This is a genomic window from Methanomicrobia archaeon (assembly GCA_011049045.1).
In the GTDB taxonomy this organism is placed as follows: Archaea; Halobacteriota; Syntropharchaeia; order Alkanophagales; family Methanospirareceae; genus JACGMN01.
Map to the genome: position 1 here is coordinate 1 of DSCO01000047.1, position 56,942 is coordinate 56,942.

Below are 56,942 nucleotides of genomic sequence, written 5' to 3' on the forward strand. Positions count from 1 at the left end.
CAGAGGATGTGCTCCTGAAGAGCCGGATGAGGGAAAACTTCACGTCCGGTTCTGTGAGGGGGCTCATAGTCACCTCGGAGCCAGTACTCCAACAAGAGGTAGGCTATGAGCTCTACTCGACATACTAAAGCATTTGCTCCTATAAAAAGGGCTACTTTGGATGGATCCATCCGCTGTAGCAAATGGGCCCGATGCGATTCGAACGCATGACCTTCGCCTCGTAAAGGCGACGTCATAACCAGCTAGACCACGGGCCCGCTCCGTTACGCTACGTGTGCTCCACACTCGGCTTCCTGCAGCCGATAGCACAAACAAAGATGTCGAAACGTGGTTTATGCTTTACTTTACCTGGCTATAATGATATACACATACTGGTACTGCACATCAGCATAAAAAGGTGAACAGGAAGAGAGGGTAAAAATGCGCGGTGGATTTCGTAAGGGTGTGGGCGGCTTGAATCCGAAGCTCTTAAACCAGCAGATGAAGCAGCTGGGGATCAGCCTCGAAGAGCTGACCGACGTCGAGCAGGTGGTCATTCGAACCGCGGACTATGAGCTCATCTTTGAGGATGCCGCGGTCACCGTGATGGACACGCAGGGCGCGAAGATGTATCAGATCACCGGCACGCCGATCAAACGTCCGCGAGCAGAGGCGGAGGCCGTGCCCGAACTGAGCATCTCCGCGGAGGACGTGGCAATCGTTATGGATAAGGCCGGGTGCAGCGAGGAGGAAGCGCGCGCAGCATTGACAGAGACGAACGGCGATCTAGCAGAGGCGATTTTCCGGCTCGCTGAGGGATGACGACCACCACTTCGGGTATTCAGCCGAAACGGATCGGAATAACGTCTAAAGCGCGATCTGAAGATCTTGTGGTGGTACGGCGCCTCGTGGCCGCGCTCGAAGAGCAGGTCGCGGTCGTTCTTGACGAGACGACAGCGGCAAAGCTACAGCGGGAGGGAACGCGCGTAGGTGATATGGCGGTTGATCTTCTCGTCTGTGTCGGTGGCGACGGGACGATTCTCCGGGCTCTGCATGCGGTGAAGAGCACTACACCGGTGCTCGGTATCAATACGGGTGCCATCGGGTTCTTGGCTGAGGTGCAGCCTGAAGCCAGTGTTGCGACGCTCACGAGCTTGCTGCAGGGGTTTGATGTCGGGCCCAGGGAGCGGCTTGCCGTTCGCGTCAATGGCAAAGCGGAAACGATGCCCTACGCAATGAATGAAGTGGTCGCCATTACCTCACGACCCGGTAAGTTGCTCCATTTCGCTATCTTCGTCGATGACGATGAGCTGGAGTGGCTGCGCGCGGACGGCGTGATCTTCGCAACGCCCACCGGAAGTACTGCGTATGCCATGAGTGCCGGTGGCCCGATCGTCGATCCCGCGGTGAATGCGACGATTATCGTGCCCATCGCGCCCTTTAAGCTCTCTGCTCGACCCACCGTCGTCGCCATCGAGAGTGAGATCGGTTTCCAACTGCTGGAGGAGAAGCCGGCTGAGATCGTCATCGATGGGCAGTATTACCGCGCGATCCGAAAAGAGGAGCGCATAACCGTTACGAGAGGCGAACCTGCCTTTTTCGTTACCCTGGGGGATAAGCACTTCCTGAAACTCCGTTATAAATTACGGGTCGAGGACGAGAGAGATAATAGAATAAGAAGATTGATATAGATTGAGGGTGAATGTGTGTAGAGAAGAGGGGAACCGAAAATGGTAAAGATATCGGTACTGAAGTTGAGCAATAAGCGGGTGGTGGACTCAGACGGCAGTGAAATGGGCATACTCCACAACATCGTGGCTGAAGCGAACACCGGGTCGCTGCGCGAGCTCGTGGTTAGACCTTCGGATGAGCTGGACGCGAGCAAGTTCAAGCAGGAGGACGGTTACGTCTTCATCCCGTTTGATGCGGTGAGCGCGGTTAAGGACGTCATCGTGGTGGACACGCAGAGGATTCGTGTACGGGCGTGACGGGATTCGAACCCGTGATCTGCAGCTTAGGAGGCTGCTGCCATATCCTTGCTAGGCCACACGCCCCGTGGCCATGAACGACCGAATGTAAAGAGGGGGTTATTTAAGAAAAGGCTTCCTCTTTTCCAATTGTTTCGTGAGTTTTCGGCACGTCTTTCACCATGGCGACACTGCAAAAGAGCGTGGAAACGGCAGCGAGGATCATCGCCCAGCACGACTTTGCACGCGTTATCTCGCACTACGACGCCGACGGCATTACGGCCGCGGGTATCCTGTGTATCGCGCTGTTGCGGCAGAACATTCAGTTTCACGTAACGATCGTAAATAAACTGGAAGAGTCGTTCGTTCAGGGTCTGGATGATGATCTGATACTGATCTGTGATATGGGCACGGCGCAGTCCGATGTGCTCGCCGAACATCTGAACGAGCGGGCAGTGGTCATTATTGATCATCACGCACCCCCGGCGTCCGTTCCTGTACTGAGCACCCCGTCTTCGGTCATCATCAATCCCTGCAGCCTCAACGCTGCCGATGCACGGGACCTGGTCAACGAACGCGGGAGCACCATATGCGCTGCAGGGCTCTCGTATCTCGTGGCACGGCGTCTCTCCGGAGAGAAGCGGGGTAATATCGACCTTGCGGGGCTTGCGATTGCCGGCACCATGGGCGACAAGCTCGATCTCAACTCGGGGGTGAACAAATTAATCGTGGATGAGGCGCTTCGGGAAGGTGTCATCTCGATCAAAAGGGGGCTGAAGTTCGGCGACGGGCAACTCCAGGAGCTGATTAACTCGTCCACCGATCCCTATACGCCCCTGACTGGCAAGCCGGCATGGGTTTCTGCAGTATTGAATCAGGTAAAGATCGAGGGCACTCGTGAGGTGACCGATCTGACGGAAGACGAGGAAGCGATGCTGACTGCCGCGCTCCTGGCGCTCGTGCGGGAATCGCAGCACGCAGGGATCAGCGAAGACGATCTGGTTGGACCGACATATCGTCTGCATTGCGAGGTGATCCCGAATAGCTATGATTTGATGCGGGTGATTGACGCCTGCGGGCGCCTGGGTAAATCCGGGCTCGGGCTCGGGCTCTGCCTGCGGGTGGCGCGGCTGAGAGAAGAAGCGACCATGCTCTACGCAACTATCCAGGCAAAACTCGTCTCTGAGTTGAATCGTTTGGAAGCCGGCGAGGGCGCGGTAAAAGGTCTCACCAATCTCTACTACTTCTATGTGCAGGAAGGTGGCGTTACCGGTACACTGGCGGGCATTGTGGCCGATTATCTCTACACCGATAAGCCGGTGATCGGGTTCAATAAAAAGGAACGGGTGGAGAACGGCAAGCAGGTCGAGACAAAGATCTCCGGACGCTGTAACAAAAAGCTCATCGCAGGCGCAACGAGTATCAACCTCGCTACCGCGATGGAACGCGCAGCAAAAGAAGTCGGCGGCTTCGGTGGCGGGCACCCGGTGGCTGCGGGCGCGTCCATTCCCGATGGCGCAGAAGAGAAATTCAGTGCAATTCTCGATGCCCTCATCGGCGAGCAGAAGAAGTGAGCAGCAACTAACTGCGCGTACCCAGCCGAATCACGAAAGGAACGCACGGCGAAAAAGAAAAGGTTATCTTTAATGATGGCCGAGAAAGAAGTGCCTATGGGAGTTGCGGTCATTGGTGGCGGCATTTCCGGTATTGCAGCGGCGCTCGATCTCGCTCATGCCGGGTTCAGGGTATATCTCATCGAGCAGCGTCAAACGCTCGGCGGGAAGGTTGCTGAACTCGCCGAATGCAAAATAGGGTTAGCGCCGTGGCTCGCTGAGGTTGAGAACCAGCCAAACATAGAACTCTTACTGGGAGATACCGTAGAAGCCCTCTCGGGCACGGCGGGCGATTTCCGCTTGACCGTCTCAGGCCGTGTACTTGCGGTCGGGAGTATCATCCTGGCGGCGGGCTATGAGATCTTCGAGAACGTTTCCCCAAGTTATCATCTTGACCATCCAGATGTCGTTACCACGCTCGATTTTGAACGAATGCTGCGGGTCGCAACGAAGAACGGTGAGCTGACTCGGCCCTCAAATGGCAGGCCTGTTCGTAAAATCGGCTTCATCCAGTGCGTGGGCTCGCGCTGCACGGAGAATGAGCTCTGCTCCACCGTGTGCTGTGCTTGTACCGCGCGTGATGCGAAGATTGTCAGGCAGCGATTCCCCCGGGTTGAGGTCGCGCTTTTTTACATTGATCTGCGGGTCTTTGGCCGGGATGAGCAGCTGGTGGATGAACTCAAGAGCGACCCCGGCGTGCGCTACATTAAGTCGCGCGTGCCTGAAGTCATTCCGTGCGGTAGCCCTGTTCACGAGGATATATCGAGCGGCGAGCCATTGCTCCTCAAGTATGAGAACTTTGCAGCGGGGACGATCGAGCAGCAGGTATTCGATCTGGTGGTGATTGCTGTTGGCCTGCTGCCTTCGAAGACGCTGAACGAGCTTACCGAGATCCTCGGGGTCTCACAAGATCCATTCGGCTACCCGGCAACGAGTGCCACAAATCCCGTGGAGACGAGTGTGCCCGGGATTTTTGTCTGTGGCTGTGCTAATGGCCCAATGAAAGTACATGACAGCATCGCGCAGGGCAGTGCAGCGGCGGTGAAGGCCGCGCGGTTCGTGAAGCGCAGTGAGCATCAGTACGCTGAAACGCCAGAAGAGCGAGCAACGGTGGGCGAAGCGCCGCGAATCGGTGTCTTTATCTGCGGCTGTGCGGGCGAGATCAGCAACAACGTCGATATCGCCGCGCTCGCAGACCGCGTGCGGAGTCACAAGAGCGTGGTGCACGTTGACACTGAGTTGACAACATGTGAAACGGCAAAGGAGAAGATAACGCGCGGCATACGTGAACATCAGCTGAACAGGGTCGTCTTTGCGGGATGCAGTCCCCGAAGTAGTGAATCGTTCCTGAGTGCCGCGTGTGCGAACGCGGGATTACCACCGTACTCGCTGGGAATTGCGAACATACGGGAGCAGTGTGCCTGGGTACATACCCGCGAGGAAGCGACCGAGGTAGCGGGCGAGCTCGTCACGATGGCTATCGAGCGGGTGCGGCATCAGCCCGAAGAGGCGAGAGAACGGTACCCGGTGATCCCGCATGCGCTCGTTATCGGTGGCGGCGTGTCCGGCATGACCGCAGCGCTGGATATTGCGACTGCGGGATACGAGGTAACGCTGATCGAAAAGGCATCTGAACTGGGCGGCGCCCTGAACACGGTTGATGCGTTTCCAACAGGTGAACGGGCATCTGATATTTTTGCCCGGCTCAAAGAGGATGTGACCAGGAACGAGCGGGTAACTGTTTATACGAACGCTGAATTGACCGATTGGTCGGGGCGGCCGGGCGCATTCACGGTGAGGATACGTACCGCAGACCGTGAAGAGGAAATCGAGTGTGGTGCAGTCGTTGTTGCCATAGGGGCACAATTAGTGAGTCCTCGCGGGTGGTTTGGCTACGGAGCAGCTAAAAACGTGGTCACGCAACCCGAGTTTGCTGCATTGCTTGCCGCTGATACAGCGGACGCTGGCACGATCGTTATGATGCTGGATGCGGTGCAGAACGAAGGCGTCTACCCGAAATACAGCAGTATCGAGCTGGTAACCAATGCAGTACGGGCGAAGGACCGTAATCCCGACGCGCAGATCTTCGTGCTCTATCAGGAGATGAAGACGTACGGAATAGGGGAATTGAAGTACAAGGAGGCGCGCGAAAAAGGGGTGATCTTCGTCCGGTACACACGGAACCGCCCGCCAGAGTTGAACGCCGGAATTATCTCGGTCTTTGACATGGTTCTGGGAGATGAACTCCTGATAAAGCCTGACTTGATCGTGCTCAGCACGCCGATGGTGCCCTCAACAGGGCATGAGCGCCTGCATGAACTGCTCGGCATTCCCGTGAACGGGCACGGCTTCTTCATCGAAGCACGAGAACGGCCACGGATGAATTTCACGCCGGTTGACACGCCAACCCGGGGCGTCTTCGTCTGCGGCTCTGCGCTGTTTCCCACCTCGCTGGAGGAGTGCGTGGTGCAGGCGGATGCAGCGGCCTCACGAGCATGTAGCATGATCCTCGCACACGAGTACCTCACCCTTGATCCCGTGATTGTGCGTGTGGATGAGACGCTGTGCCGCGGCTGCGGACTCTGTGCGCAGGTCTGTGAGTACCATGCGATCAGACTGCAGGAATCAGACGGGTTCCCCATCGCGAGCGTTAGAGAAGCTATCTGCCAGGGTTGCGGTGCCTGTGCCGTTGCCTGCCCTACCCGAGCTATCAGATATCGCACGTCCACGTTAGAACAGCTCACTGCCATGATCGAGGCAATCGCCTAGGAGGAGCTTATACCATCATGAGTGAAGAGGACTTTGAGCCGCGTATTGTTGTATTTTGCTGTACCGGATGCGCGTATGCGAGCGCGGACCTGTCGGGAGCCACGAGACTCCAGTACCCACCGGGAGTACGAATCGTGCGCGTGCTCTGTGCTGGTCGCGTAGACCCGTACTTCGTGCTCCGTGCATTCGAACGCGGGTTTGATGGGGTTCTGATCGCGGCCTGTCATCCGGGTGACTGCCGTTACCACTCGGGGAACGAAAAGGCAGCGCAGCGCGTCCAGATGCTCAAAGAACTGCTGGGAGCCATCGGGATCGACGCGAAACGTTTGCGCCTTGACTATTTCGCATCAGTCGAGGGCGGGAAGTTCGCGCACCGTATTACAAAGTTCGTAAACGAGGTGCGGAACCTGGGCAGGAACGAGGTACGGGTAGAACGGCCCAAAGACGCGCCCGAGGAATTAGAGAGCATCATCGCTGATACCGCGGTATATTACTGTGCAGAATGTGGCAAATGTACCTCCATCTGTCCCGTTTCAGAAGCAAAGCCCTTCTCGCCCCGGGTTACGGTCGGCCAGGCCCTCTTCGGGTTCACAAACGACGTGGAGCAGGTAGCCTTCGATTGCCTCACCTGCGGGCGCTGTGGGGATATCTGTCCCGCGGTGGTTGATTTTCCTGAATTCATACGGCGCGTGCGCCGGCGGCTGCTCTTTGAGAGCTACGAGCCGAACCCGAGTCATGGCAACCTCTTCGTCTCATCGGCACGTATCATGTCGCAGACCGAGGTGGATGGCGGGATGAGACGCGCTCTGTTTAAAGAGCTCAAAACAAAGGCGCGGGGTGAGCTGGTATACTTCACCGGCTGCGCACCGCTCTATCAATTCCTCTTTAAGGATATTGGATGCGCGGTGGATCTACCCTTTGAGCGCATTGGCGCGGAGATCGCGAGTATCCCGCGTGATGCGGTCTTCTTGATGAACCGTGCTGGCGTAACGCCCGCAATTGCAGAGCGCGAGAAGTGCTGCGGGCACGACCTCTACTGGATCGGTGATGACGAAACCTTCCGGGCACTTGCCCGATACAACGCCACACTGCTCAGAGAGACGGGCGCGAAGCGCGTGGTCTGCTCATGCCCCGAGGGCTACTGGATACTGAAGCAGAAATATCCAGAATTTGTGGAGTTCGACTTCGAAGTCCTGCACATCTCCGAGCTCTTACAAGAGCTGGTGGAGCGTAGTGACCTGCAACTCGGCTCAGCGCCGGCGGACCGTGAGCGAATAAGTGTCACGTACCAGGATCCCTGCAGGTTGGGTAAATTGCTCGGGGTCTACGATGCGCCTAGATTCTTGCTGCAGGAGGCGGGATTTACCCTATCCGAGATGGCGCATGCACGGGAGATCGCGAACTGCTGTGGTGGTCCGAACGCGTGGGTGGGTTGCGGTAGTGCGCATCGGCGGATGCAGCTGACCCGGTTGGAGGAGGCAACTGCAACCGGTAGCGAGCTACTCGTGACTGCATGCCCGAAATGTCAGGCGCACTTGCGATGTGCGCAGCTGGGTGACCTCCCGCCAGGCCGATCTGTGAAGATCGAGATAAAAGATTTAGTAACCGTGCTCGCCGATGCGGTCAGAGAGGTGCACTGAGATGGGACGCGTGCTGGTAATCGGAGGTGGTATCGCGGGAATACAGGCAGCGCTGGACCTCGGCGATCGCGGACACGAAGTCTATCTGGTGGAGAAGAAGCCATCCATCGGAGGCCGGATGGCGCAACTGGATAAGACCTTCCCCACGAACGACTGCTCCATCTGCATCCTCGCTCCCAAGATGCTCGAATGCTTCGGACATCCGAACGTAACGGTCATAACGAACGCGGAAGTAATGGGCCTGGAGGGCGCGGCGGGGAACTTTACCGCACGTATCGTGAAGAAGCCGCGGTTCGTGGACGAGCACAAATGCACCGGCTGTGGGCGCTGTGTACTGGCCTGTCGGCTCAAAGCGCGGTATCCGGACGAATTCAATATGAATCTGGGCAAACGACCAGCTATATCGCTCTATTTCATCCAGGCAGTGCCCCGCGTCGCGATCATTGACGACGAGCACTGTCTCATGCTCACGAAGGGTAAATGCGGTAAATCCCCGCCCTGCGTCGAGGCCTGCGGGCCGGATGCGATCGATTTCGAGCAGCAGCCGGAAGAGCTTGAGCTCGACGTGGATGCGATCATCGTGGCCACGGGCTATGATTTCGCCGAGCCCACACAGTTCAAAGAGTACGGTTACAGCGTCTATCCGAATGTGCTCACGGCACTGGAATTTGAGCGGCTGATCTGCGCGGGCGGCCCGACGGAAGGGCACCTGCTACGGCCGTCTGACGGTAACGTGCCGCGGACGGTCGTCTTCATCCAATGTGTCGGGCTGCGCGATCGGAGCAATTACCCGTATTGCTGCAGTGTCTGCTGTTTAAATGCTACCAAGGGCGCGATACTCACCCGAGAGCATTACCCGGACACGAAGACCTACATTCTGTACTCTGAATTGCGGGCCGTAGGTAAGCGATCGCAGGAGTACTTAGACCGTGGAGAATCGGAATACGAGATCACGTACGTACGGGGCCGTCCGGGCGAGATTATCGAGGATAAAGAGACGAAGAACCTGATCATCAAATATGAAGACATGGCTACCGGGAAACTGGAGCGCATAGAGGCCGAGCTGGTCGTGCTGAACACGGCGCCAATACCGAGTAAGAGCGCAAAAGAGCTCGCGGCTGTGCTCGGTATACCGGTTGACGAGTACGGGTTCTTCACGCCCATAGATCGGCTCGGCGCGCCGATTGAGACGAACAAGGCGGGGATATTTCTCATTGGCTACGCACAGGGCCCGAAGGACATCCCGGAGAGCGTGGCCCAGGCGAGTGCTGCTGCAGCTGCGGCCTCTGAGATTATAGCACGAACGGGGAGGGATCACATTGACGGAGCGTGACGAGGAGATTCGGATCGGGGTATTCATATGCCATTGCGGCACGAACATCGGTGGTGTGGTGGATGTGCCGGCGGTAACAGAATACGCGAAGACGTTACCACACGTCATGCATGCCGAGCGGAATCTTTACACCTGCTCATCGGACGGCGTGGACTCGATTAAGCAGGCGATCGTGGAGAAAGGACTGAACCGCGTCGTCGTTGCTGCCTGCACGCCGCGAACGCACGAGTCGCTCTTCCGGACAGCGTGTGAAGCTGCGGGGCTCAACAAGTACCTCTTTGAGTTCGCGAACATCCGCGACCAGTGCTCCTGGATCCACATGCACGAGCCTGGGAAGGCAACGGAGAAAGCGAAGGACCTCGTGCGCATGGCGGTGGCAAAAGTAGCCTTGCAGGAGCCGCAGGAGGAGGAGCAGGTGAGAGTTGAGCCGAAATCGCTCGTGATCGGCGGTGGGATCAGTGGCATGACCGCGGCATTGAATCTCGCGCGGCAGGGCTTCGAAGTGCACCTCGTGGAGCGTGAGCCGGAGCTGGGTGGATTGCTCAGAAGACTGTATAAGCTCTATCCCACCTTCGCCGATGCGAGCGAGTTCCTGCGTGCCGTCGTCAGTGACGTGCACGCGGAGAAGAAGATAACGGTCTGGACCTCGGCCTCAGTGGACGAGGTGGAGGGCTATGTCGGTAATTTCACCGCCGCGATTTCCACGAACGGCGCAATACAGAAGCTCAACATAGGCACGATCATTGTGGCGATTGGTGCGGAAGAGCTCAAACCTGAAGGGCTCTTCAGGTACGACGGAAAGCGAGTGATCACGCAGTTGGAATTGGAGGAACGGCTGCGATCGTGCGCCGAGATAGGCGATTTCAGCACGCTCGGCAACCGGATCGTGATGATCCAGTGCGTCGGCGCGCGCGGCCGGAAGGTCTCTTACTGCTCGAAGATCTGCTGCACCACCGCTTTGAAGAACGCGTTAGTGATAAAAGCGCATGTGCCCGCTGCTGAGATCTATATCCTGAACGAAGGGATCAACGTCTACGGCGACTATGAGCACCTGCTCACCGAGACGCGTGAGCAGGGTGTACGATTCGTGCGGTTTGTGCCCGGGAGCGAGCCGATCGTTGAGGGGACGAGCGTCAAGGTCTATCATGCGAATATCCGCAAAGAGCTCGACCTGAAGGCCGATCTGGTAGTGCTCTCTACACCGCTGGTCAGCGCGTCCGAGACCGAGCGAATCTCGAAGATGTTGAAGGTGGCGCGGGGGCCAGACGGGTTTTTCTTCGAGGCGCATGTGAAGCTCAGACCGCTGGATTTCGCCACCGATGGCATTTATGTCTGCGGCACTGCTCACGGCCCCCGCGATGTCCCGGAGAGCATAGCGCAGGCGCTGGGCGCGTCATCGCGAGCCTCGATCCCCATGGCGCGTGGATACGTGGTGCCTGAGGCGATCACGCCCGTTATTGACCAGAATGCCTGCGTGAAGTGCGGGATCTGCGTCGATAAATGTCCCTACGGCGCGTTACGGCTGAATGAGCATCTGGAAGTGATCGAGGCGCTCTGCAAGGGGTGCGGCACCTGCGTTGCCGCGTGCCCGACCGGTGCATTGGACCAGCGTCACTTCAGGAATATCGAAGTCGCGGCACAGATAAAGAATTTCTTCACACTCCTGCAGCGCGAGCAGGGATAAATAAACCTAGAGGTCCGCTTTCACCACCGGCAGCGTGAAACAGACCGTGCACCCCTTACCCGATTCAGATTCGATCCAGATGCGACCGCGGTGCATCTCAACGATCCGGCGTACGATCGCCAACCCGGCGCCCGTGCCTTCGCTCCGCCGGTCCACCTGGTAAAAGATCTCAAAGACCTTCTCCTGATCGCTCTGAGCGATCCCGATCCCGTTGTCTTTCACAAAGAAAACCGTCTCATCACGGTCCATACGATGTCCAAACTCAATTTTGGGATCCGGGCGATCGCCCCGATATTTGATACTATTGCTAATAAGATTTACCAGGAGTTCTACGATCCCTAAACGATCCACATTGACGGTCGGGAATTGATCAGCGACAACGAGTTCAACGCCGCTCGCCTGTAGCTCACCGGCGGTTTGCGACAGGGCGTCCTGGAGGAGTGTGCCAAACGGCATGTCCTCAGGCGGGTTCGCCATTCGTCCAATACGCGAGAGCTTCAGCGTCGCGCTCAAGAGCTCGTCCATCCTGGTCGCTGCGGTCGATATGTACCGTAAATCGCTCATCACCCGCTTGTGGTTGCCCAGCTCTAAATCCTTCCGGAGCATGTCCGTGAAGCCTGCAATGGTTACGAGCGGTGAGCGTAAATCGTGGGAGACGGTATAGGTGAACCGCTCCAGCTCCCGGTTCTTGGCCGAGAGCTCCTTGAGGATCTTGGCACGTTCAGCATCCACTCGCTTCTGGGCGGTGCTGTCCTCATACAAAACGAGCTGCTCGCCCGTCGAGAGCGTAACTGAGCGGAAACAGATCACCTTCCTGGTGCCGTCCTTGCAGGTAACCGTGAACGACCGAGGCCTGAATTCCCCGGGCTTTGACGCTTTCAGATCTGCGAGCCATGCTGAGCGAGCTGCTTCGCGAACTGACTCATCCGGGAAGGCTTTAGTGAACCATTCACGCCCGGTGAGGACGTCTTCCAGCGTATATCCAAAGAGCTTGGTGAACATGGCATTCACGCAGCGATACCGACCATCAGGGGATATAATAGCAATACCAAAGGGCGATTCCTCTGTCAGCAGACGGTAGAGCTCTTCGCTCTTGCGGAGTGTATCCTCTGCCTGCTTACGCGCCGTCTGATCTATTAAAACACCGCGCAGGCCTACCGGCTTATTCTCGCGGAGAATAGGGCTCGAATGGATGGAGATGGGAAACGTGGACCCGTCTTTCCGCAAGGCTGTGTACTCAATACCGCCGAGCGACTCGCCCTGAAGTACCCGCTGTATATTCCGCGCGGCTCGGTCCCGATCCGCAGGGGCGATCATGTGTAGCGCGTTCAACCCGCGGGCAAACTCCTCTTCAGTATACCCAAAAACGTCAAAGGCGTTTCGATTCACAAAGGTGAGGTTACTGCGCTCATCGAGTTCAAAGACCACCTGGGGCAAGGAATCAGCAAGCTCCTTATATCTCGACTCGCTCTCGCGCAGCGCATCCAGCGCCCAATTTCTCGACACTACTTCCTCGATCACGTAGATCAGGGTGCCATACATGCTCGCGATATCACTGCCTTTCTGGAGGTAGTGGGTGGCGCCTCTGTTCAATGCCTCAATCGCGACTTCTCCTCGACCCTTGCCCGTGAACACGATGAACGGTATGGTGCTGCTGCGCTCGCGCACTTGTTGCAGGAGCGTCAAGCCGTCCAGTCCGGGCATCTGGTAATCGGAGACGATGACGTCATAAGAACGCTCATCAAACCGCTTGAGCGCTTCCTCCACCGAGGCCGCGGTATCCACAACGAACTGCTTCTGCTCGCGTTTTAGAAAAGCTTTGGTCAGCGCAAGGAATTCGGGCTCATCATCGACATGCAGGATCGTTATCTCCCGTTGCGCCTCTGGCTGTGGCATTCTATAACCGCTCCCGTTTGCCGCTGTGCCGGGTTAATCCGGTATGTCTATACTATGTATATGCTGGAGCACTTATAGTGTACGGGAGGGTGTTGCGAAATGATCATCGCAGAACTCACGGTTGTTCCCCTCGGTACACAAACACCGAGTGTGAGCAGGTACGTGACGAAAGCGGTTTCGGCGCTAAGGAAACTGGGCCTGGAGCCGCAGGTGACGGCGATGGGCACGATTATCGAGGCTGCCGAGCTGCCCGTGATTCTGGAGGCGGTCAGGACGGTGCATGAGTCGGTCTTCGAGCAGGGCGCGTTACGGGTCGTGACCACGCTGAAAATAGACGAGCGGCGGGACAAAGCGGGAAGCATCGAGCAGAAACTAAAAGCGGTACGGAGCGGTTATAACGGATCATAGATCCTAACTAGCGCTTTGCTCTCCTGCTGCTGCTGTTGTTTGTAGAGTATATCCTCTCAGTATCTCCATAATGCAGTCCTTTTCTCGCCCTGATTCTAAATAGCCAGCCCGGTTTAATCACGGGTATCTCGCTGGTGAAATACCCACACTGTTGCTCCAAAAACCAGGATTGCACCATCATTACCTCACCAGCCAATCCAGCCGGGCAAATTATGTATCCTCTTCAGGACCTTCACCTTTGGGATGGGAAACATGAATTAAATTTACGCTTTTGAATGAATCGCTTTTATCCTCGTCTTCCCGGGCGGCAAATACCGCTGCACTTTCTCTAACGTTACCTGGTGCTCGATTCCCTCTTCTCCTTCCGCTTTCTCTTTTTGCCGCTCGAGAAATATCGTGACTATTTGTTTAGCCAGCTCGCTCTTCTCCAGCTCGCCTTCCGGTGCGAGCTCCACGTACAGCTCCATCTGCCGTTGCTGCTGCTCTGTTGCTGGCACGATCACCAGTTTACCCTCCTTTATACCGATGCAGAGCCCTAAGGGCGCCTTGAAGTAACGTCGCTTGCCGCGCACCACGAAGCTCCCTTTTTTGATGTATTCGCCCGATGGCGGTGTCTTGCTCACCTGCTCGCCGGGCACGCAGTAGCACTCGCCCTCGTAGAACCCGTACTTCCACAGGCTTGAATACGAGGTGGCGAACTGCGCGATCTCCCTCAGCCCCGCCTCTGTAATCGTTTTACCGCCCGTCTTCGCGATCACGACCGGCGCGCCCTCGGCCTGTGTATGGCAGAACAAGTCGTTGTGCTCCATATGCCGCTTCACCACAAGCTCGTTCGTGGTCGCATCTCTGCCGCCGATGACGAGGAAGCCGTCTGAGGTCTCGAACCACCTGAACTTCTCGTACCACTCCTCATGCATCGGTCTGGCCGCTTTCTTCTCCGGGATGAACACTTCTGCTCGTGCAACCTCTCTCGCCTTCTCAGTCTCTATCCGCTCCTTCGTCTCCTCGATCGCGCGTTCTACACCCCCGCGCTTCTTTCTGAACGTCTTTGCGTGTTCGTAATACGCACCGGCATTCTGATGCAATGAGAGTGAAGTGTCAAGCTCAAGCGGGAGATCGCTGTCCGGCAGGGTTACGGTAACCGTCTTTCGTCCCTTGGGCAGTTCGCGAAGCAGCGCTTCAAGCTCGGTATACCGCGTGTATATCAGCTCACCCTTCTGTATGCAGGCCGCTTCCTTGCGCTCGAAATTCTGAAGCGCGGCGAGCTGCTCGGCCAGCACGTGCTCGTGCTTGCTGATCCCTTTCTCCTGCTCGACCTTCACCTGCTCCTCGACCGCTTCGGCGAGTTGCTGGGTGAAGAACTCGTCTGCCGCCCCATTGAATGAGTCAAAGAATTGCTTCTCCCGCTCGCTGTACGCGCTCAACTCGAACGGGAGCACATCCAGCTTATCCTGAGCAGCTTCGAGCACGATATGTGGTCTCAAGAGGGTTTTGTCGCGGGTGAGCAGCGGCTTGAAGAGCGTCTGCAGTGCCGCGGCAATCGCTGAAATATCAAGCTCAGTGAGCTCGTTCGCCGCCCTGGTCTTCTCGATGCTTGCGAGCGTGCAGAGCTCTTCAGCGTATAAGCCGCCCAGGCTCAGCTCTGCAGCCAGCACTCGTACCACGTCCCTATCCTGGTGCTCGCAGAGCGCTTTCAGCTCCTGCTCGGTCACGGTCAACGGATTCACGCGCGACGGTGGGCGCTCGTATTTCGTGCGTACCTTGATCTCCCGCGTGGCGAAGCTCTTTCGCCGCAACGGCAGCATAATCGTCTCTTCCTCGTCAACGAGCACGAGATTACCCCGGGGCAGCAATTCCGCCAGTAGTGTCGTCTTTTTATCCCAGCGCTCGATCGTTAACGCCACGATCCGGTCGAACTCGAGCTGCTGGATTGCTGCAAGCCGCCCGCCGCCGAGATGCTTGCGAATGTACATGGCGAAGCTCGAGGGCAATCGCGGCGCGGGTCGCTTGTATCTGGTGAGATGGATTCGTTTTCCCGCTTCGATGATCAAATCGAGCGAGCCCTGGTCTTTCTGGTGCAGTTTCAGCCGTATCTCGTCCTTACCGTGCTGATAGGCCTTCACGAGGCGCGCGCCCACCAGCTCCTGGAGCTCGATCACCACGGCTGCAACGTCCACACTGCTCATGGACTCCTTCATGCCACTTGTAAGTGGATCGCGACGAAGAAAAAGGAACGACACGGTAGCTAATCTGTTCGCACGGCTTTTGCAAGGGAGCATACCCGCTCGTCCCGATCCCGAATCCAACGCAACGCCGAGGACGATATGCTATAACGATGTTCGAGGCGGTATATAGATACGGTATATCCCCCTGCGGCGATGTGGCAGCTAATAACTTGCTACCGCTCAGGCTGGCGGGCTCTCAGTATGATGAGGAGCCAAACAGCCGCGACAGAAGGTAAATCACAACCAGAATAAGGATCAAGATGCCGAGCGCGATGATAATGTACGGCAGTAATTTGATAAGCAGCCAGATGATGGCCAGGATAATGAGTATGACCACCAGGACGGTCACCAATGCTGGTAGCCCGCTTAGAGACCTGTTGTGCGGCCGCATTCAGCGATCACCTCTACCATTTCATATGCCACCTTTACCAACCGGAGCCAGGTATTTGCCACTGCTCGCAACCTCGTCGGGTCGTCCTCTGACAGGGACATGTGTAACGTCCGACCCTGGAGCGCGAGCGTCACTGCTGACCGTCTCGCTGCATCCCCGGTATCCTGCTCTGCCTTGATCGACTGGTAGATCGTCTGCACGGTTTCCGCATCGGCCTCGAACTCGAATGCCGCACTGATCTGCATGTAGCGGGACCTCAGGAGTCGTCGTGGACAGCACTACTTGCGGGCGCTAGCTCTGTAACCTCAATTCAGATCGCTTTTAACTTCTTCACGACGACGGTGGGGCGTTCTTTCTCCAACGCGCGATAGCCGCAGTAAGGGCAGCGGACGCCCTGGTAGTTCTCCTCATGAATCTCTACCTCGCGCTTGCAGCGCAAGCAGTAGTAGCCCATGGTCTAGTCGCCCCCCGATTTCGCCTCGCGCTCTACCGTAAGTTCAGGCGAACGTTCCAGAATTCGGCTCACCGTCCGCTTTGCTGATATTCCCGGTGCGGTATGCGGGATGTAGGTCCCACCGGTGAAGGTATAGCCGCATTTTCTGCACTGCCAGATGCCCGTTCCGATCCGACGTACTGACGGCTGCTCACAGCTCGGGCACGTATGCGCAGCTCGGGTTCGCTCCTCGATCGAGACAATCGCTCGCCGGATCTTACGACCGTACCGAACACCGAACCTGCCCGCGGATTTCGTCTTCTTACCCTTCTTTCCCTTCTGCTTCCTTGCCATCTCTCGTTGCCCGCGTAAACCTTATCTCCAAGAAAAAGAAAAGAACGAACTAATATATAGTTTAGCGATACGAATGCCGGCTCATCAGGAACCTGAAGCTGGCAGCGCGCCATGAAACTATCTGACCTGTCGTTAGATGCGGGCCTGGAAGCTCTTCTTGCTCATAGCACAATAAATGAGCTGTATCCGCCGCAGGAAGCGGCGATACGAGCCGGATTGCTCGATTCAGATCATAATTTCGTCATTGCCACGCCGACCGCGAGCGGCAAGACCTTCCTGGCTGAGCTCTCAATGCTCCAATCGATCCTGACGGCCGCAGGGAAGTGTCTCTACGTTGTACCACTGAACGCATTGGCGTACGAGAAGTATCAGAACTTCAAGGAGCGATACGGGGCCGCAGTAACGGTGGGGATCTCGACCGGCGATTATGAGAGCTCATCACGATACTTAGAACGTTACGACATCACCATTCTAACGTTAGAGAAGCTCGATTCGCTCACGCGGCTGAAACCCGCTTGGCTGCGGAACATCTCCGTGGTGGTGGTGGACGAGGTGCATGTGCTGGGCGATGACAAACGCGGGCCGCGGTTAGAAGGCGCAATGGCACGGTTTATGAGCTTCAATACCGCTGCACGCGTCATCGGATTGTCCGCGACCATCTCGAACGTTGCGGAGTTCGGCCGCTGGCTCGATGCGCGTGTTATCCAATCGGACTGGCGACCGGTGCCCCTGAAGGAGGAGATCTTGCTGGCGAAGAGTGACCGTGAGATCATCGAGCGCGTCGATCTGGAGGTAGACCGTGGCGCGCAGGTGCTCGTCTTCGTGAATACGAAACGCGGTGCCGCATCGTTTGCACGAAAGATCGCTGCGGAGTTGCGATTGCGGAACGACGCGCTGGATAAGCTTGCCGAGAAGGTGGATATCGGCGTGGATGATCTGCCGGAGATCGTGCGCTATGGCGTTGCGTATCATAACTCATGGCTGCATCCCGAGCAGCGGCGGGCAATCGAGGACAGCTTTCGCGCACGTGACTTAAAGGTGATCTGCTGCACGCCCACGCTCGCTATGGGCGTCTCACTCCCGGCGAAGCTGGTGCTGATCCGGAACTACAAATTCTACACGCTCGGTCGCGGTCTCGAGCCGATGCCGGTCTTCTGGGTGAAGCAGGTCTTTGGACGTGCAGGGCGGCCTGAGCACGATGCGTACGGCACGGGCGTGATCGTGGCGCGGGACGAAGAATCCCGTGAGGAGATCCAGAGCGTCTACATCGATGGCGAGCTTGAGCGGATCGAGTCCCGGTTCTCGACGGAGGCGATGACCGAGCAGATACTCGCCACGATCGTCGGCGGCGCACAGCGGATCGAGCAGGTCCTCGAGTTTCTCAACAGCACCTTCTACGCGTACCAGCATAGCACGGAGCTTGATGCACTCCTATCAGATCTGGATGGTATCCTGCTGGATCTAGCACGAAAGGGCTTCATCGAGCTTGACGGTGACCGGTTGCGGCCCACGCTTTTCGGCACGCTCGCATCACGACTCTACCTATCTGTGCACTCCGCGCTGGAGCTGCGTGAGGGTATCCAAACCTTGAGCGAGGCAGACCGGACCGGTACGATGTCCATTGCCGATTTTGACCTCCTGATTCTGCTCTGCAAATGCGACGAGATCATTCCGCTGACCGTGAAGCAGGCGTTCGAGATCGCGACGAATTTGAGCGAGAACCTCGAGTGGGTGTATTATGGCGGGCACGCGCTGGGCAGTGCGATCGTGGCGCAGGCGTGGATCGAGGAGCTCACGTACGCCGAGTTGAAGGTGAAGTTCAATGCGTACCCGGGCGAGATTCACAACACCATCTTCAATCTCGGGTGGATGGCGTATGCCGCCTCAAGAATCGCTGAATACCTCAATGAGGACCGCATGAGTGCGCGGTTGCAACACCTGCACGACCGTATAAAGCACGGTGTGAAATCGGAATTGCTCGGCCTGGTCACGATAAAAGGCGTGGGTCGCGTGATTGCTCGTGGCCTGTACGCGCGAGGGCTGCGAACGCCACGCGAGGTGGCGACGGCCGATCTGCGGCAGCTCGAGCAGGCTCCGGGCGTGGGTACAAAACGAGCAGTCAAGTTGAAGGAGGAGGCACTGGAGCAATGCATGAGCTGAAGTGTTGGGTGCACGACTGGAGCGTTAACGTGACGGAACTCTCGAACTTCGGCTCGCTGCTGAATCCACTCTATACGATTGGTGTGGAACTGGAGCTTCATGTCTCAGAGAGTCCTGACGCGCTACACCGGCTGCTGACCGACACGGGACTCGTATCTCGTGAGTCCATACCGTTCGACGTGGTCACGAACTTCAGAGGCTCGGCCACGAACGAGCCGTATTATGCGGCACATATCCGGTATGACGGCATGCCGAAACGGTATGAGGTAGCGGCGCACGACACGGGCGGGGTACTCAGAACGAAGATCGCGTACAAGCCCGTGGTGACGCCGGCAGAGTTGCAGTTGCATCATCCCGCGAATTTCGTGCGGTTGGGCATCACGGTAGATGAGTGGGAGTTGCATAATTACAAGCATTATTTCATGCTCCTCATCGCCTCGAAACGGTACGAGTGCTTTGATCTCTGGGTGACAGCCGCAGTGGAGCAGGAGGCGGAGGCGGCCGCTGAGAAACCGTCCGGGTTCACGACGGTCAGAGTCAAGCTGGCGGAATCAGAGTTGAAGCGGAAGGACGTACCCTGTGCGTGGTATGTGCAGCGACTGGCGATTTTTGAGAATCTTGATGTAGAAGCGGAGGTGCGGAAGAAGCTGGCGGAGGCCTGAGTGAGGTTACTCGCTCATTCACGATCACCACGATGAATGAGTCGCGTATTCATTCATAGGGGGAGAGAGAAGGAGGAAGACCGAACATGGGTGAAGAGGATAGAGAAACGGTATTAGGGAACTATAGAGCAGCGGGAACGATTCTCGCAGAGGTCAAAGCAGCGGCGGTAGCACGGGTGAAGGAAGGCGTGTCACTCCTGGAGGTCGCGGAGTTCGTGGAGGAGATGACACGAGAGAAGGGCGGTGAGCCTGCATTCCCCTGTAATATTTCGCGGAACGAGGAGGCTGCGCATGCTACGCCCGCGATCGGTGATGGGAGGGTCTTCGGTCCGGATCTCGTGAAGCTCGATATCGGCGTGCATGTGGACGGGTACATTGCTGATAGTGCAGTGACCGTGGATCTGAGCGGTGAGCACGGCGATCTGGTAGAAGCAGCGGAGGCGGCGTTAGCGGCTGCTATCAGGATCATCCATGACGGCGTGAGCGCAGGCGAGATCGGCGAGGTCATTGAGAATGCGATACGGGAGCACGGATACCGACCGGTGGTCAATCTCTCCGGGCACGGGCTCGCACGCTATGACGCCCACGTTCGTCCCACTATCCCGAACACGCGGTCTGAGCATGGCCCCGTGCTGAAGGAGAACGATGTCGTGGCGATCGAGCCCTTCGCGACCGACGGTGTGGGCAAGGTGACGGAAGGCGGTCTTCTGGAGATCTATGGCCTGATTAGGGCACGACCTGTTCGCGTACGCGAGGCGAAGCAACTGCTGAAAACGTTAGAGCAGTATCACGGATTGCCGTTTGCGAAGCGGTGGCTGCCGCGCGAACGGCTCGATCTCGCATTGCGGACACTGAGTACCGCGGGCGCGCTACGTGAGTATCCCGTCCTGCGTGAGGAGGGCAGCGGGATGGTCTCACAGGCCGAGCATACCGTCATCGTGACGAAGAACGGGTGTGAGGTAACGACGAAGTAACGACCGCTTCACGCGTGATACAGAACTGCAAGCAAGTAAGCAAGAAAAAGCATGCTCCATATCGACGGCTCTGTGGGCGAAGGTGGCGGGCAGATCATCCGAACCGCTATCGCATTAGCGGCTATCACCGGTACAGAGGTTGAGATCGCGAATATCCGTGCGAACCGCCCGAAGCCCGGGTTGTCGGCGCAGCATCTACACGCGGTGAAGGCCGTTGCGCGCCTTGCAGACGGCCAGACCGAGGGGCTAGCGCTGCGGTCCACGCGCTTGACCTTCGCACCCGGCCCGCTTAAAGGGTTTGAGGGTACCATTGATATCGGCACGGCCGGCAGCATTACGCTACTATTACAATGCCTCATTCCCGTCACGCTCTTTGCAGACCGCGCCACTCACGTCAGGATAACGGGCGGAACCGACGTGGCATGGTCTCCCCCGATCGATTTTTACACGCAGGTCTTCCTGCCCGCGCTGAAGGAGATGGGCTGTGACGTGCACCTCGATGTGCTGCAGCGCGGGTACTATCCCCAGGGCGGCGGCGTGGTGGACGTTACGGTACAACCGGTGAAGCAGTTGAAAGGGTTTCTAGCTCAGGAATCTAAACGTGTTGAGGTAATAGGGGGCATCTCACATTCCTGCGGACTGCCCGCGCACGTGGCCGAGCGGCAGGCGAACGCGGCAAACCGGCTATTGCGAGCGGCAGGCTACCATGCAGACCTAAAAACGGAGATCGTCGAAAAAAGCACCTGGACGACGGGCTGCGGGATCACGCTCTGGTGCGGGTACAAGGGCGGGAGCGCACTGGGCGAACGCGGTAAGCGTGCGGAGGTGGTGGGTGAAGAGGCAGCACGAAATCTTACGACCGAATTACAATCCTCTGCAACAGTTGACGTCCACCTGGCAGATCAACTCGTCCCATATACCGCACTTGCCGACGGGCCTTCCGAACTACGAGTGAGAGCGATGACCATGCATCTCGAGACGAATCTGTACATCACGCAGCAGTTTCTGGACGTTGCCGGTGAAATCGGGCAGGAACGTACAGATGGAGAAGCGGTTTTTGTGATCCGGAAGGTGTAGCTAAGTTAGTTTTTTATAAGCTGAGTGGCGGTTTTTCCACGGTTCTTTATCGTCGATCCCGGGCAAGTAGGGCAGATCTTCTGACCCTGGTGGCTCACACCGCAGCAGCCTGCAACTCGGTCAACCACTCCAGTGCGATCTCATGCACGCCGTTAATAATGAATTGAATGGCCACCGTGGCCAGGATCAAGCCCATGATACGGGAGATCGCCAGTGCGCCCACCTTGCCCAGACGAGCGAAGATCCTGTCCGCGTTCGCGAGGCAAACGTAGGTGAGCACCATGATGATCAGCACTGACCCCAGCACCACCAGCGTAACCCCGATATCACCGCGTGAAATGAAGAGCATCACGGTCGAGATGGTGCCCGGCCCTGCGATCATGGGAACGCCCATGGGTGTTATCCCCACGTCCTCGCGTTCTATCGATTCCCGTTTCTCGGCCTCGGTCGTCTTCGTGCCCGGCATCGCGCCGAAGAGCATCGTAAACGCCACACTGAACAGGAGTATACCACCAGCGATCCGAAACGCGGGAATCGTTATGCTGTAGAAGAGGAAAATGTACCGTCCAACGAGCGCGAAAGTGATCAGCGTGCTGGCGGCCATCATGACGGCCTTCGCCGCTACCTGTCGCTGCTCATCCCGTGAGTAGTCACGTGTTATGGCCGTAAAGAAGGGGACGATCCCGATGGGATTCGCAATGGCGAAGATCGCTATAAAGACCGAGACGGCGTACGCAAGCTCCATAGTCTGAAGATAAGTGACTGAAGGGTTATATGTACATGAGACGTGCTGCTTTGTGCAAACCACACCGTTACGGTTTCTCCGGCACGGGCCTACCGTAGCGGAAGATGATATTGCAGCTCCCCTCATGCGAGACCATGCAGGGCCCAATCGGATGCCTGGGGGTGCATACCGTGCCGAACAAGGGGCATTCGGCGGGCTCCACGATGCCGCGCAGAATCTCACCGCAGCGGCAGCCTTCTGGCTCCTGATACTCGCTGCTCAACGACCGTAATTCGTCTTCATATTGCTTCCGTGCATCGTACTGCTCGAATTCGGGACGCAGAGCAAGCCCGCTACCAGCTATAAGGGGAAAGCCGCGCCAGCCGACGTCGCAGGGCTCAAAGACAGTCGCCAGTATCTGCTTTGCCTTTTCATTACCGTCGCGCTTCACCACCCGGGCATATTCGTTCTCGACCTTTGCCTCGCCCCGCTGTTTCTGCTTGGCCAGCATGGACGTGGCCACGAGCAGATCGAGCGGCTCAAAGCCAGCAATCACCTGCGGGATGTTGTACCTGCTCGATAGGAACTCATAGGGTGTAGTGCCAATGATGGCGGAGACGTGCCCGGGGTCGATAAAGCCGTCTATGCGCAGCTCACCCATCTGTAGCAGCGCATCCAGCGCCGGTGGTATGAGCCGGTGCGCGGAGAGAATAGAGAAATTCTCCGGCGGGTTGCTCAGAATTACCGATGCGGGCGCGGGTGCGGTCGTCTCAAATCCGATAGAGAAGAAGATAACGTCCTTATCGGTTCGCTGCGCGAGTGCGATACAGTCGGTTATGCTGTAGACCATTCGAATGTCCTGGCCTTCAGCCTTGACGTCCGCTAAGGACTGCTCCTCGCCCGGTACCCGGAACATATCGCCAAAGGTCGCGATCACGTTGCCCGCGCGGGCGAGCGCGATAGCCTCCTCGATCTCGCGCGCCGTCGTCACACATACCGGGCAGCCGGGACCCGCGCGTATCTCTATTCCCGCATCACGCAGCAGTGAGTCCAGGCCGAATCGCACTAGGGTGTCCTGATGCGTGCCGCAGACGTGCATTAGCCGCAAATTGAGCTTGAGGGCCTTCAACTTGGCCAGTATCTCGCGTGCTAACCGCTCATCTCGATAGGTGAACATGGGTGCTCTCAGTACTCGTTCTTACCTTGCCGCTATCATTATTTCTTTCCGCTTTAGATCGCCGCGTGGAGCATGAACGGCAGCATAACGGGGTGGACGCGGGAATACAACCGGAAAAATGCGTGCCACTAGCACGATCAAAATCAAGGAGCAAAAATTGAGGTGGTGTTACCGGTGGTAAGTTTTCGTCCCGGTGAGGAAGCCCCAATTCACGCTTTTGCTTTTAAGATTATCTCGATCGACGAGACGTTCGCTTTTTCTCCCTGTTCTCCCGTGAGCTGCTCGGTGCCGATCTTGATGTCCTTCAACTCGACACCCGGCATGAACTTCGTTCGCACAACTTCTGCGGTATCCACCGCCCGTGAAATCGCCCGTCCTCTCGCCTTGATCACTATCTCGTCTGACCCGCTATTGAGTTGCGTCACCACTGCCAGGACATAACTCATTACCGACTTATTCCCGATATAGATCACGTTGTCTTCTGCCATGTTAACTCACCAGTTGTATAATTATGTATAGCAGCGGCTATTTAAAGGTAGTATGCACCGCTCACGCCAGCGGGATTTCCAATTCGACGCGGCCTTCGATCTCGAATCGTTCAGCTGAAACGGGTTCCTCACCGCCCTCTGAATACGGTGACTGGGGGCGTGTCGCTCTCGTGCTCCCGCTCAAGCTTCATGAGCTGAGCGGTCTATTTATTGATCTGACTGAACGTGATGTCCATGCAGCTCCTGGAACGGATTTACCAGCAGGCGTTACCGGCACTGGAAGAGAAGCAAGTCAGTGCGGTCAGGATCGGGTTGGGGTTGTTGGCCGTCGAGGTTGACGATGGTGCCCTTGCGGTATCTTACGTGCTGCGAGATGAACTACCGCCCGGCTGTGCCCTCATACCGGCTGACACACCACTCCGCGGCATTGCCGCGAGAGAGATGGCTGCATGGGCTTTTACGGGCCACAATCCGTTGTTCACGTCACTCGGTGTGGCCGTTCTTAACAGTGTTGTTGACCCTGCAGCAATTGAGCGGCGGTCCCGTGATGAACTCGCTGAGCTGATCCATCCGGACGATCAAATCGGCATGGTCGGCTACATTGAGCCGATGGCGCAGTTCCTCAGGTCGCGAACCGCGAAGGAGCTGATCATCTTCGATCGCAGCAGGGAACCGTTTGGCGAGGTCTATCCCGAATCGCGCCAGCGAGAACTACTGCCGCGGTGCACTATTCTGCTGATCACCGGCACAACAACACTGAATCGTTCCCTTGATGCGATCCTGCAGCAGACAAACGCGCGAGAGGTTATCCTCGTGGGCACAAGCACCCCCCTGTATCCCGAGGCGTTTCGGGACACGAAGGTGACCCGACTTGCAGGCTCACTCTGGCGGCAAGAGCACCGGGATGCGATTTTTGCCGCGATTAGCGAGGCCCGTGGCATGCGGGCACTGAGCGCATACGGTACGAAGGTTTTCCTTGCAGTCCCAAAGCCGTAACCGGGTGGCGGAAGGGAAAGCTTTATATATGCAGTGCTTCCGATGTATATCCGAGCGGTCCGAAAGCCAGCTCAGAACCCGGGCAAAGGGGGACTGACGGTCCATGGATGAGATACAACTGATCGAACGGTCTGACGGCCATTTCTATCGTACGCCGATCGGTATCCTTCCCAGTGTGACTACCATTATGCGGGAACTGCCGAAACCGCAGCTGGAATCATGGAAGAGCCGAACACCCAACTGGCAGGAGATATCACACCATGCCCGAGACGTCGGCTCAAGGACACACCGTATCATCGAGCGGTACCTGAAAAACGGGACGATTGATCAGTTCTACTCAGACGAGATCGCACGATCCTTCTCCGCATTCCGCGGCTGGCTCGATGCGAGTGGTTTTGAGCCGGTGGAGAGTGAGCGAATGATATGGAGCGAGCGGGGCTACGGCGGAACGGTCGACCTCGTGGGGTATTTGAACGAGGAGCTCTACGTCATTGACATCAAAACCGCTCGGGCAGTCTATCCGGATTACTCGTTACAGATCGCCGCTTACCGGACCGGTTATGAGGAACGGACCAGGGAGAGGATAACGGGTATGGGTATCGTCCGCCTGGATAAACCCACCGGTGGGTTTGAATGGCGAGCATACGATGATGAAGCGTATCACCGTGCCTGGGCCACATTTTCACAGCTCTGTGAGTCCTGGCATGAAGCATATGGGGGAGAAATATGAGCACACGAAGTTTACAGACGGAACTGGAGGTATATGAGAGCGCCTCGACGCGAGCATTAGTTGTCCTCGAGCATCCGCGCGAATCCGGAACAGCCGTCCTGGAGGAAGCAGTCGCGAACTTCCCGTTTTCGCTCACGATCGCCGATCGGGTGATCAGCACGATAATCGAGTTAACACCGGAGGCGCGAGCGCGCGCGCGGACGAAGCAGAGGAGATGCAGTCTCTGCGGCAACAAGGAGGTCGCGTACGAGAAGCAATCCGGCGGGTTCTCACACCTGATCTGCAAGAACTGCGCGATCCATTATATCCGCGATGCTGATGCGTTGCAGCAGAAAGCGTGGATACACTGACTATATAAAACGGGATCACCCTTCTGCTAGTAAGGGAATAGTGGTGCGGTGCGGCGGTATTCTGTAATCGGCATCGTAGCGTGGGATTGGGTGAGGATATGAAAGAGGCGATGTTCTACGAACGGCTAGAGGAGGATGCCGTTCGCTGTCATCTCTGCCCCCATGAGTGCAAGATAAAGGAATCACGACGGGGTATTTGCGGCGTGCGCGAGAACCAGGCGGGGGTGCTGTATAGCCTCGTGTACGGTAAGGTAGTAGCAGAAGCGATCGATCCGATCGAGAAGAAACCGCTCTTCCATTTCTATCCCGGGTCTTCTGTGTACTCACTCGCGACCGTGGGCTGCAACTTCCGCTGCAGGAACTGCCAGAACTACGATATCTCGCAGATGCCGAAGGACAAGAAACGGATCATGGGCGAGGAGAAATCGCCTGAAGAGATCGTTGAGATCGCAACGCACTACAACTGCAGGAGCATCGCGTATACCTACGTTGAGCCCACGATCTTCTTCGAGTTCGCTTATGATACCGCGAAACTGGCGCACCAGGCGGGGATTTGCAACATCTTCGTCTCCAATGGCTACACCACGGAGGAGGCGATACGAACGCTCGCGCCCTATCTGGATGCGGTCAACGTAGATCTGAAGAGCCTCTCCGAGGAGCTGTATCACACGAATTGCGGCGGGCATGTTCAGCCCGTGCTCGATGCGATCAAGCTCTACAAGCGCCTCAGTATCTGGGTCGAGGTGACGACACTCGTGATCCCGACCCTGAACGATACCGAAGAGGAATTCAGGGGTATCGCCGAGTTCATCAAGGACGTGGGTGTCGACATTCCCTGGCACATCTCGCAGTTCTACCCAACCTACAAACTCATGGATCTGCCCCGAACACCGGTCTCTACGCTCCGTACCGCTCGAAACATCGGACTGGAAGTGGGCTTACGGTATGTCTATGAGGGCAACGTGCCCGGCGAGGGCAATGAAAATACCTACTGCTACCACTGCGGTACCTTACTGATCAGGCGGTATGGGTTCCAGGTGCTGGAGAACATCCTCTCCGAGGACGCTAAGTGCCCGAACTGCGGCACGCCGCTTGATGGGGTGTTTTGTGGTTCTGCTCAACCCTAGAATAGGTAGTGGTTCAGGCCTGTTCCCGCTGCCTGAGTGCCCGCTTCAATTCTTCCAGCTCGATGATCGGCGCCTTACAGGTGTACTGCTCGCAGATATACACGGTGGGCTTGCCCGCCTTTGGCGCTTTGTCTTTGATGAATGGGATCTCGCTAGACAACGCCCCTTCATGTTCGTCCGGAGCTGTAAAGACCGAAACGCTCTGAGGGAGGAAATAACGTCCCAGCACAGCGAGAACGGGCTGTGCCGCGTCTTGCGACTCCGCGGTAACGACGATCTGGAGCGGGTTGCTCAGGTAGAACGCAAGGGCACAGAGCATCTGCGCATGCTCCAGCGGATTTTGTTCCAGAGACTCGCGGAACGTAAGCAAGATCCCTTCTGCTTTTCTGCTGAGCGTTTCGTCGTCCATGAACGCAGCAAGCCGAAGCAGGTTCTGCGCCGCGATCGAGTTGCCCGAGGGCACAGGCCCGTCGTACGCGTCCTTTATCGATATGCCGACCTCAGCTTCAGCAAGTCGGTTCGAAACGAATCCACCGTCTTTATCGTCACCAAAAAGCGCCACCATGCCGTTATTCAGGTTAATCGCCGCGCGTAACCATTGCGCATCGAAGCTGGCTTCATAAAGGTCGAGTAATGCCGCACTCAGATATGCATAGTCCTCCAGAGTACCGGTGATCGCAGCATCACCGTCTCTATATCGTCGCAGTAACTGCCCGTCTTTCCTGAGCGTCTCAAGGATGAAGTGCGCTGCGGCCGTTGCCGCTTCACGATATCGCTCGTCTCTGAAGACCCGATAACCGATCGCAAACGCAGAGATCATGAGCCCGTTCCACGCTGTAAGTATTTTATCGTCCGTTGCCGGTCGTATCCGTTTGTTCCTTGCCTCCAGCAGTTTCTGTGTGCCGATACGGATCGCCACTTCATCGGCATCAAAGTGATCGGGTAGCTCCGGTCGGTAAAGCACACTCGTGCCCCGTTCGAAATTACCCCGCGAGGTTACCCCGAAGTAGGTGCAGAGCAATTCTCCACGCTCTTCGCCAAGCACTGCTCGCATCTCCGCGGGATCCCAGACGTAAAAGGCGCCTTCCATACCCGCACTGTCCGCATCCATGGCGGAATAAAACCCACCATCAGGATTGCTCATCTCGCGCAATACCCATTCGAGCGTCCGCTGTGCGATCTGCGCGAAGAAATGATCGCCGGTTACCTGAAATGCTTCGGTGTACACCCGCGCGAGGAGTGCGTTATCATAGAGCATCTTCTCAAAATGCGGGACCAGCCACTGAGGATCGGTTGAATACCGATGGAAGCCGCCACCCAACTGGTCGAAGATGCCGCCACGCGCCATCGCGTACAGTGTCTCGCTCACCATTCGCAACGCGTATTGCTCCTGCGTTCGGTGATGATACCGGAGGAGGAAGGCGAGATAGCTGGGCAGCGGGAACTTCGGGGCTTTCGCTGACCACGCCGGTACTCTGGCACCGAAACCGCCATGCTCAGTATCAAACTGAAGCACGAGTTGCTCGTAGGCATTCTCAAGCAGATCGACCGAGAGCTCGCCTGCTTCTTCTGGGCGCTTATGCTCGTACTGGCGTCGTATGAGCCGCAAAACCGCCTCAGAATTATGCTCTAGCTGCTCGCGGTTCTCGTGCCAGAAGCTCACCACCGAGCGCAGGAGATCGTTGAACGCGGGCAGGCCATGCATCGGCCGCGGTGGGAAGTAGGTGCCGCCATAGAAGGGCTTCAAATCCGGCGTGAGGAAGACGGACAACGGCCAGCCACCAGTACCTGCCATGAACTGCACCGCCTTCATGTAGATCTCGTCGAGATCAGGCCGCTCTTCTCGATCCACTTTGATGCAGACGAAGTGCTCGTTCAGAATCGCCGCAGTCTCAGGATTCTCGAAGGATTCGCGCGCCATAACATGACACCAGTGACAGGTCGCATAGCCGATGCTGAGGAAGAGTGGTTTGTCTTCAGCTTTCGCGCGATTAAGCGCCGCCTTGCCCCAGGGGTACCAGTTGACGGGATTATAAGCATGCTGAAGGAGATACGGGCTCTTTTCGCTCAGTAACGCATTCGGGAACTTTCGCTCCGCTTCATTCTTCATACGTATCATACCACCCCCCAGATAAGTGAAGGTGCGAGCCGTTAAAGCTACGCGCTTGTGCACCGAGCCGAAAAACGGAGCTTAGAACGGGGCCCAGGTAGATAGAGGATCGCGCATTCAGATGGACTTCTTTCGCCGCTTCACACGCTCCATCAAGTTGCGCTGCTCCATTACCTCACGCGTCTTTCCGGTCACCACGACTTCCGCTTCCTTCAAATCGCCAGGACTCCGACAGCCGGTCAGGAACATGGCAACTTTCAATTCCTCGCCCATCTCCTCGATCTTCGCCACAACGCCGTCTGCGCTGTCCTGCGCCAATGCGGGTTTCAGGAACGGCAAGGCCGCGCTACAGAGATCCGCGCCGAGCGCAATGCTCTTGGCCACGTCAAGACCGGTTCGTATACCACCCGTGGCAATGATCGGGATAGGGAAGGGGATCGCACTGCACTCCACAATGCTCTCGACCGTTGGTATGCCCCAGTCCCAGCCGAAGAGGTGCCCTAAATGCACTCCGAGCACATCCTGCTCAGTGTGCGCACGGTAAATTTCAGCAGCCGCTAAGCTCGTGCCGCCAAAGCCCCCAACGTCGATCGCCGCTACTCCGAGTTCATGCAGCTTCTTTGCCACCGCATAACTGATCCCTGCACCGGTCTCCTTGACGATCACCGGCTTCTTTATCGTCTCACAGACCTCCTTGATCGCCGCGAGGCAGCCGCGTGCAATCACGTCGCCCTCCGGCTGAATAGCCTCCTGCAAAAAGTTCAGGTGGATCGCGATCGCATTCGCATCGATCATCTCAATGACGCGTTCAACACCCGCAACCCCGAATACTTTCACTTGCGGCGCACCCAGGTTCGCATAAATGAACGAATCGGGCGCAAGGTCACGCACCACGCGAAACGAGTCTTCCTGCTCGGTGCCCTCGAGGGCCGCACGCTGTGAGCCCACACCGATACCCACACCAAGTCTCTGCGCAGCCTCCGCGAGAATCTCGTTGATCCGTTTCGTCTCCGGATGGCCACCGGTCATCGAGGCGATCATAATGGGATAGTTGAAGGTAAATCCAAGGAATTCCGTCTGCAACTCGATTTCTTCCTTATCGAGTTCCGGGAGCGCGACATGGAGGAGCCGGACATCAGCAAAACAACTCTCCTTCACTTCAACATCCTCCTCTGCACAAATCCTGAGTTGCTCGATCTTCCGCTTTGAGGTCTGATTCATGTCTACATTCAAACCCTTTTCTTCTAAAAAAAGATTACCTTTGTTTGGCGCGCCCAAAAGCCGCAAACCTGAGCAATGCCGCTTGAGATCTGCTTTCCTGAGCCGCAAAAGATTCATCTCGAGACCTTCGGGTGCACGGCGAACCTCGGTGATACGTTAAAGCTACAGGCCTTCTTCAGAAACGCCGGGCACACTATTGTGGCGGGGCCGCAGGACGCGGAGGTGGTTATCCTCAATACGTGCACGGTAACAAAACGAACTGAACTGAATGTGCTCAAGCGGCTGCGGACGTTACAAGCAACGGGTAAAGTAGTGGTTGTTGCTGGCTGCATGGCCGCGGCACAGCCGGAATTACTCAAAGGTGTGCTGGGCGAGGAGGTATTGCTGATAACGCCCGCTGAGATTCAGAGGAGCTGGCATGCGACACGCGATTTTGACCTGGAGGGAGTTGTCAGCGTTGTCCCGATAGCCATGGGTTGCCTCGGATCGTGCGCCTACTGCATTGTGAAGCAGGCACGGGGCGAGCTGAGAAGTTACCGGCCGGCGTGGATTCTTGAAGCAGTGAGGCGCGTGGTAGCACGGGGTGCGAAGGAGATTCGGATCACCGCTCAGGACTGCAGTGCCTATGGCTTTGATGCTACGCACGGCGTCACGTTGCCCCAATTAGTAGAGCAGTTAACCGCGCTCGAAGGCGATTTCCGCATCCGTATCGGCATGATGAACCCTGCTACCGTCCTGCCAATTTTAGACCCGCTGTTGGATGCCTTCGAGTCCGAGAAGGTCTTCAAATTTTTCCACGTGCCGGTGCAGTCAGGCGCTGACGAAGTGCTGCGAGCTATGCGGCGTAATTACCGGGTCACGGATTTCATTGCAATCGTCACGAGCTTGCGGGATCGATTCAGTGATTGCACGATCTCCACGGATTTCATTGTGGGCTACCCTACCGAGACCGAGGCGCATTTCCAGTCATCCGTGCGCCTTCTGGAAGCATTGCAACCGGAGAAAGTGAATATCACGAAATTTTCGCCGCGGCCCGGTACTGAGGCCGCAGCGCTGAACGATCTGCTGGAACGCGATAAGAAACGGCGATCACGCAAAATCACCGCGCGCTATCATGAACTCGGCGGCGAACGGACTACTGCAGCGGTCGAAGGGGTTACGGTTCCGGTGCTCATCACGGAGAAGGGCAAGAAGGGTGGTGTTATCGGGCGTGATCCCGCCTATCGAATGGTCGTACTCCGCGAAGAGCTGCCGCTTGGCTCCTCATGTGCGGTAACGATCATGTCGGCAACGAGTTCCTATTTGATCGGCAGATCTAGCTAACGAGATCGCTCATCGGAGGGATTCCGTGTGTGCATAAGTGACCACCTTTTAAATGCATCGCCACTCAATTCACAGCTATGACGCGGTTACGCCCTACGTGTACCGTTTGTGGCAAATCGGCGGTTTCACGCTGCAAATACTGTGGCGATACACTCTGCGCCGAGCATATCTCGCCTGAGCAACACTGGTGCGTGGGACTTGAGGCGTACCGGAAAGAGCTCGCGGCTCGAGAGTCCGCAGCAGGTCGCGCCGCGTTTGGACCGGAACAAAAAGGCTGGAAACCCGGTCGCGATAGGGGTGCACACAGTCTCTTCGGCATCTTGACCGGAAATTACTCCTTCCTGTTGATGTTCCTCATAGCCAGCTCATTTGTGCTCCAGTTGCTCATCCCGAGCTATACAGCGCACCTCATCCTCAATCCCGTGCTCGTCCTCGACCGACCTTGGACCCTGGTCACGCATGTCTTTCTCCACGGGAGCTTCGAGCATTTCTTCTTCAATATGCTCTTCTTCATCTTCTTCGGGCCCGTGCTGGAGCGCAGGATCGGGAGTACCAAATTCTTGATCATCTTCTTCCTTGCAGGCATTATCGCGGGCATCGGCTGGAGTTTGACCGCCGTTAATCCCGCGGTGGGCGCGAGTGGCGCACTCAGTGGCATCTTCGCCACGCTCGCCGTCCTGATGCCGCGAATGAAGGTCTATCTCTTCTTCTTCATTCCGCTGGATATGTGGATGGCCGTGATCTTCTTCGCGCTCATCGATTTCATGCTGATCGGCTCGGGCGATATGATCGCCCATACCGCGCACCTCTCCGGGCTCTTCTTTGGACTACTTGCCGGGTACCATTTGAAAGGAAAAACGGCTCAGTACTGAGGGTCTGATCGCTGTCGTGCGTGCGGCGCATCCTCGGGATATCAGGGCGAGCGATATTATCGGAACGCTTATATGCGGAGCGTGCCTGATATGTTTCACGTACGAGAAAAGAGCGGTATGAAGTTGAAGTCAGTGGAGGAGCGGTCTGACCGCAAAGATGAACGAAAGATGCCGAAATACCGGTGTGGCTATTGCGATGGCACGGGAAAACGATCGGGTAGTTCTGAACTGCCCTGCATCATCTGCGGAGGGACCGGTCGCCGATCATTCAGACTGAGACACAAGTGCACATTCTGTAATGGCACGGGTCGAAAGCCGGGAAGCCTGGCACTCCCCTGTCCGATCTGCGCGGGCTGGGGCTACACGAAGAAGAACGTACGATTTACACCGGACTAGCTAACTCGCCCTGCGCCCGGGTCGCACGCATGCCTCTTCGTGGTAGATGCGGGCTGCCCTTTAGATCGCGGGTAGGAGCAGCATTTATATAGGGCACCGCCTATATGTGAGATATATCCCCAAAGTGGCATGAGCGTGAAGAAGATCAACGGCGATATTGTCATCTCGTTGCGCAAGCTCGCCTTGCAGGGCGCGATGAAGCAGCCGATCAAGCTCTCATCGGGTTACTTCGCCGATGCTATTCGGGCAAGTGTGCAAACCGCAGCGCGACGACTCCAGGAGTTGGAGCGTGAAGGGCTCGTACACCGGCGAATCACTGCAGACGGGCAATGGATCATGCTCACCAAAGCGGGCGTTGAGGTCCTCAGAAAGGAATGCTGTGAATATCAAGAGCTCTTCTTCTCGCGCCCGACGATCGAGATTGAGATCGCCGGGCGGTTGGTCACCGGGCTCGGCGAGGGTGGGTATTACACAACACTTGAGGGGTATAAACGCCAATTCGAGTCGAAATTGGGGTTCATCCCCTTTCCGGGCACGTTGAACCTCAGCCTCGATCTGCTCTGCATCGTCGCGCGTAAGAAGCTTGATGAGCGAACCGGAATAAAGATTGAGAGCTTCGAATCGGAAAATCGGACCTTCGGCGGTGCCAAGTGCTTCCCCTGCAAGATCCTTGATGACCGTGCAGAGGGTATCAAAAGCGCAGTTATTATACCCGAACGGACCCATTATCCCGAGGATATTATGGAGATCATCGCACCGGTTTATCTGCGCGGCGAATTGGGGCTGAAGAACGGAGATGAGCTACGAACCCGGGTGGTGATAAAGGAAACATGAGCAGCGAAACCGTTCCCGAATCGGTGCTCAGAGGAATCGCGGCGGTGCGAGCGGGGCATCTCGTCTTGATCTACGATGCGGCGGATCGAGAGGGTGAGACCGACTTTGTGCTCCCGGCGTCCGCAATAACACCGCGGGAGGTGGCGTATTTCAGAAACGAAGCCGGCGGTCTTATCTGTGTTGCTATTCATCCGCTTGCTGCCGAGCGGCTGGGACTGCCGCTCATGAGTGATATTCTACGAACGGTGAACAGCACCTATCCGTTCCTCAGCACGATCGTGGAAGGTGCAGGCGACCTGCACTATGATAAGCGGTCTTCGTTCTCGCTCTGGGTGAACCATCGCGATACCTTCACCGGCATCACCGATTACGACCGTGCGTTGACGATCAGGAAGATAGGGGAGGCAGTGGCAAGCGTGCTCAACGGGACTGGTGACACCGCTAGCTTCTCTAATGAATTCCGGAGTCCTGGTCACGTCTCATTACTGCGCGCTGCAGAGAGGTTACTCGAAGAACGGCGGGGTCAGACCGAGCTCTCGGTGGCCCTGGCGCTGCTCGCGGGCATTCCGCCCGCAATGGTAATCTGCGAGATGCTGGATGACGCGTCGGGTCGTGCGCTCTCCAAGGACAACGCCCAGGCGTTCGCATCAGAGCGCAGGATAATCTTCATGGAGGGCGCGGAGATTGTGTCTGCCTATCGCGAGCTCTGCCGTGGCCCGTGAGCTGCTCAAATACGACTTTATCTGTAAAACGTAATACAAACAACGCAAATAACAATATTTAGTGTTATTGCACCCCGCTTACCGGACCTCATAAATCAGAAGAAAGCGCGATCTCATTGAACCGCGAAATAGGCGCGCGTCTATTTTATTTGTAGACCGCATAGTTGTGCTTCGCAGCCATGGACGCGAGTTCTGTGCCGAGCACAAAAATGGCCTGCTTGTGCTCATCCTTGCTGCGGTGTACCTGGAAGGGCGAGATCTCAAGCTCCTGATACTTCGAAAAATCGCAATCCAAGCCGTGCTGCTCACAAAACTTCTTCAACTGGGCCAATAACATATGGAGATGTACCAGCTCCTCCTTCTTCATATAATTACATTGCTACACTGTAGCATATAAATATTATTGCTCTCATAGAATTACGTGCACGGATGCCGCTGTGGCTTAGAGGTAGAGCAGCTGATTCGTAATCAGCGGGTCGGGGGTTCGAATCCCTCCAGCGGCTTGCCAACAACGATGCCGCAAAAAGAGGACACGCAGACTGTTATTCCCAAGGATCAGCACTTCAGTGAGTGGTACAGTGAGATTTTGAAGCGTGCGGAGATCCTGGATGTCAGGTACCCCATAAAAGGTGTCTACGTCTGGTTCCCCTACGGCTACAAGTTACGGAACCTCGTCTACCGGATACTGCGGTCGCTTCTTGATGAGGAGCACGAGGAGGTGCAGTTCCCGATGCTGATCCCTGAGGACGAGTTGCTCAAGGAGAAGGAACACATCAAGGGCTTCGAGGAGGAGGTCTTCTGGGTGACCCGGGGTGGCAGCACGGAACTGGAAATCCCCTTCGCGCTTCGGCCGACCTCGGAAACCGCGATGTACCCCATCTTCAAAGTCTGGATACGCTCGCATGCTGATCTTCCGCTCCGCGTCTATCAGATCGTGAACACCTTCAGGTACGAGACGAAGCACACACGTCCGCTCATCAGGCTTCGCGAGATCACCTCATTCAAGGAGGCACACACGGCACATGCCTCCCGGTTAGACGCGGAAGAGCAGGTGAAAAAGGCAGTAGCGTTATATAAATGCTTCTTTGACCAGCTCGCCGTCCCTTATCTCATCACGCGGCGCCCCCAGTGGGATAAATTCCCCGGCGCGGCCTATTCCATCGCCTTCGATACCATCATGCCTGATGGACGAACCTTGCAGATCGGCACGATCCACCTGCTTGGTGAGAGCTTCGCGCGAACGTTTGATATTAAATTCGAGGACAAAGACGGGTCACTGCAGTACGTGAATCAGACCTGCTACGGCATCTCGGAACGCTGCGTGGCTTCGGTGATCGGAATTCATGGCGATGACCATGGGTTGGTGCTCCCGCCCACCGTTGCGCCCATTCAGGTCGTCATGGTGCCCATCGTCTTCTCACGAAAAGAGGACTGGGGCAACGACGGGAGCCGTTCAGTTGAAGCGACCTGTGCTGCGGTACGTGCCGAGTTAGAGAAGGCGGGCATACGGGTAATCCTCGATAACTCGGACGAGCGACCGGGGGCGAAATACTACCACTGGGAGATGAGAGGTGTGCCGCTCAGGATCGAGCTGGGGCCCCGCGACCTTAAGAACGAGAGCTGCTTACTGGTGCGGCGGGATACTTCAGCCAAGCGTCAGGTGCCTCTGAACGCGGTAGTTCAGGAAGTACAACGGACCCTGGAGGAGATTCAAACGAGCATCCGCGAGTCTGCAGAGGAGCAGCTCCATGCCCGGATGTATAACACAAACGAAGACCCCGCAGAGCTGTTTGAGTGTGCACAGCAGGGCGTGGTCTCGGTCTTTTTGTGTGAGAACGAGCAGTGCGGAGAGAAGTTAGAGGAGCAACTCGGGGTCAGTGTGCTCGGTGAGCCCGTTTCCAACGTGGAAACTGCTGAGAACGAAGCGAGCACAGGACGCTGCGTCATATGTGCTCAACCCGGAAAACGGGTATATGTGGCCCGTGCATACTGAGCGAGCACGCGAAAGAGCAAGGTAAAAACGATACTAAAAACTCTCGTCAGTTACTAGCTATACATACACACGGATAAAAGTCATGAGAACCTATCACATCAGCCGCGAAGTCGGCTACATTAATGGCGTTATACAAAACGTTCACAACGTTAAGCGGGACGAGTTTAAACTGTTCTTTGAGGTCCTTGCCGACGCGGACTGCATCATTCTCCTCGGCGAGGGACGATCGCAGAGCGCGTTGTACATCGGGATGGGGCAGCTTGACCGTGAGGTGCGGACATTTGTGGACATCGATTTCCCTGGTCGGAACATCCTTGAAGCAGCCCCACTATTGGAGCAGAAGTATGACCGTATCGTGCTCCTCGTCAACTCCGGCAGTGGTGAGACGACAACGCCAAAGATCGTCGTCAACCAGCTCACTGAATATATTGAGCGTACGAAGAGCGAGAACTTCAGTATCGCCGCGGTCGTCGCGAACCCGCGCTCCGCGATCGGCCGAGTCGCCGAGAAGGAGTATGGACACGTGGTCGAGCTGCACGGGCGGGTGCACGCAGCGAATGACGCGAATGAGTTCCTGAAGCACGGCATTATGAATGACGTCTATGAGCTGGGTTCAATGCTACTCTTCCAGAAGACCAAAGAGGCGATCAACGAGGGAAAAGACGACTCCGCGGTATTTGAGAAGATCGACGCGGAATCTAAAGTAATCGGTGAGTTCGTGGATCGGTTCGTATGCTCAGAGATGTATAATAAGGTCATTGACCGGCTGGAGACGAGGAGTCGCATCACGCTGGGCGGAGTCGGACCAGCGCGGAACGTTGCCAAGATGACCGCGATCCGGCTGCAGCATGTCAAACGAGCGCTCGGCGACGAAGCGTACTTGGCCGGACCGTTTGCTCCACGGCCCCGTGCATGTGATCTCTTATTCTTCATCTCATGGTCTGGTGAGACGGAATCTATCTTGAAGTGGTCTCGTGAGCAAACGGAGTTCGGCGTCTACGCCTATTCCATCGTGGGCAAGGAATCAACACTAGCGCGCGAGTCCGAGAGTTTCATCATCGAGTCCTCACCCACCACCTTCTACGAGCGCGCGACCTTCGCACTCAGCCCCTTGCCCCTGCATCTCGTGGAGCGACTGAATCAGCGCGGGTTCCGGCTGCCCGAGTACATTATGCAGTGGTGGCAGCACTCGGTGACGCAGTAGCTGGTGATCGGGCCGTAAGGCGGCCGGTATCGGTCGGTACGAGGGCTCGTCATTTTGCCTTACGTGCGAGCGGCGTCTTGCCGCACCGCACGCGCGCACCTTCCGTGACCAGCAGTGCGAAGCCGTCCGGTACGCTGATATCCACCCGCGAGCCAAAGCAGATCTTCCCGAGCCGCTCGCCCTGCTGTACCTGCTGCCCCACCTGTACATCGCAGAGGATTTTACGGGTGAGGAAGCCCGCGATATGCACGACGCAAATGTTCCCAAAGGCCGTGCTCAGCTCAATGGTGTTTCTCGTGTTGAAGTCCGCGCTGCGGATGAACGCGGGCTTGAACGCTCCTTGTTCCGGGGTTATCCGCGTCACCACGCCATCCAGGGGCGCGACCGTCAGGTGCACATTGTGGAGATGCATGAAGATCGTGAGCATCTGCCGGTCTGCATCAAACCGTAATATTTTACCGCTCGCCGGTGAAATCAGCTCTTTGGTCCTCATACGCTTTCCGCTGCCCTCCGTGTTAGCGTTCCGCGAAGCCGTACTTCCCTACCAGAGGGACGAAAGCCACATCGGTCTTTCGCTCGCGCGTCACGCCGTTCTTCTTCTCCACCAGATACAATGCCTGCCAGTGCTTGCCGATCGGAATGACCATCTTTCCGCCGACCTTCAACTGCTCCAGTAACGGTGGTGGCACGTCGGGTGCCGCGCAGGTCACGTTGATCTTATCAAAGGGCGCATGCTCGGGCAGGCCCAGCGTGCCATCTCCCTGGATCACCGTGACAGTCGTGTATCCCGCACGCGCAAGATTCGTGGTCGCGAGCGAGACCAGCCACGGTATCCGCTCCACCGAGTAGACGTGCCCTGCCGCGCCGATGAGTTCAGCAACCACCGCGGCATGGTAGCCCGAGCCCGCACCGATCTCCAGCACCTGCTCACTCTCCTCGAACTCGAGGTAGTCGCACATCATCGCCACCATGTGCGGCGCGCTGATCGTCTGTCCTTCGCCGATGGGAAGCGGATAGTCGGCATAAGCCTCCGCACTGAGTTTCTCAGGGACAAAGAGGTGCCGGTTGACCCGCGACATGGCGCTCACTACGCGGTCGTGTACGCCCATCCTCCTGAGATGCTCTGTCATCCTCAGTCGTGCTTCCTCAAAAGTACGCTCCTCTTCCATCTTCGCCTCCGAAATACCTCACCGTTGGTTTATACTTCGCTTTCTATTGGTATAAGGGTGATTATCAGGTGCTCGCGGCGTTTGCCGGATGCTCACCATCCTAACTGCTCCTCTTCCGCCTTCCGTTTGCGCTCTAAGAACCGGTAGACCGAGCTATGTGGCGCACCGCGAATGAGCATATCGATTGCCTCGCTCGCCACCCGTACCTTGTCTGCATACCCGAGTAAACTGATCGTCTTCCCGTAAACAGAGATCTTCACCTCCGCCAAAGCCTCGAGCGCGCGTCTCGTCTTCCCATTCTGCCCGATTACCCGCCCTTTTGTCCGGCTTAAGGTCTTCGGCGAGAGATCCGCGAGTGAAATCACCTCGAAGAGGAGGAGTTCATCATCAAGGAGTGCACGCGCATTTTCGGGTGAAAACCCCCGGCCGATCGCCTTTACCACCTCAGCCACACGGAGCGCAAGAAGTGGATCGCCGTCACCCGGGCTCTCGATACAGACCTCGCCGTCAATGCTGTCCACGGTAATGGCGCTCCTTGATTTGCGCTCTAAATCGTCCTTCACAAATCCGTTCTGACCAATGAGCACGCCAATTCGCTCACGGGGTATCTTTACGTGCTGTGTTACCATTTGTCACTGCTCCGGAATGACCGATCGTTCAAGTAGCGTAATCTCCTATCCGTACCAATTAAAACCGGGCGGTCGCTTAATAAACTTTGGGGCACGCCGCGCCGCGCGTCCCTTCGATCTGGGATTACCTACCCCCGTACCAGCCGGAGTACTTCCTCGTCTGTGCGCTCGAGACCGAGCTTGGAGAAGTAGACGGTAAGGTTGTGTACATCCCTCTTGAGGAACTCATCGGCTTGAGGATGATCCAGAAGGAGCGCCTGCCCCATATCGATGAGCACCGGCTCGATCGCACCTGGCGTGCCCGCTGAGGGCTCAGGGGCGAGTTCACGCTCCACGTAACCGTCCATCACGATATTGAACTCGCTGAGATCCGCATGCACCATCGAGCCCTCATGATACAGGGTGGTGATGGCAGAGACGATACTCGTGAACAGCTCCTCGATCTCGATGAGCTCCACGAGCGATTCGGGGGGGATATCTCTCAGTCGCGGTGCCGCGATCCCGTCCTGGCCAATGAATTCCATAATTAAGACGTTACGCTCGTAGGCTATCGGTTTGGGCACGCGTACGCCGAGTTCGAAGGCGCGCCTGAGATTGCTGTACTCTTTCCGGGCCCAAGCGAAGATGACACTCCGATGGTCTCGTTTGAGATGTTTGAATCTCGGATCACCCATGATATACTCGAGCATAGCATGGAAATTGGCCGTGTTGATCTTGTACATCTTGATCGCCAGCTCCTCATCATCAGGTCCGAGCGCGTGAAAAATAACCGACTCTTTGCCTCGACTTATCGGCCCACCGAGTGCCAGGAGAAGCCCTTTCTTTACGAATTTGTAGAGCGTCTCAAGCGTGGAAACGTCAAAGACATACTCTTCGGTCTTCCGATCGCGATAGTCCTTCTTTCTCTTTTTACCCTTCGGTAACTGGCGGTCGCTCAACCACTTCTCTATTTCAAATAGCCCTTCTTTCTCAGCCATTCTGCCTGTGGTCGCGTGTACCGATGGATAATATCGCCCTTTTCATCCTGAAAATCCCAGGGGACGACGATGACGACATTGCCGACGGCGATCCACTGCCGTCGCTTTAAACGGCCAGGTATACGACCCAATCGCTCAACGCCGTCGACACATTGCACGACCGCGCGCCGGCCGCCGAGCATCTTCTCCACGATCCCGAGCACCTCCCGCTTACGCTTCTGCGGGATTCGCACCCGTATTACTTCTTCCTCTTCCTCTGGCGTCTGCACGATCTTCCCCCTTATTCCGCCGCGGCGCTATGAAACGGCTCTCCTGCCCCGCATTACCCGGCGCAACCCCCCGCGTCGTGACGAAATCTTTAAATGAAAGGCGATATTATGAAAACAAAGGGGTATGGTCATATTAACTTTAAGCATCGAATCGGGTAAGTCTGTGCTAGTGTGGTCAGGAAGGATAGACGAATAATGACCGGGCGAACGAGGCGAAAAGGGATTTTGGCACGGCTGTTTCGCGCACTATTTTTCAGACGGGCAACGGTAAAGATCGGCATTTACGGACCACCGAACGCGGGGAAGACGACTCTGGCGAATCGGATCATTCATACGTTCGTGGACGAGAACGAGGATATTGGTACCTCGACGGAGATACCACACGAGACGCGACGGGCGGTGCGGCGAGGCGGGATCATCATCGATCTGAAATCGCGGACCTTGCAGAATCTCTACCACAACTCCGCCGGGAACCCCACGACCTCCTCGGGGACTGCAGCATTCACGCCTGCTGAAGCCAAATCGAAGTTGCGGTTGGATATCGTGGATACGCCTGGACTGGCGACGAAGATCGATTTTCACGATTTTATGGCCTTTGGCCTGGAGGAGACAGAGGCGAAGAAGCGGGCGAAAGAAGCCACAGAAGGTGTTATCGAGGCGATCAAGTGGCTCGAGGATATTGACGGTGTCCTGCTCCTGATGGATGCAACAGAGAATCCGTATACCCAGACGAACATTGTGATCATCGGTAATCTGGAGGCACGTGCTATCCCGGTGATCATCGCGGCGAACAAAATCGATCTTGCAGATTCGGCACCGCAGCGGATTGCGGATGCGTTCCCGCAGCACACGGTCGTTCCCATCTCGGCATTGAAGGGCGATAACATGGACGCACTGTACCGGGAAATGATGCGGAGGTTCAGGTGAGCGAAGAACGGGGCTCGAAGAAAAAGGGAGAATGGATGAGTAGTAATGTCGGAAATAAAGATGGATCTGATCTCCGAAGATAAGATCAATGCAATGAGCTCGATGGAGAAGTTACGGTTCGTCCTGGACGGCGTGAGGGCGGGCAACATCGTGATCCTGGAGGGTGGCCTGACACCCGAGGAGCAGATGCAGCTCATTGAGCTCACCATGACAGAGATCGGCGAGGAGTTCCCGGGCATCGAGATCAGTGGCTATCCCGCGAAGCGCGGGTTATTCAATTTGCGGAAGAAGACGCGGCTGACCGTGATCGGGCCGGCGAACGTCATGCGGACCATCAAGAAGGATAAGGATCTGATTAGCACGATTGTCTCTGCAGTCTGATTGAGTGATTGAGTGAGTGAATGAGTGCGTAGTGTGTGAGTGCGTGAGGGAGCGAAGCGGAAAGATGCACAAATGCCTGAGGTGCGGGAAGATCTTTGAACGACTCACCGATGCGATGCTGAAGGGCTGTCCGGAATGTGGCGGCAAGCTGTTCCTCTATCTGCGGCCCGGTGAGGAATTGAGTGCGGCCGAGCTGGTGGAACGGATAGAGGTAGATGAGCAGGGACCTGCTGAGATCGAGCAGATCGAGAGTTTACGGATATTGAGTCCTGGCGTGTATGAATTGAATCTGGACGCACTGCTGGAGCGAAAAGAGATCGTCATGCGGATAAAGAAGGATGGCACCTACGTGGTTCCGCTCTCCTCACTGTTCAAGAAGAAGGGGAAGCAGTGATAACGCGTTACGCTCATTCATCCTGCTCACGTTCGGCCTGAGGCGGCTCTGCCTTCCAGAAATCTCTGTCCCGTTTCGGGTCGACGGTCGCCATGAGCTCTTTAGGATACGGCTCTATTAACCGCTGATTCACGGTAAACGCGTCATCGAACCGTAACGCGTAGGATGTAAGCAGCTCGAGCAGACAGGGGAAGCAGATCTTGTTCTGGCGGTATTCCGCAATAACGTTGGCGAAGAAGGTCCGCTCCTCGCTCCTGAGCAGGCCGGCATACCGAGCAAAGAGCTGTTGAACTGCCTGGATTCTTGATTCAGGTGTCTGATGCAGGCGGAAGAGCTTTGTGAGAACCGCAAAATAGGCCGCTAGAGCAGCATCAATCGTCATCCCAGCGCTTCTACTGAGCACCTCGTACAGCTCGGCGAGAACCACCGGGCTGTAGGTAGCGAACAAAAAGTGGTTCTTCTCATGGAACGTTTCCAATGCGGCAAGCGACCGCTCGGCTGCCGTGCGCCTGAAATCGGCGAAGCAGAAGAGCTGAACGAGAAAGCTGTGCCTGATCGTTTCGTTGCGTAAGCGATCGTCCTCCTCCATGGGAAAGCCTGGGTAGGCGTGTATGATCTGCTCGGCAAAGAACCCGCTGGCACGTTCTATCGCTGGCGACCGCTCGACACCAGCGTAGATCTTGATGCCGCGCAGCCCAATGGTGGGCGATTTCGACTTGAAAATGAAGCCGTCGACCGCAGGGAGCGAGCTGATGAACCCGGTCGTGAAGCGGTTCATCTTGTCTGTGATGTCCTCATGCGTCTTCGGCTGGATCAGCCGCTTCTCATCACCCATTTTAACGATCCTGATTGGATCACGGGGTATACCAAGTCCGATGGCAACCTCGGGACAGACCGTGATGTAATCAACATACGGCTCGAGCTCTCGCACGATTGCGCACGGAATAACCTGACCGTCGTACCGGACCTTCTCGAATTCGAGACATGCGCTGACCACAACCACCGGCCTCGGAAAGGGCTCCATACTACCCCGTTCTTCCTTCTTGCAATTAAAAGCTACCGTGCATGCGACGCCCTGAGATAGCGCACGCAATCGCACGTATCGGGCATCGAGGAAGCGGCGCACTGACCGGGGCGCGATAGCACACGGCGAACTCTTATAACAACGCACGCTACCTTAAATGTGTACCCTACCAGATGAAACTATTTGTGCATCAGCTCGAGGAGCGGAATTTCCACAACGCATGGGCGAAGGCGATCCATGCGGTACTTCGTGAAGGGCCCGAGCTGGTGATCGGTGGCGGCGATGAGCGGAAGACGATTCGTGATTCCTGCATGCTGATCAGCATGACCGGGAACGCGATTAAGCAGATCGAGGCACATGAATTACACCCGCAATACCCCTTCAGACGGGTCAAGGACTATTGCAGGGAGTTCACACGCCCATTCCTGGAAGAGTACCGCGCGAAGCCCGAAAAGGAGCGGTTCAGCTATCTCTATTTCGCACGGTTGGCACGATATGCACCTCTGCCAGACGTGAATGATGTGGATCAACTGGCGCTGGTAAAGGATGCGTTAGCTGAGCAGATTAAGGATAACATCACGTCGAACAGAGCCCAGGCGATCACCTGGTATGTACCCGCGGATCTCCAGAGAAGCTCTCCACCCTGCCTGCAACGAATACAGATCCGGTACGTGCCAGAAGGCACGGTGGACGTCCATCTTACCTGGCGGTCACGGGACCTCTTCACGGCCTGGCAATCGAACATCGTCTGCCTCATCGAGATGCTCAATCGCGAGGTGATAAAGCCGAACAACTGTACGATCATTCGGATCATCGATTACAGTGATTCGTTGCACCTCTACAGCCGCGATCTGGAAGATGCAAAGCAGGTCAAATTAGTGCCTGTTAGTCCGCAGGAATTGCAGTAGCTCTTTGGGTTAAAGCTAGAATCCTGCAGAGCGAAACGGAAGGGAACAGTCAACTGAGATACTGCTTCAACCAGTCCACACTCAGCTCAATCACCCGTGCCAGGTGCTCGGGACGTGAGAAGACGTGATCAGCGTACTCGATGATCTCCAGTCGTTTGGGTTCCGTTGCAGCTTCGTATAGCCCCAGCGCCTGCTCGACGGGCACCAGCTCGTCCAGAGCACCGTGAAGTATGAGCACCGGCGGCGCGCTTTTTACCGATTCTAACAGCTGATAGCGCTGAAGATCATCGTAGAAGCATTTGTGGAGTCGTCGCCCGGATGGCAGCTCCTCGTACTCGCCTGTTGCTTGCGTTATTCGTGACAACGTATGCGGCGTTGCGAGACAGACCATGGCTTTGACGCGCGAATCGCGGGCCGCGATCGCGACCATGCCACCGAAACTGGACCCGATAACGCCCAAACGCTCCATATCTACCGCTCCTGAGTCTGCCAGGAACTGAAGCGCACTCCGGTAATCCGCGATCCTGCCGGTCAGACTCGTGTCTTCAAACGCGCCCTCGCTCCGCTCTGCGCCACTGCCACTGCCCCGGAAATTGAAGCGCAGGCAGGCGAATCCTTCGGAATAGAGACGCGCTGCAAATTGAGGCCACTTGCCACTGTCTTTGCTGCTCTCCAGGCCATGCAACGTCAGGACGCAGGGAGCGTTACGGCACGGCAGGCGCAGGTTCCCCACGATTCGCTGCCGATCGGTATAGAATGTGATCACCTGCTCCAGCTCTGGCTGGTTCATTCAGCTAGCTCATTCCTTTACGGGCTCGAAATCTTCCTTGCCCGCGCCACAATCGGGGCAGATCCAGTCGTCGGGCAGGTCTTCAAAGGCCGTTCCCGGCTCTATGTCGCTAGTCGAATCGCCCTTCGCAGGATCATAGATATAGCCGCAGATCAGGCATTCATATTTTGTCATAGTCGGTTCACCACCAGTTCCATTCTCCCTGTTTGGTTATAAAGGTGATGCGGTTAGAGCACCGTAAATCAGCATACCGTAGTATTACTCTGTGCTGTCCTCCCGTTACGCTCGCTTCACGATTACCTTCCTTACGGCTCCGCTCTTCTGTACCGCTCGCCACGGCACGCTTTCATGTACCACTAGCGGATCTTCAGACACGATCAGCTTTTCCGGTACCTCGGTGACCTTGAATCCCGTTTTCTCTTCCGATTCGTTTGCGGTGATGAGCATATCCCCGACGAACAAGCCCAGGGCCTGCATCGCGGCCGGGCTGATCTCCACAAAGCCTTTATCACGTATACCTGTCCAGAAGAACGGATTCGTCTTGTACCACAGCACGTAGTGCTCATTATCCACTGCTGCCCGTTTTTCAGGTGCCTCCTGTGGTAAGGTTGCGACGTCTATCGAAGTTCCCAAGCGGGGTGCCGCGATCTCAAACTCGGTTGGCTCCACCGTTTCGAATCCCAATGCATGTTTCACCTCTGCATGCACCTCTGCGAGCGCTCGGTTGTTGCCGAGCTGCTCCAGGATACAAAGACCGTTCGTCGATTCGCCACCTAATTCGAGCAGACGCCCCTCTATATTGAGTATCGTACCCCGCTTCCGGTAAAACGGTTCTGATTGGAGCGTCACGTGCGCGAGTTCAGATTGCGGGGTTCGAAACGCGTTCTGCTCGATCAGCACCTCCAGTTGCGAAAGCGTTTGCTTCACCGCAGCTGCAGTAGATAAAACGGCTGAGAGATCAGTCTCGACCAGGTACAGACCCTTGATAGTCCCGTCCTCGATGCAGTCGAGGATCTCGAACAGATCTCTCCTCGGGTCTGCTTCGCTGCTGCCGAGCAGGAGCGCACCGGTCGAGTTCGCAAATGGCTTCAGCAGAAAGAGCTGCGAGGCCGTCTCCGCCGCGAGCCTGAGCAATAGTGAAATTAATGTCAGGCTGGTATACGGCGTCACCTCGCCGATGATCAACGAGTTGGCCATGGTATCTCGAAGCTCTGCTATGCTCCCGGGGTCTAAAGGATTGATGAGCACGGTCTCATCCGCAATCCCGCGCCAGTTCTGCGCGAACGCGATGTCGATCACCTGTGCACCATTTTGCCGCGCTTTTAAAATCCGGCGTGCCAGCAGCGGATAGTGCACGTACGGATCCAGTAAAAAGAGCACGATCTTTGTGGCTACTTCGATCTCATAAAACGGGAAACCGTTTATGAGCGCCGACCGTGCGTCTGCTGGTATCACGCTCAGGAACTGCTCAAAGCCGAAACAGAGGTTCGGACTGCCACATGCCTTTGCTCCTGAGACCAAGGACACGATCTCCTCGTTCGTGATCGTACTCGGAAGGGCAACAAACGCGATTTCGTCAGGCGTGAGACGCGCCAATCGCGTTTTCGCTTCGCGTATCGCTTCGTTCTGCGCGGTCTCCTGGCCATCCACGAGGGTCGGGAGCGGCTCACGCTCATAAAGGGCGGGCAGGTGCAGCCCGAACTTACAGAGCTTACCTTCATTCATCGGCGCGAGTTTGCGATGCGCTAAGCTCAATTTGTGCATACCTTCCGGGAGCTCTGGTGTGCTGAACTCCTGCAGGTACAGCCCGCAGGCGATACAGCAGCCCGGACAGTTCGTGGTGATCGTTCTCATTTTTATGCTTCCTTGGACTCTGACGCCTTCGCATCCGCAGACCAGCGCAGCTTGGTCTCCTGGTACGGCGGCGTCTCCGTGACGTCCACACCCGGCTCATAGTCCAGATGCGCCTGCATTCGTTCAGAGAAACGCCGCTGGATAAGCGTGAGCGGAAGATCCACGGGACAGACCTCCTCGCACTGCCCGCAGTGGATGCAGGAGTCCATCAGATGCAGGATCCGCAGCAGATTGTAGAGCGAGATCGCGTACGCGTCCTGTTCGTCATGCAAGTCCAGACATTTCGCATCCGCATCACAGGCGCAGACGGGGCAGACCGCTTTGCACGCACCGCAATGGATACACCGCTGCAACTGATCAGTATAAAATGCGAGCCGCTCAGTGGGCGATTTATCTGTGAGCAGATCCAGCTCATCCTTCCAGCGCTCGGCAAGCTTCTGCATCGCACGCTCGATCTTTGTCCGCAGCGCGATGCTCTGCTCCGTAGCGTCTTCGACCTCGATCGCGCCCTTATTGAGCGCGTTCTCCAGAATTGCACCGCCCTTCTCGGTCAACACTTCCACAAACGTCTTCCGCTCGCCCTTCGGCACGCCCCAGTTTCCACACGCCAGATCTGCCATTACCGGAATCTTCGTCGTGCACGCCCTGCACGCGTCCCGTCTACCGCGCCCTTCCTGCTCCAGCTCATCAATCTTGAGCCCTTTCTCCTGTGTCGCACCGCCTTCACCCTCGTAGCGGAAAATGAGCTTTCCGCCGGTTATCTCCTCCTTCTGCACGGTATCGGGATCGAGACTGTAAAGTTCCGCCGCTACCTCCCTCATGCGCAGCGGATGTAACGTTCCCCCGCAGTTGAGTCCGATCAGATAAATGTCATCGAGTGCGATTTGCCGCCGTTTCGCCAGCTCGATAATGCCGCGTGCGTCACAGGGCTTGGTCGGCACCCCGACGCGCTTATCGGGCGCGCATTCGAGCAGCATTTTCGCGAGGTTCCAGGGCACACCATGCAACGACCCGGCACTCTCTTTCACCAGCTCTGGATCGTCCGTCAAGACCGGTACGCCCTCGTACACACTCTTCTTCTTCACCACAAGCGCAAGATCAATAAAATCGGTTTCTAAAGCGCTGACGAGGAGTGCAGTGACAAAGCCGCCGTTCGCTCCTCGTGCTCGTATCGCTTCATCCGTCGCCCAGGCGAGGTAGTATCTTGGTTCCATCACACACTACACCGTATGTATCTATGACTTCCACACTCTCCGGAAAGGACTCGGGCCGAGCTTCATTACCTTCTCCGTCACCTCCCTGACCATATCGGCGAATATCGGCCCCTCAGATGCGGAGATCCAGCGCAGCTGCAGCCGCTCAGGATCCAATCCGAGCTCCTTCACCAGCTCCTTCAGGAACTCGTAGCGATTCCGTGTCTTGTAGTTCGCATCCACATAATGGCAATCGCCGATGTGGCAACCGGTGACCAGAACGGCGTCCGCGCCCTCCAGAAAACCCATCAGGACAAACGCAGGATCGATCCGGCCAGAGCACATCACGCGAATGACACGTACCGTCGCAGGTATCTGCCGCCGCTCTAAGCCCGCAGCATCTGCGCCGGCGTACGAGCACCAGTTACAGCAAAATGCCAGGATCTTCGGCTCCCAATCCGCGTCTACCACGCCTGCTTTTCCTCCTCGCTCTTCCGCTGTGCCCACACCATGTAAACCTCTGAGTTGCGCACTATTAAAAAAAACGGCGATTCCGGGCAATCACGCTCCGACCAGGGCCTCATGTAACAACTCCTTCTGCTTCTTCGTGAGATTCCGGGGCGTTTGCACGATCGTCTCGATGAACAGATCGCCATGGCTCCCGTCAGGCCGCGGCATGCCCTGATCCCGCACACGTAACTTCGTGTTCGTCTGCGTTTCCGGTGGGATCGTCACGGTCACCTGTTTGCCCTCAATGGTGCTGACTCTCACGTCGCCGCCCAGAGCGGCCTGCGCGAAGCTGATCGGTACGGTCATAGAGAGATCATCGCCGCGCCGCGTGAAGACCGGATGGGGCATCACAATGATCTGCACGTAGAGATCGCCGGGCGCGCCGCCAATGCGGGAGTCCGGTGGTCTTCCGGCCTTTGGGATCTTGATCTCATGCCCGGTCTTCACGCCTCGTTTGATCTTCAACGCGATCTTTGTCCGCTTCGTCGTCATGCCCTGGCCACTGCAGGCGCTGCAGAGATCCACCGTCGCCCGGCCGGTACCCTGGCACTGTGGGCAGACCGATGCCTGCATTACCCGGGCACCACCGCGTGTCTGCACGGTTCGCACCTGACCCGTGCCTTTGCACGTGGGGCAGGCGCTCGGTCTCCCGGACTTCGAGCCCGTACCGCCGCAAGCCTCACAGACGCGGGCCATGGGGACCTCGATCTTCTTCTCCACGCCGCGCGCCGCTTCTTCGAGCGTTATGTCAAGCTGCAATCGGACGTCAGCGCCACGAACCGGCCGCTCAATCCCTTCTCGACCGCCAAAGAGGGTGTCAAAGATGCCACCGCGACTGGAGAAGCCTGGACTCCCGGGCGTGCTGAAGAAGGTCTCGAAGATCGCATTCCCGAATATATCTTCTACGTCACGATAACGCGTGAAGTGAGACCAATCGAAGCCCTGTGGTCCAAACGTTTCATCCACCACACGTTCACCGATCTGATCGTACTTCGCGCGCTTCTCCTTATCCACGAGCACCTCGTACGCCTCTGAGATCTCCTTGAACTTCTCCTCCGCCTCGCGCTTGTCTCCCTTGTACACATCTGGATGGTACTGCTTCGCCAATCGCCGGTATGCCTTCTTGATCTCCGCTTCACTGGCATCCTTACTGACGCCCAGTATCTCGTAGTAGTTCTTCTTCGGCATGCTCCTCTCTGCTCTTTACTCGGGTTCTTACAGTTTGGGTGTCCCTGCGAAGCGCGGTTCCGCGACACGCTCTATTGGAAAAAAAGCCAATCACAGAGGTATTGCGACGCATTCATGTCACGATGGCTCATCGCACGTACCGTAGGTGCAGAAAAAAGGGGCCGTGATGGAGTCTTATTCCTCCTCGTCCACCACCCGGTATTCAGCGTCCACAGGTCCGCGCTTCGGCTCCTCCTGCGGTTCTGCTCCTCGCCCCGGTCCGGGCCCCGCTTGCGGGCCGCCTGCCTGCTGATACGCGCGCATCGAGACTTCGTGGAGCGCGCGCGTCAGCTCCTCCATCTCCGACCGCATCCGGTTCACATTATCCGTCTTTATCGTGTCCCGCAGCCGTTCTACGATCATCATGATCTTACTCCGCTCGTCAGCCGTAACCTTATCGCCCAGATCCTGTAACGAGCGTTCAGAGGTGTATATGAGGCTCTCTGCCTGATTCTTCGTCTCCACGATCTCACGGCGTCGCTTATCTTCATCTTCGTACCGCTTCGCGTCTTCCATCATCCGATCGATCTCGCTCTGCGAGAGCTTTGTTGATGCGGTGATGGTAATAGCCTGTTGCTTGCCCGTGCCGAGGTCCTTTGCGGTGACGTTCAAGATGCCGTTGGAGTCGATATCGAAAGTCACCTCGATCTGCGGCACACCCCGTGGTGCAGGCGGAATCCCCATGAGATTGAAGCGTCCGAGGCTGGTGTTATCACGAGCAAACTCCCGTTCACCCTGGAGTACATTGATCTCAACGCTAGTCTGGCTGTCTGCGGCCGTGGAGAAGATCTCGCTCTTCCTCGTCGGGATCGTGGTGTTTCGCTCGATCAGTTTGGTAAAGATACCGCCTAACGTCTCCACACCGAGTGAGAGCGGTGTCACATCCAGCAGCACGACGTCCTTAACCTCTCCGGTCAAGACGCCCGCCTGTATTGCCGCTCCGATTGCCACACACTCCATCGGGTCGACCCCTCGCTCACCCTTCGTCCCAACGTAATCCTCCACGAACTTCTGGACGAGGGGCATCCTCGTCGGGCCACCGACGAAGATCACCCTGGTGATCTCCTTTGACGTGAGCTTCGCATCCTGCAGGGCCTGCTTGATCGAATCCTTTGTTCGCTCCACGATCGGCCGCACGAGCTCCTCCAGCTTTGCGCGCGTCAATTTCATGACTAAATGTTTCGGCCCGCTGGCATCTGCAGTGATGAACGGCAGATTGATATCGGTCTCGAGCACGTTGGAAAGCTCGATCTTCGCCTTCTCGCTCGCTTCCCGTAACCGCTGTGTCGCCATCCTATCGTTCCGGACATCGATTCCCGATTCCTTCTTGAACTCCTCGGCGACGTAATCCACAATGACTTTGTCCATATCGGTCCCGCCCAGTTGCGTATCACCGCTCGTGGAGATGACTTCGAAGACGCCTTCGCTGAACTCCATGATCGTTACATCCAGTGTGCCACCGCCGAAATCGAAGACCAGGATCTTCTGCTCCTTCTCGGTCTTGTCAATACCGTACGCCAGCGCAGCCGCGGTGGGCTCGTTTATGATCCGCACCACCTCAAGACCGGCAATTGTTCCAGCATCCTTCGTCGCGGTACGTTGATTATCGTTAAAGTAGGCCGGTACGGTTAAGACGGCTTTATCAACCTTATCGCCCAGGAATGCTTCTGCATCTGTTTTGATCTTCTGGAGAATGAACGCCGTGATCTGCTGTGGTGTGTACTCCTTGCCATACACTTTCACCTTATAATCTGTCCCCATCTGCCGTTTGATCGCAGAGATCGTGCCTTCAGGATTAGAAACCGCCTGCCGTTTCGCAGGTTCGCCAACGAGTCGCTGACCGTCCTTCGTGAACGCAACGTAAGAGGGAAACGCCTTGCCGCCGAGGCTCGTGCCCTCCGCACTGGGAATGATCGTGGCCTTACCACCAATCAATGCCGCAGCAGCCGAATTACTTGTTCCTACATCAATACCTATCGTTTTAGCCATCTTTCTACCCCCAAATAAATCATCCCTGTCCACTACCTCCTATCTTGCTTATTCGCTATTAAAGTTTCGTTCTGCGCCCGGTACCACCGCTGCCACAACGGCAGCGGCAGATTTTATTACCCTGCACTCCCTTTACCTAACTGGAGCAATGAACGAGGACGAGCGAGCGGTAGACGAAGCAGGGCTCGACGAACGACCACACGTTATCGAGGTCAGTGTCGAGAATGAGATGAAGCGCTCGTATATCGACTATGCGATGAGCGTGATCGTCGGCCGTGCTCTTCCAGACGCCCGCGATGGGCTTAAGCCGGTGCATCGCCGCATTCTCTACGGCATGCAGGAGCTCGGCGTCACGTATAATCGGTCGCACAAGAAATCCGCACGCATCGTGGGCGACGTCCTGGGCAAGTATCACCCGCACGGGGACGTTGCAGTGTATGACACTATGGTGCGCATGGCGCAGGATTTCTCGTACCGTTACCCGCTGGTAGACGGCCAGGGCAATTTCGGGAGCGTGGACGGCGATTCCGCGGCCGCGATGCGATATACAGAGGCACGGCTCTCGAAGATCGCGGGCGAACTCCTCGAGGATCTCGATAAGGATACCGTCGAGTGGTTACCCAATTTTGATAATACGCTCAAAGAGCCGCAGATATTACCTGCAAAGCTCCCCAACCTCCTGATCAACGGCTCATCCGGCATTGCCGTCGGTATGGCCACCAATATGCCACCCCATAACCTGGCCGAGGTCGTTGATGGCATCATTCGCGTCATCGACGAGCCCGATGTCGAGATCGAAGAGTTGATGCAGCACATAAAAGCGCCTGACTTCCCCACGGGCGGCATCATCTCGGGCTACGAAGGCATCCGCCAGGCTTATCTGACCGGTCGGGGCAGCATCAAACTCCGGGCAAAGGTGGAGATCGAGCAGAAGGCCAAACGAGAGCGGATCATCATCACGGAGATCCCCTATCAGGTGAACAAGAGCAAGCTGGTCGAGGAGATCGCGGAATTCGTCCGGAAATACAAGGTAGACAGTATCGTCGGACTGCGCGACGAATCGGACCGCAAAGGTATGCGGATCGTCGTCAGCTTGAAAACGGGTGCGAACGCTCCTATCATCGTGAATCGGCTCTTTCGACGTACGCAGCTCGAGACCACTTTTGGGGTTATCAATCTGGCGCTCGTTGACGGCGAGCCCCGGGTCTTAACGCTTAAAGAGCTGATTGAGTGCTACATCAAGCATCGCCGAGAGGTCACTGTTCGAAGGTTGCAATTCGAACTGGATCGCGCAGAGAAGCGGAAACACCTATTAGAGGGCTTGATCATTGCGATCGCGCACATCGACGAGGTAATTCAGCTGATCAAAGCATCGAGCGATGTCAAATCGGCTCAAGCCGCGCTGATCGAGAAATTCGCGCTCACCGAGGTGCAGGCGAAAGAGATACTGGACATGCGACTCTCGCGGCTGAGCGCCCTCGAGCGTGACAAGATCGAGACCGAGCGCGGCGAATTGACACAGAAGATAGCATGGCTCAGGGAGGTACTGGCGAGCGAAGCGCGTATCAGGGGCGTGATTAAGGATGAGTTGCGCGAGCTGAAGGAGAAGTACGGGGATAAGCGGCGCACTGAGCTCGAGGAGATGGTAACGCTCAGCGAGCGCGATTTCATTGAGGATGAGGAAGTGATCCTCTTCTTCACCGAACGCGGGTACGTGAAACGGTTGCCGGAGAAGCTCTTCAAACAGCAGCAGCGAGGCGGCAAGGGGATTGCCGTCATCGATCGCAGGGAAGATGACGTCGTCGTCAATTTCATTCGTGCATCCACACGAGAGCGACTGCTGCTCTTTACCGAAGACGGTCGCGTCTTTCAGGTGAAGACCTACGAGATCCCGCCCAGTTCGCGGCATGCGAAAGGCAAACCGCTGGTTAACGTTCCCGGGTTGAGCATCACCGCTGAAGAATCGAAGACTTTTGTCACCGCGCTCTCGGTGCCAGAAGCGGTTGATGAGGCAGTCGAGAACGTCTATATCGTCTTCGCGACCAGACGGGGCGTAGTAAAACGGAGCGCGCTCGCAAGCTTGAAGAACATTCGCGTAACGGGCATCGTGGCATTGCGGGTGGACGAGCGCAAGAATGATGCTCTGGTTGATGTGGCCCTGATGAAAGGTGAGGCGAACCAGGGCATCATCGTCAGCTCGAAGATGGGCAAAGCGATCTTCTTCCACGAGGAGGAACTCCGTGAGATGGGTAGGTACGCCGCGGGTGTGCGCGGGATACGGTTGGATAAAGGCGATGAGGTTGCCAGTATCGAAACGGTCGATCTAAGTGTACAGAAGTCGAACTTCGTCACCATCACCGAGAAGGGGTATGGCAAACGAACGCGGCTTGACGCTTACCGCGAGACACACCGTGGCGGAAAGGGCGTGATCAGCATTCGGGGCGCGCAGCGCAACGGGAACGTGGTGTGCATCAAGCAGGTGAAGCCCGACGATGACTTGATGATCACGACCTCCGATAACATGGTGACCAAAATCGGTGTGCGAAACATCCCTGTCCAGGGGCGGAACACGCAGGGCGTGCGCTTGATGAACGTCAAGAAAGGTGCGCGGGTCGTGACAGTAGACGTCGTTTAGGCACTCTGAACGTTTTGGGGCTGCATATGCTTATTCACCCGCGGTGGCGTGGTGCTTGCTCAACCCGCTCTGAGTTGTCGCAGCGTTGCCAGAATCACCTCGGACAGCGCTGGATGGATGTGAATGCCGCGCCCAAGTGCTCTATAGTCACGGTCATCAGCCATGATTTGGATCACTTCCTGGATGAGTATGGGTGCGTGGGGCCCGATGATGTGGAATCCGAGTATCCTCTTGCTCTCGCGGTCCACAATCGCCTTGGCAAAGCTCTCCTCGTCCCGCATAGCCTGTCCCTTCGCTACCTCCGAGAAATGCGCCGTCCCCACCAGGATCTCATAGTCCCGCTTCGCCTGTGCCTCCGTCATGCCGGCCGATGCGATCTGTGGCCACGAGTAGACCGCATGTGGTATCGCGCGATAGTTCATCTCGACGTGCTCGGTGTGCGTGCTGTTGTGCCATGCAACCAGCGCCGCCTCATTAGCAACGTGCCGGAACATGTACTTCCCAATCGCATCACCCAGAGCCCAGATCCGCTCCTTGCTCGTCTCGAGATAGTCATTCACCCTGATGAAGCCACGATCGTCTGTTTCGACACCGCTATGCTCAACCTTTAAGCGATCGGCGTTCGATTGGCGACCAACAGCGATCATCACTCGCTCAGCCGTGATTTCACGTTCATCACCAGTAGCTCTGTCCCGGGCTATAACAACGCAGTGCGCGCCCTTCTGCCGCACCGCGGAGACCTCAGTGCCCGTAACGATCGTCATACGCCTGGCCAGCTCACGCTGTAACAGAGCGGATATCTCCGGCTCTTCATGAGGCAGCAATCCGTTCCCCCGCTGGACAATGGTGACGTCAGTGCCCATAGCGGCGAAGAAATGCCCGTATTCAGTCGCGATATAACCACCGCCGACGATGACCATGCTCTCTGGTCGTTCTTTCAGATCGAACAGGTTCTCGTTCGTCAGGTACTGCACCTCATTAATCCCGGTAATCTGAGGGATCACCGGTCGTGCGCCGGAAGCGATGAAGATCCGCTCGCCCCTGATCTGCGTTCCATTGACTGCCAGGGTATAGTCAGCGGTGAATACTCCTTCGCCCCTGTACAGATCGAGATTCTGGGTGTGCTCAATACCGCGTTGCATCTGGGCGCGATCGTGCGCGATCATGGTGCGCATGCGCTCCATAATACCGTTAAAATCGATGCTCGTGATCTGCGCCTCGATCCCCAGTTTCCCGGCTTCCTGGATCTCCACTATGCGATCCGCAGGATGGATCAGCATCTTCGAGGGTATGCAGCCCACATTCAGGCAGGTGCCGCCGATTAGTCCCTTCTCTACCAGCGCGACTGTGAGACCCGCGGCTACCGCACGCTCAACGATCAGCATTCCAGCACCTGATCCGATGACGATCACCTCGTACTCTTTCATGCTTTGCCGCTTCCTCCTCGTTCCTGCGCTCCATGCTGCTTCGCGGTCTTGAACTGTCCCAGAAGCGCTGCGATGGCACGCTGTGGTGGGAAGTTCAACGAGGTTAGTGCACCGTCATAGATACTCGCGCGGAAATACTCGCCGAAGAGTTCCGGCGGCTCTTCCGTCTCGTAAAAAATACCAATCGGAATTCGGTCGGCCCATTCAGTCGCCTTCTTCATAGCGGCCTGCTGGTCATGCGGATCGTAATCCGGGGGCAGGTGGTAGATCCGGTCACGGTACCAGCTGATCGGATGTGTTCCCCAGGTGATACAGGGCTGTATGACGTCCACGTACGAGAGCCCTCTGAACTGGATAGCCGCGACGAAGAGTTCGGTAAGATGTTTGATATCTCCGGCAAAACCGCGCGCGACAAAGGGGCAGTCGTGGACGATCGCGAGTGCCAGCGGCTGCAGGGGGCTGATCTTAACGCCTTCGAACTGAAGCCGTGTCTTATCGCCCGTGTCGGTCGTCGGTGACGCCTGACCTTTGGTGAGTCCATAGATCTGGTTGTTGTGTACGATGAGGGTGAGATCAGGATTTCGGCGGACGGTATGCACGAAGTGGTTTCCCCCTTCGCCGTAGCAATCACCGTCCCCCGTCACCACGATCGTCCTCAACTGCGGGCTCACCACGCTGATCGCCGTTGCGACGGGGAGTGCTCTTCCGTGCAGTCCGTTGAAGAAATTACAGCGCAGGTAGTGCGGTAACTTTGCCGCCTGCCCGATACCTGAGACCAGGCAGATCTCCTCAGGGCGCTTGTCCAGC

General features: G+C 56.7%; 55 protein-coding genes and 3 tRNA genes (1 of these 58 running past the window's edge). 30 read left to right on the forward strand and 28 right to left on the reverse strand.

What is annotated here, in order from left to right:
* Positions 1-183: 183 nt before the first annotated feature.
* A tRNA-Val gene (locus ENN68_05880) sits at positions 184-257 on the reverse strand.
* Positions 258-420: 163 nt separating this feature from the next.
* Between ENN68_05880 and ENN68_05885 the strand changes: the two genes are divergently transcribed.
* Genes ENN68_05885 through ENN68_05895 form a run of 3 tightly spaced genes read left to right on the forward strand, consistent with a single transcriptional unit; the run spans position 421 to position 1,967 of the window.
* The gene (locus tag ENN68_05885; protein HDS45606.1) at positions 421-801 is read left to right on the forward strand and encodes a nascent polypeptide-associated complex protein; all 381 of its coding nucleotides are present in this window, start codon (positions 421-423) and stop codon (positions 799-801) included.
* A 17-nt stretch (positions 802-818) separates the two neighbouring features.
* Entirely contained in the window at positions 819-1,670 is an 852-nt protein-coding gene (locus tag ENN68_05890; GenBank protein HDS45607.1) for an NAD(+) kinase, read from the forward strand.
* A gap of 39 nt (positions 1,671-1,709) precedes the next feature.
* Positions 1,710-1,967: a PRC-barrel domain containing protein gene (locus ENN68_05895; protein ID HDS45608.1), complete on the forward strand. Its 258-nt coding sequence runs from the start codon at positions 1,710-1,712 to the stop codon at positions 1,965-1,967.
* On the opposite strand, the gene ENN68_05900 is transcribed toward ENN68_05895, so the two are convergent.
* Positions 1,959-2,033, reverse strand: a tRNA-Arg gene (locus ENN68_05900). The two genes, ENN68_05895 and ENN68_05900, sit on opposite strands and share 9 nt — an antisense overlap.
* A gap of 95 nt (positions 2,034-2,128) precedes the next feature.
* Between ENN68_05900 and ENN68_05905 the strand changes: the two genes are divergently transcribed.
* From ENN68_05905 to ENN68_05925, 5 genes are all read left to right on the forward strand, one after another.
* Positions 2,129-3,520 (forward strand): DHH family phosphoesterase, encoded by a 1,392-nt coding sequence (locus ENN68_05905; GenBank protein ID HDS45609.1) that lies wholly within the window; start codon positions 2,129-2,131, stop codon positions 3,518-3,520.
* Positions 3,521-3,592: 72 nt separating this feature from the next.
* Positions 3,593-6,328 (forward strand): CoB--CoM heterodisulfide reductase iron-sulfur subunit A family protein, encoded by a 2,736-nt coding sequence (locus ENN68_05910; protein ID HDS45610.1) that lies wholly within the window; start codon positions 3,593-3,595, stop codon positions 6,326-6,328.
* Positions 6,329-6,345: 17 nt separating this feature from the next.
* Positions 6,346-7,968 (forward strand): hydrogenase iron-sulfur subunit, encoded by a 1,623-nt coding sequence (locus ENN68_05915; GenBank protein ID HDS45611.1) that lies wholly within the window; start codon positions 6,346-6,348, stop codon positions 7,966-7,968.
* Positions 7,946-9,301, forward strand: coding sequence for a CoB--CoM heterodisulfide reductase iron-sulfur subunit A family protein (locus ENN68_05920; protein ID HDS45612.1), 1,356 nt, complete (start codon positions 7,946-7,948; stop codon positions 9,299-9,301). The genes ENN68_05915 and ENN68_05920 overlap by 23 nt, the downstream gene beginning before the upstream one ends.
* Complete coding sequence (locus ENN68_05925; protein ID HDS45613.1) at positions 9,288-10,985, forward strand: CoB--CoM heterodisulfide reductase iron-sulfur subunit A family protein; 1,698 nt, start codon at positions 9,288-9,290, stop codon at positions 10,983-10,985. Before ENN68_05920 ends, ENN68_05925 begins: the two co-directional genes overlap by 14 nt.
* A gap of 6 nt (positions 10,986-10,991) precedes the next feature.
* Here ENN68_05925 and ENN68_05930 read toward each other — a convergent pair whose 3' ends face one another.
* Positions 10,992-12,881, reverse strand: a complete 1,890-nt coding sequence (locus ENN68_05930; protein ID HDS45614.1) for a PAS domain S-box protein — start codon at positions 12,879-12,881, stop codon at positions 10,992-10,994.
* 99 nt (positions 12,882-12,980) lie between these two features.
* Between ENN68_05930 and ENN68_05935 the strand changes: the two genes are divergently transcribed.
* The gene (locus tag ENN68_05935; GenBank protein ID HDS45615.1) at positions 12,981-13,289 is read left to right on the forward strand and encodes an MTH1187 family thiamine-binding protein; all 309 of its coding nucleotides are present in this window, start codon (positions 12,981-12,983) and stop codon (positions 13,287-13,289) included.
* A 263-nt stretch (positions 13,290-13,552) separates the two neighbouring features.
* On the opposite strand, the gene ENN68_05940 is transcribed toward ENN68_05935, so the two are convergent.
* The 4 genes from ENN68_05940 to ENN68_05955 form a co-directional block, all read right to left on the reverse strand.
* Complete coding sequence (locus tag ENN68_05940) at positions 13,553-15,568, reverse strand: fibronectin-binding domain-containing protein (protein HDS45616.1); 2,016 nt, start codon at positions 15,566-15,568, stop codon at positions 13,553-13,555.
* A 312-nt stretch (positions 15,569-15,880) separates the two neighbouring features.
* On the reverse strand, positions 15,881-16,150 hold the full coding sequence (locus ENN68_05945) for a hypothetical protein (protein HDS45617.1): 270 nt from the start codon (positions 16,148-16,150) through the stop codon (positions 15,881-15,883).
* A 65-nt stretch (positions 16,151-16,215) separates the two neighbouring features.
* On the reverse strand, positions 16,216-16,359 hold the full coding sequence (gene rpoP / locus ENN68_05950; protein ID HDS45618.1) for a DNA-directed RNA polymerase subunit P: 144 nt from the start codon (positions 16,357-16,359) through the stop codon (positions 16,216-16,218).
* Between the two features lie 3 nt (positions 16,360-16,362).
* Positions 16,363-16,692, reverse strand: coding sequence for a 50S ribosomal protein L37ae (locus ENN68_05955; GenBank protein ID HDS45619.1), 330 nt, complete (start codon positions 16,690-16,692; stop codon positions 16,363-16,365).
* Positions 16,693-16,803: 111 nt separating this feature from the next.
* Between ENN68_05955 and ENN68_05960 the strand changes: the two genes are divergently transcribed.
* The 4 genes from ENN68_05960 (at position 16,804) to ENN68_05975 (ending at position 21,565) form a co-directional block, all read left to right on the forward strand.
* Complete coding sequence (locus tag ENN68_05960) at positions 16,804-18,852, forward strand: DEAD/DEAH box helicase (protein ID HDS45620.1); 2,049 nt, start codon at positions 16,804-16,806, stop codon at positions 18,850-18,852.
* A complete protein-coding gene (locus ENN68_05965; GenBank protein ID HDS45621.1) occupies positions 18,840-19,514 on the forward strand; it encodes a hypothetical protein in 675 nt (224 codons plus the stop codon). Before ENN68_05960 ends, ENN68_05965 begins: the two co-directional genes overlap by 13 nt.
* An 86-nt stretch (positions 19,515-19,600) precedes the next feature.
* Complete coding sequence (locus ENN68_05970) at positions 19,601-20,488, forward strand: type II methionyl aminopeptidase (protein ID HDS45622.1); 888 nt, start codon at positions 19,601-19,603, stop codon at positions 20,486-20,488.
* A 51-nt stretch (positions 20,489-20,539) separates the two neighbouring features.
* The gene (locus tag ENN68_05975; GenBank protein HDS45623.1) at positions 20,540-21,565 is read left to right on the forward strand and encodes an RNA 3'-terminal phosphate cyclase; all 1,026 of its coding nucleotides are present in this window, start codon (positions 20,540-20,542) and stop codon (positions 21,563-21,565) included.
* Between the two features lie 94 nt (positions 21,566-21,659).
* Here the strand turns inward: ENN68_05975 and ENN68_05980 are convergent, their stop codons facing one another.
* From ENN68_05980 to albA, 3 genes are all read right to left on the reverse strand, one after another.
* Positions 21,660-22,436 carry a MarC family protein gene (locus ENN68_05980; protein ID HDS45624.1) on the reverse strand — a complete coding sequence of 259 codons (777 nt, stop codon included), beginning with the start codon at positions 22,434-22,436 and terminating at the stop codon, positions 21,660-21,662.
* Positions 22,378-23,466, reverse strand: a complete 1,089-nt coding sequence (gene hypD / locus ENN68_05985) for a hydrogenase formation protein HypD (GenBank protein HDS45625.1) — start codon at positions 23,464-23,466, stop codon at positions 22,378-22,380. Before hypD ends, ENN68_05980 begins: the two co-directional genes overlap by 59 nt.
* Positions 23,467-23,675: 209 nt before the next feature.
* Complete coding sequence (gene albA / locus ENN68_05990; protein HDS45626.1) at positions 23,676-23,954, reverse strand: DNA-binding protein Alba; 279 nt, start codon at positions 23,952-23,954, stop codon at positions 23,676-23,678.
* 228 nt (positions 23,955-24,182) lie between these two features.
* On the opposite strand from albA, the gene ENN68_05995 reads away from it, so the two are divergent.
* The 4 genes from ENN68_05995 (at position 24,183) to amrS (ending at position 27,157) form a co-directional block, all read left to right on the forward strand.
* Positions 24,183-24,950 carry a hypothetical protein gene (locus ENN68_05995; protein HDS45627.1) on the forward strand — a complete coding sequence of 256 codons (768 nt, stop codon included), beginning with the start codon at positions 24,183-24,185 and terminating at the stop codon, positions 24,948-24,950.
* Between the two features lie 103 nt (positions 24,951-25,053).
* Positions 25,054-25,680, forward strand: coding sequence for a hypothetical protein (locus tag ENN68_06000; protein HDS45628.1), 627 nt, complete (start codon positions 25,054-25,056; stop codon positions 25,678-25,680).
* Entirely contained in the window at positions 25,677-26,030 is a 354-nt protein-coding gene (locus ENN68_06005; GenBank protein HDS45629.1) for a hypothetical protein, read from the forward strand. The genes ENN68_06000 and ENN68_06005 overlap by 4 nt, the downstream gene beginning before the upstream one ends.
* Before the next feature lie 98 nt (positions 26,031-26,128).
* On the forward strand, positions 26,129-27,157 hold the full coding sequence (amrS, locus tag ENN68_06010) for an AmmeMemoRadiSam system radical SAM enzyme (protein HDS45630.1): 1,029 nt from the start codon (positions 26,129-26,131) through the stop codon (positions 27,155-27,157).
* 13 nt (positions 27,158-27,170) lie between these two features.
* Here amrS and ENN68_06015 read toward each other — a convergent pair whose 3' ends face one another.
* A complete protein-coding gene (locus tag ENN68_06015) occupies positions 27,171-29,267 on the reverse strand; it encodes a thioredoxin domain-containing protein (GenBank protein HDS45631.1) in 2,097 nt (698 codons plus the stop codon).
* Between the two features lie 117 nt (positions 29,268-29,384).
* Entirely contained in the window at positions 29,385-30,488 is a 1,104-nt protein-coding gene (locus ENN68_06020; GenBank protein HDS45632.1) for a type 2 isopentenyl-diphosphate Delta-isomerase, read from the reverse strand.
* A gap of 75 nt (positions 30,489-30,563) precedes the next feature.
* Between ENN68_06020 and ENN68_06025 the strand changes: the two genes are divergently transcribed.
* The 5 genes from ENN68_06025 to ribB all read left to right on the forward strand — a co-directional run bounded on the left by ENN68_06025 (position 30,564) and on the right by ribB (position 34,635).
* Positions 30,564-31,811: a tRNA (N(6)-L-threonylcarbamoyladenosine(37)-C(2))-methylthiotransferase gene (locus ENN68_06025; protein ID HDS45633.1), complete on the forward strand. Its 1,248-nt coding sequence runs from the start codon at positions 30,564-30,566 to the stop codon at positions 31,809-31,811.
* Positions 31,812-31,888: 77 nt separating this feature from the next.
* Positions 31,889-32,683, forward strand: a complete 795-nt coding sequence (locus ENN68_06030; GenBank protein HDS45634.1) for a rhomboid family intramembrane serine protease — start codon at positions 31,889-31,891, stop codon at positions 32,681-32,683.
* 117 nt (positions 32,684-32,800) lie between these two features.
* Positions 32,801-33,079 carry a hypothetical protein gene (locus ENN68_06035; GenBank protein HDS45635.1) on the forward strand — a complete coding sequence of 93 codons (279 nt, stop codon included), beginning with the start codon at positions 32,801-32,803 and terminating at the stop codon, positions 33,077-33,079.
* A 156-nt stretch (positions 33,080-33,235) separates the two neighbouring features.
* Positions 33,236-33,913, forward strand: coding sequence for a DUF120 domain-containing protein (locus tag ENN68_06040; GenBank protein ID HDS45636.1), 678 nt, complete (start codon positions 33,236-33,238; stop codon positions 33,911-33,913).
* Complete coding sequence (gene ribB / locus ENN68_06045; GenBank protein HDS45637.1) at positions 33,910-34,635, forward strand: 3,4-dihydroxy-2-butanone-4-phosphate synthase; 726 nt, start codon at positions 33,910-33,912, stop codon at positions 34,633-34,635. Before ENN68_06040 ends, ribB begins: the two co-directional genes overlap by 4 nt.
* A 145-nt stretch (positions 34,636-34,780) precedes the next feature.
* Here the strand turns inward: ribB and ENN68_06050 are convergent, their stop codons facing one another.
* Entirely contained in the window at positions 34,781-35,002 is a 222-nt protein-coding gene (locus ENN68_06050) for a metal-binding protein (protein ID HDS45638.1), read from the reverse strand.
* A gap of 64 nt (positions 35,003-35,066) precedes the next feature.
* Between ENN68_06050 and ENN68_06055 the strand changes: the two genes are divergently transcribed.
* The 3 genes from ENN68_06055 (at position 35,067) to ENN68_06065 (ending at position 37,832) form a co-directional block, all read left to right on the forward strand.
* Positions 35,067-35,138, forward strand: a tRNA-Thr gene (locus ENN68_06055).
* Between the two features lie 11 nt (positions 35,139-35,149).
* Positions 35,150-36,628 (forward strand): proline--tRNA ligase, encoded by a 1,479-nt coding sequence (locus ENN68_06060; protein HDS45639.1) that lies wholly within the window; start codon positions 35,150-35,152, stop codon positions 36,626-36,628.
* A gap of 82 nt (positions 36,629-36,710) precedes the next feature.
* Positions 36,711-37,832 (forward strand): hypothetical protein, encoded by a 1,122-nt coding sequence (locus ENN68_06065; protein HDS45640.1) that lies wholly within the window; start codon positions 36,711-36,713, stop codon positions 37,830-37,832.
* A gap of 49 nt (positions 37,833-37,881) precedes the next feature.
* On the opposite strand, the gene ENN68_06070 is transcribed toward ENN68_06065, so the two are convergent.
* From ENN68_06070 to eif1A, 5 genes are all read right to left on the reverse strand, one after another.
* Positions 37,882-38,325, reverse strand: a complete 444-nt coding sequence (locus tag ENN68_06070) for a phosphatidylserine decarboxylase family protein (GenBank protein HDS45641.1) — start codon at positions 38,323-38,325, stop codon at positions 37,882-37,884.
* Between the two features lie 22 nt (positions 38,326-38,347).
* Complete coding sequence (locus ENN68_06075) at positions 38,348-39,001, reverse strand: protein-L-isoaspartate(D-aspartate) O-methyltransferase (protein HDS45642.1); 654 nt, start codon at positions 38,999-39,001, stop codon at positions 38,348-38,350.
* Between the two features lie 92 nt (positions 39,002-39,093).
* A complete protein-coding gene (locus ENN68_06080) occupies positions 39,094-39,630 on the reverse strand; it encodes an RNA-processing protein (protein ID HDS45643.1) in 537 nt (178 codons plus the stop codon).
* Between the two features lie 128 nt (positions 39,631-39,758).
* Positions 39,759-40,607 carry a serine protein kinase RIO gene (locus ENN68_06085; GenBank protein ID HDS45644.1) on the reverse strand — a complete coding sequence of 283 codons (849 nt, stop codon included), beginning with the start codon at positions 40,605-40,607 and terminating at the stop codon, positions 39,759-39,761.
* On the reverse strand, positions 40,577-40,876 hold the full coding sequence (eif1A, locus tag ENN68_06090) for a translation initiation factor eIF-1A (protein HDS45645.1): 300 nt from the start codon (positions 40,874-40,876) through the stop codon (positions 40,577-40,579). The genes ENN68_06085 and eif1A overlap by 31 nt, the downstream gene beginning before the upstream one ends.
* Before the next feature lie 195 nt (positions 40,877-41,071).
* Between eif1A and ENN68_06095 the strand changes: the two genes are divergently transcribed.
* From ENN68_06095 to ENN68_06105, 3 genes are all read left to right on the forward strand, one after another.
* Positions 41,072-41,803 carry a GTP-binding protein gene (locus ENN68_06095; GenBank protein HDS45646.1) on the forward strand — a complete coding sequence of 244 codons (732 nt, stop codon included), beginning with the start codon at positions 41,072-41,074 and terminating at the stop codon, positions 41,801-41,803.
* A 45-nt stretch (positions 41,804-41,848) separates the two neighbouring features.
* Positions 41,849-42,184, forward strand: coding sequence for a DUF2073 domain-containing protein (locus ENN68_06100; protein ID HDS45647.1), 336 nt, complete (start codon positions 41,849-41,851; stop codon positions 42,182-42,184).
* 64 nt (positions 42,185-42,248) lie between these two features.
* Positions 42,249-42,578 carry a hypothetical protein gene (locus ENN68_06105; protein ID HDS45648.1) on the forward strand — a complete coding sequence of 110 codons (330 nt, stop codon included), beginning with the start codon at positions 42,249-42,251 and terminating at the stop codon, positions 42,576-42,578.
* A 13-nt stretch (positions 42,579-42,591) separates the two neighbouring features.
* Here the strand turns inward: ENN68_06105 and ENN68_06110 are convergent, their stop codons facing one another.
* Complete coding sequence (locus ENN68_06110; GenBank protein HDS45649.1) at positions 42,592-43,602, reverse strand: DUF1722 domain-containing protein; 1,011 nt, start codon at positions 43,600-43,602, stop codon at positions 42,592-42,594.
* Between the two features lie 173 nt (positions 43,603-43,775).
* Between ENN68_06110 and ENN68_06115 the strand changes: the two genes are divergently transcribed.
* Positions 43,776-44,510 carry a hypothetical protein gene (locus ENN68_06115; GenBank protein ID HDS45650.1) on the forward strand — a complete coding sequence of 245 codons (735 nt, stop codon included), beginning with the start codon at positions 43,776-43,778 and terminating at the stop codon, positions 44,508-44,510.
* A gap of 49 nt (positions 44,511-44,559) precedes the next feature.
* Here the strand turns inward: ENN68_06115 and ENN68_06120 are convergent, their stop codons facing one another.
* The 7 genes from ENN68_06120 to dnaK all read right to left on the reverse strand — a co-directional run bounded on the left by ENN68_06120 (position 44,560) and on the right by dnaK (position 52,073).
* Entirely contained in the window at positions 44,560-45,300 is a 741-nt protein-coding gene (locus ENN68_06120; protein HDS45651.1) for an alpha/beta fold hydrolase, read from the reverse strand.
* 9 nt (positions 45,301-45,309) lie between these two features.
* The gene (locus tag ENN68_06125; GenBank protein ID HDS45652.1) at positions 45,310-45,474 is read right to left on the reverse strand and encodes a rubredoxin; all 165 of its coding nucleotides are present in this window, start codon (positions 45,472-45,474) and stop codon (positions 45,310-45,312) included.
* A gap of 105 nt (positions 45,475-45,579) precedes the next feature.
* Positions 45,580-47,154 carry a hypothetical protein gene (locus ENN68_06130; GenBank protein HDS45653.1) on the reverse strand — a complete coding sequence of 525 codons (1,575 nt, stop codon included), beginning with the start codon at positions 47,152-47,154 and terminating at the stop codon, positions 45,580-45,582.
* Between the two features lie 2 nt (positions 47,155-47,156).
* On the reverse strand, positions 47,157-48,368 hold the full coding sequence (locus ENN68_06135) for a 4Fe-4S dicluster domain-containing protein (protein HDS45654.1): 1,212 nt from the start codon (positions 48,366-48,368) through the stop codon (positions 47,157-47,159).
* 21 nt (positions 48,369-48,389) lie between these two features.
* On the reverse strand, positions 48,390-48,818 hold the full coding sequence (locus ENN68_06140; protein HDS45655.1) for a hydrogenase iron-sulfur subunit: 429 nt from the start codon (positions 48,816-48,818) through the stop codon (positions 48,390-48,392).
* A 90-nt stretch (positions 48,819-48,908) separates the two neighbouring features.
* Positions 48,909-50,045 (reverse strand): molecular chaperone DnaJ, encoded by a 1,137-nt coding sequence (gene dnaJ, locus ENN68_06145; protein ID HDS45656.1) that lies wholly within the window; start codon positions 50,043-50,045, stop codon positions 48,909-48,911.
* A gap of 174 nt (positions 50,046-50,219) precedes the next feature.
* A complete protein-coding gene (gene dnaK / locus ENN68_06150) occupies positions 50,220-52,073 on the reverse strand; it encodes a molecular chaperone DnaK (protein ID HDS45657.1) in 1,854 nt (617 codons plus the stop codon).
* 148 nt (positions 52,074-52,221) lie between these two features.
* Here dnaK and gyrA point away from each other — a divergent pair, with 148 nt between their 5' ends.
* The gene (gene gyrA / locus ENN68_06155) at positions 52,222-54,708 is read left to right on the forward strand and encodes a DNA gyrase subunit A (protein HDS45658.1); all 2,487 of its coding nucleotides are present in this window, start codon (positions 52,222-52,224) and stop codon (positions 54,706-54,708) included.
* 59 nt (positions 54,709-54,767) lie between these two features.
* On the opposite strand, the gene ENN68_06160 is transcribed toward gyrA, so the two are convergent.
* Positions 54,768-56,135, reverse strand: a complete 1,368-nt coding sequence (locus ENN68_06160; GenBank protein HDS45659.1) for a dihydrolipoyl dehydrogenase — start codon at positions 56,133-56,135, stop codon at positions 54,768-54,770.
* A protein-coding gene (locus tag ENN68_06165; protein ID HDS45660.1) for a 2-oxoacid ferredoxin oxidoreductase crosses the window boundary here: on the reverse strand, positions 56,132-56,942 show its 3' portion. 101 nt of this gene lie beyond the right edge of the window; the window shows 811 of its 912 coding nt (coding positions 102-912); the start codon falls outside the window, past its right edge — the gene reads right to left on this strand; its stop codon occupies positions 56,132-56,134. The genes ENN68_06160 and ENN68_06165 overlap by 4 nt, the downstream gene beginning before the upstream one ends.

Bases quoted from the DNA above. Each gene is read 5' to 3' on its own strand.
- ENN68_06030 (HDS45634.1), top strand. From the start codon at position 31,889: ATGACGCGGTTACGCCCTACGTGTACCGTTTGTGGCAAATCGGCGGTT.
- ENN68_06020 (HDS45632.1), bottom strand. From the start codon at position 30,488: ATGAATCAGACCTCAAAGCGGAAGATCGAGCAACTCAGGATTTGTGCA.
- ENN68_05915 (HDS45611.1), top strand. From the start codon at position 6,346: ATGAGTGAAGAGGACTTTGAGCCGCGTATTGTTGTATTTTGCTGTACC.
- ENN68_06015 (HDS45631.1), bottom strand. From the start codon at position 29,267: ATGAAGAATGAAGCGGAGCGAAAGTTCCCGAATGCGTTACTGAGCGAA.
- ENN68_06050 (HDS45638.1), bottom strand. From the start codon at position 35,002: ATGAAGAAGGAGGAGCTGGTACATCTCCATATGTTATTGGCCCAGTTG.
- dnaK (HDS45657.1), bottom strand. From the start codon at position 52,073: ATGGCTAAAACGATAGGTATTGATGTAGGAACAAGTAATTCGGCTGCT.
- ENN68_05920 (HDS45612.1), top strand. From the start codon at position 7,946: ATGCGGTCAGAGAGGTGCACTGAGATGGGACGCGTGCTGGTAATCGGA.
- ENN68_05940 (HDS45616.1), bottom strand. From the start codon at position 15,568: ATGCTCCCTTGCAAAAGCCGTGCGAACAGATTAGCTACCGTGTCGTTC.
- ENN68_05910 (HDS45610.1), top strand. From the start codon at position 3,593: ATGATGGCCGAGAAAGAAGTGCCTATGGGAGTTGCGGTCATTGGTGGC.
- ENN68_05935 (HDS45615.1), top strand. From the start codon at position 12,981: ATGATCATCGCAGAACTCACGGTTGTTCCCCTCGGTACACAAACACCG.
- dnaJ (HDS45656.1), bottom strand. From the start codon at position 50,045: ATGCCGAAGAAGAACTACTACGAGATACTGGGCGTCAGTAAGGATGCC.
- ENN68_06105 (HDS45648.1), top strand. From the start codon at position 42,249: ATGCACAAATGCCTGAGGTGCGGGAAGATCTTTGAACGACTCACCGAT.
- ribB (HDS45637.1), top strand. From the start codon at position 33,910: ATGAGCAGCGAAACCGTTCCCGAATCGGTGCTCAGAGGAATCGCGGCG.
- ENN68_05895 (HDS45608.1), top strand. From the start codon at position 1,710: ATGGTAAAGATATCGGTACTGAAGTTGAGCAATAAGCGGGTGGTGGAC.
- ENN68_06025 (HDS45633.1), top strand. From the start codon at position 30,564: ATGCCGCTTGAGATCTGCTTTCCTGAGCCGCAAAAGATTCATCTCGAG.
- ENN68_05965 (HDS45621.1), top strand. From the start codon at position 18,840: ATGCATGAGCTGAAGTGTTGGGTGCACGACTGGAGCGTTAACGTGACG.
- ENN68_06125 (HDS45652.1), bottom strand. From the start codon at position 45,474: ATGACAAAATATGAATGCCTGATCTGCGGCTATATCTATGATCCTGCG.
- ENN68_06075 (HDS45642.1), bottom strand. From the start codon at position 39,001: ATGGAAGAGGAGCGTACTTTTGAGGAAGCACGACTGAGGATGACAGAG.
- ENN68_05975 (HDS45623.1), top strand. From the start codon at position 20,540: ATGCTCCATATCGACGGCTCTGTGGGCGAAGGTGGCGGGCAGATCATC.
- ENN68_05905 (HDS45609.1), top strand. From the start codon at position 2,129: ATGGCGACACTGCAAAAGAGCGTGGAAACGGCAGCGAGGATCATCGCC.
- hypD (HDS45625.1), bottom strand. From the start codon at position 23,466: ATGTTCACCTATCGAGATGAGCGGTTAGCACGCGAGATACTGGCCAAG.
- ENN68_05970 (HDS45622.1), top strand. From the start codon at position 19,601: ATGGGTGAAGAGGATAGAGAAACGGTATTAGGGAACTATAGAGCAGCG.
- amrS (HDS45630.1), top strand. From the start codon at position 26,129: ATGAAAGAGGCGATGTTCTACGAACGGCTAGAGGAGGATGCCGTTCGC.
- ENN68_06060 (HDS45639.1), top strand. From the start codon at position 35,150: ATGCCGCAAAAAGAGGACACGCAGACTGTTATTCCCAAGGATCAGCAC.
- ENN68_05930 (HDS45614.1), bottom strand. From the start codon at position 12,881: ATGCCACAGCCAGAGGCGCAACGGGAGATAACGATCCTGCATGTCGAT.
- ENN68_06100 (HDS45647.1), top strand. From the start codon at position 41,849: ATGTCGGAAATAAAGATGGATCTGATCTCCGAAGATAAGATCAATGCA.
- ENN68_06065 (HDS45640.1), top strand. From the start codon at position 36,711: ATGAGAACCTATCACATCAGCCGCGAAGTCGGCTACATTAATGGCGTT.
- ENN68_05945 (HDS45617.1), bottom strand. From the start codon at position 16,150: ATGCAGATCAGTGCGGCATTCGAGTTCGAGGCCGATGCGGAAACCGTG.
- ENN68_06135 (HDS45654.1), bottom strand. From the start codon at position 48,368: ATGGAACCAAGATACTACCTCGCCTGGGCGACGGATGAAGCGATACGA.
- ENN68_06000 (HDS45628.1), top strand. From the start codon at position 25,054: ATGGATGAGATACAACTGATCGAACGGTCTGACGGCCATTTCTATCGT.
- ENN68_05885 (HDS45606.1), top strand. From the start codon at position 421: ATGCGCGGTGGATTTCGTAAGGGTGTGGGCGGCTTGAATCCGAAGCTC.
- ENN68_06070 (HDS45641.1), bottom strand. From the start codon at position 38,325: ATGAGGACCAAAGAGCTGATTTCACCGGCGAGCGGTAAAATATTACGG.
- ENN68_06160 (HDS45659.1), bottom strand. From the start codon at position 56,135: ATGAAAGAGTACGAGGTGATCGTCATCGGATCAGGTGCTGGAATGCTG.
- ENN68_06120 (HDS45651.1), bottom strand. From the start codon at position 45,300: ATGAACCAGCCAGAGCTGGAGCAGGTGATCACATTCTATACCGATCGG.
- gyrA (HDS45658.1), top strand. From the start codon at position 52,222: ATGAACGAGGACGAGCGAGCGGTAGACGAAGCAGGGCTCGACGAACGA.
- ENN68_05995 (HDS45627.1), top strand. From the start codon at position 24,183: ATGTCCATGCAGCTCCTGGAACGGATTTACCAGCAGGCGTTACCGGCA.
- ENN68_06130 (HDS45653.1), bottom strand. From the start codon at position 47,154: ATGAGAACGATCACCACGAACTGTCCGGGCTGCTGTATCGCCTGCGGG.
- ENN68_06035 (HDS45635.1), top strand. From the start codon at position 32,801: ATGAAGTTGAAGTCAGTGGAGGAGCGGTCTGACCGCAAAGATGAACGA.
- ENN68_05960 (HDS45620.1), top strand. From the start codon at position 16,804: ATGAAACTATCTGACCTGTCGTTAGATGCGGGCCTGGAAGCTCTTCTT.
- ENN68_05980 (HDS45624.1), bottom strand. From the start codon at position 22,436: ATGAGGGGAGCTGCAATATCATCTTCCGCTACGGTAGGCCCGTGCCGG.
- ENN68_06095 (HDS45646.1), top strand. From the start codon at position 41,072: ATGACCGGGCGAACGAGGCGAAAAGGGATTTTGGCACGGCTGTTTCGC.
- ENN68_06005 (HDS45629.1), top strand. From the start codon at position 25,677: ATGAGCACACGAAGTTTACAGACGGAACTGGAGGTATATGAGAGCGCC.
- ENN68_06080 (HDS45643.1), bottom strand. From the start codon at position 39,630: ATGGTAACACAGCACGTAAAGATACCCCGTGAGCGAATTGGCGTGCTC.
- ENN68_06085 (HDS45644.1), bottom strand. From the start codon at position 40,607: ATGGCTGAGAAAGAAGGGCTATTTGAAATAGAGAAGTGGTTGAGCGAC.
- albA (HDS45626.1), bottom strand. From the start codon at position 23,954: ATGGCAGAAGACAACGTGATCTATATCGGGAATAAGTCGGTAATGAGT.
- ENN68_06110 (HDS45649.1), bottom strand. From the start codon at position 43,602: ATGGAGCCCTTTCCGAGGCCGGTGGTTGTGGTCAGCGCATGTCTCGAA.
- ENN68_05955 (HDS45619.1), bottom strand. From the start codon at position 16,692: ATGGCAAGGAAGCAGAAGGGAAAGAAGGGTAAGAAGACGAAATCCGCG.
- ENN68_06115 (HDS45650.1), top strand. From the start codon at position 43,776: ATGAAACTATTTGTGCATCAGCTCGAGGAGCGGAATTTCCACAACGCA.
- rpoP (HDS45618.1), bottom strand. From the start codon at position 16,359: ATGGGCTACTACTGCTTGCGCTGCAAGCGCGAGGTAGAGATTCATGAG.